We start from the raw sequence: 57,324 nt of genomic DNA on the forward strand, positions 1-57,324 counted from the left end.
GCGTCGTTCCAAACGGCGGATTCCCGCAAATATTGCGAAGATTAAGGCAGGAGCGATCATATGGGTTTACTGGGCCGGGTAAAAGGATGGTTTCAATCCGAATCGTCGTCCAGCCGGGGCGAATCCTCGTTCGAAGCATACCTGGAAACCGCGGGCGAGAAACTTCGCGAATTTGCCGTTGCCGTCAGCAAGCTGGAATCCGAGCTGCTCAGCGTCAAGGAACGATTGCGGGGATTGGAACGGCAGGCTGCCGGCTTCCGCAGCCAGGCCGAGCAGGCGGCCGAACGCAATGACGCGGACGGCGCGAGGAGCTGCCTGCAGCGCGAATTCGATTGCAAGAAGCAGCTCGAATCGCAGCGGCAGACGGCCGGCGGCATGGAAGAAGGGATCCGGCTGACAAAGGAACGGTATGCCGCGTTCAAGCAAGCCGTGGACGAAGCGGGCGCGAAGCACGATATGCTCTCGATGCGCAAGCTGGCCGCGTCCGCGGAAGTCGAGACGGGCCGTGCAGTCGCCGCGAATCGGCAGCGGGAGGAGCTCGAGCGGCTGTCGCATGAAACGCTGGCGGCCGAAGCGCTGTCCGAACTGCGGCAGACGGGCGGGCCGGACGCCCTCGACGCGGAAATCGCGAAGCTGCTTCGCGAAAAGAAGGAACAGCCTTAGCGGCGGCGTCTATCGGCAATACTAGCTCGAGATGAAAATGCAGCCCTAGCGGCCGCTTGAGGAGACCGCCTTCGCGGCGATATGGAATAGCAGAAATGGAAAAGCAGTTCAGCCTGAAGATCCGGCTGAACTGCTTTTTTGTCATGGCTTACGTCTATGGTTTGCGTTTGTACGAGGAGGACGGGCAATTGGCGTATGTTCTTCGCGTTTTGCAGGGCTTGGTGCCAAGCGACGGAGCATGAAGGCTACCCCGTTGCCGCATTCTTGCGAACTCAGTACACATCCTAGGCATACCGCTTGGACCGCGACATCTCCTTGACGTAGGCATCCGCTTCCGCCGCGGTCATGCCGCCGTGTTGTTCGACGAGCTTCTTCAAGGCCGCTTCCACCTCCTTCGCCATCATGCCCGCATCGCCGCAGACGTAGAAATGGGCGCCCTCCCGAATCCACGCCCACAGCTCTGCGCCGTGCTCCTGCATGCGGTGCTGCACGTATACCTTCTCCCGCTGGTCCCGCGAGAACGCCGTCGTCAGCCGCGTCAGCAGCCCGGACTCCCGCATCTCGTCCAACTCGTCCTTGAAATAGAAGTCGAATGCTTCGCGCTGTTCGCCGAAGATCAGCCAGTTGTTCCCCGCCGCCGAGACGGCCCGGCGTTCTTGCAGGAACCCGCGAAACGGCCCGATGCCCGTTCCTGCGCCGACCATGATCATCGCCGCCTCCGGATTGGCAGGCGGACGAAAATGCGGCGCTTTTTGAACGAAGATCGGCACCTCGGAAGCTTCGTCCGCGCGCTCGGCCAGGAAGGCGGAGCATACGCCTTTGCGGAGCTTGCCGTTCGCTTGATATCTGACCGTCGATACGGTGATATGCACTTCGTCGGGGTTATGGTTCGCGCCCGAAGAGATGGAATACAGCCGCGGCTGCAATGGCTTCAACGCCGCGATCAGTTCTCCTGCTTCGGCGTCAATCGGGAATTCCTGAAGCAAGTCGGCCAATTGCCGGCCCCAGAGCCATTTCTTCAGCTCCTGCTTGCGATCCTCCTGCATCAAACCGGCCAGCTTTTCGCTGCCTGACCGGAGTTGAACGAACTGCAGCAGGCCCGGCGTGATCCGCGTAATGTCGAAATGGCTGCCCAGCGCCGCGCGCAAGCTCGTCTCTTTGCCTTTGACGAGCACGACGGCGGAGGGAGACTGCTTCGCCGCGGCGATGATCTCGTCAACGTCCGCCGGATCGTTCGTCGGCCATACGCCGAGCGCATCGCCGGTTTCATAGCGCAGCCCCGTATTCGTAAGATCGAAGATATAATGACGGGTGTCTTTCTCCGAGCCTTCCCGGTTGAGAGAGCGCTTGGCCGCGAGCTTCGCGGAGAGCGGGTTGCCGCGGTCGTAACGGCGAGTATCGGTATCGCCGCTGTCCGACGGCTCCCGGCGCAATGCGTCGACCGCCGCTTCCAGCCGCAGCTGCCAACGGCTGGAGGCGTCTTCGTGGTCGGCGTCGCAATCCGTCCGGTCGATCAGCCGTTTGGCGCCAAGCTGACCGAGCCGCGCGTCCAAGTTCTGGCCGAAGCCGCAAAACTCGCCGTAGCTGGAGTCGCCGAAGGCCAAGACGGCATAATGCAGCTCCGGCAGGCCGGGTACGCCGGCGGCTTGAAGGGCCTGCCAGAACCGCGTGCCGTTATCCGGCGGTTCCCCGTCTCCGAACGTGCTGGTTACGAGGACGAGCAGGCGTTCGGAAGGGAGCTCCGTCAGGTCGTAGCCGTCCATGTTCACGAGCCGCACGTCGTTGCCCGCCGCTTTGAGCCGCTTGGCGCAATCGATCGCGGCGCCTTCCGACGTGCCGGTCTGCGAAGCCCATAAGACCGTGATGCCGGTTCGCGGGGCGATCGGCCGGTTCGAGCCGGATGCAGGCAAGGTGGCTGCATGTTCATCCGCCATGGAGTTCGCAGAGCCGGATACGATGTCTGCTGCGGCTGCCGTTTCTAATTTCGCGGCGTCGACAGCCGCATGCTGCGCGGGCGCGCCCGGCAACGGCGTCATCGCCGTCCCGGCCGAAGCCGCCGCCGGGACCGGTACCGCGGACCACGGCTCGGGAAGATACGTCCGCGAGAACATGCCGGCCAGAATCCCGTCGAGCCAAAACCGCTTGGTTTGCTCGAGCGGGGCCGTCGGAGGCAGCACGGGAATGCCGGCCGCCGACTTCGATTCGTCTGTTCGCAGGCTGGCGATGAATCCGGCCACATACATCTTCTCGTGAACGTCCAGCGTCACCGCCGACGAAGCTTCGATCCCCAGCATGCTCGCCAGCGTATCCACTTTGGCCATAAACGTCTCCTCCTTGTATAACGAACTTTCGGCTTCCGACGCGATCGTATGCGGTGCCGCGGCATCGGGCATCGACGCATCGTCTTCATACGGTTCCGTCACCCGGGCGAGCGACACCGCGCAAAATTTCAGCTCGGGCTGATACGAGATCGGGTCCACCGCGTCGATCGTCAGCTCGTTGACCGCAAGCTTGCTTCCGAACAGATCGTTCCAATGAAACGGCGCGAAGCAGTTCCCCGGCATGACGCGATCCGTCACCGCGGCCGGGAGCACGGCGCTGCCCCGGCGGGAGGCGATCTCGACGCGGTCTTGGTCGCGAACGCCGAGCTGAGCCGCGTCTTCGGGATGAAGCTCGACGAACGGCCCTGGATTCAGCTTGTTCAAGGTTCCGATCTTGCCGGTCTTGGTCAGCGTATGCCATTGATGCTGGACGCGGCCGGTATTCAAGACGAAAGGGTACGCGCCGTCCGGCATTTCGGCAGGCGGGAGGTAGGGGCGAGCCCAGAATGCCGCCTTGCCGCTTTCCGTGGGGAACATCAGCCGCGGCACGATGCCGTCGCCGAGTACCGTCTGCTTCCGGCCGACGCCGTCGTTCAAATAGCGGATCGGATTGCGGTCGTTTCCGTCCGCTGCCGCCGCGGGCCATTGTATCGGCGTTTCCTTCAGCCGTTCGTAGGAGGCGCCGCGGATATCATAGCCGGTCTTGGGATTCCAAGCCTGCTGCAGCTCCTCGTAGACTTCGGCGGATGACGCGTACGAGAACGCATCGGCGTAGCCCATCTCGCAGGCGATCCGCGCGATGATCATCCAGTCCGGCATCGCCTCGCCGGGCGGCTCGACGGCTTTGCGCATCAACGTGAGATTACGCTCGGAGTTGATCATCACGCCTTCTGCTTCCGACCAGAGCGCGCCGGGAAGCAAGTAGTCCGCGTAAGCGTTCGTCTCCGTCTCGAAGAACGCGTCCTGCGCGATGACGAGCTCCGCCGCCTGCAGTCCGGCGATAACCTGCTTGCGGTTGGGCACGGTCGCGACGGGATTGGTGCAAATGATCCAGCAAGCCTTGATATCGCCGGACGCCATGCTTTGGAACATCGAGACGGTGCCCGTTCCGAGCTCCGTCCGAAGCGTGCCCCGCGGAATCTTCCACATGTCCTCGATGAAGCCGCGGTCGCTTTCCGCGAGCACGGAACGTTGGCCGGGGAGGCCCGGGCCCATATAGCCCATCTCGCGGCCGCCCATGGCATTCGGCTGTCCCGTCAGGGAGAAGGGACCGCTGCCGGGACGGCAGATGGCGCCAGTCGCGAGGTGCAGGTTGCAGATGGCGTTGGTATGCCAGGTTCCGTGCGTGCTCTGGTTCAGCCCCATCGTCCAGCAGCTGATCCATTCCGGAGATTCGCCGATCCATTCGGCCGCCAGCCTGATATCGGCTTCCGGAATGCCGGTGATGCGCGAGACGCTCGCGGGTTCATAGCTTTCCAGGAAGGCCGGCATGTCGTCCCAGCCGGTCGTGTATTCCGAGATGAAAGCCTGATCGACGGCGCCGTTCTTGACGAGCAGATGCAGCAAGCCGTTCAGCAACGCGAGATCGGTCCCGGGCTTGATTTGCAGGAAGAGCGAGGCTTTATCCGCCGTCGCGGTGCGGCGGGGATCGACGACGATGAGCTTCGCGCCGGCCTTGACCCGGTCCATCATGCGCAGATAGAGGATCGGGTGGCAGTCGGCCATGTTGGCGCCGATGACGAAAAATAAATCCGTCCGGTCCATGTCCCGGTACGATCCGGGGGGACCGTCCGCCCCGAGCGACAGCTTGTAGCCGCTGCCGGCACTCGCCATGCACAGTCGGGAATTGGATTCGATGTTATTTGTTCTTACATACCCCTTGGCAAGCTTATTAATGAGGTATTGCGCTTCGAGCGACATTTGGCCCGATACGTAGAAGCTGAGCGCATCGGGGCCGCGCTCGTCGAGAATGGCGCGCAGCTTGCCCGCGGTCTCGCGAATCGCCAGCTGCATGCCGAGCGGCGCCGGGGCTTCCGTCCTGGAGGTACGCTTATAGGCGTATTCCATCCGTCCGGATGCGGCGATCGCGGCCCAGCTGGTGCTGCCCTTCGTGCATAAACGCCCGAAATTCGCGGGATGCGTCTTGTCGCCGGTCACTTTGACCACGCGGTTGCCGGATACTTCCATCACGATGCCGCACCCGACGCCGCAGTAGGGACATACGCTTTTGACTTGCTTGGTTGTCATGCTGCATCACCTTGCCGGGTAAATTGTCTTTGCAGAGCGGTTGAAAGTATATCGTAATACGAACCAACGGAGTGTTAATGTTAGTTTATATAACACAATAATTCTTGTCAATCATGTTTGAATGGTTTATGTTATTTAATATAACATCGAGGATGTCGACCGACTTCAGGAAGGGGCCAAGAATATGAGCAAGGAACGTCTGCCTAAACATATTTACGAGCAGCTCGCTTTCTTCCGTTATCAGATTCGGAAGTTTATTCGTTTCAGCGAGGAGGCCGCGCGCAGCAAGGGACTTACGCCGCAATACCATCAGCTGATGCTGTCCATCATGGGTTTTCCGGGCCGCGAGCACGCCACGCCCAAGGAATTGGCGGAACGCCTGCAAATCACGCCGAACGCGTGCATCGAATTGATCCAGCGCTGCGAGGATCTGAACCTCGTGCAGCGTTTTCCGAATCCTAGCGACCGCAGGAGCATTTTCATCCGTCTGACGGAGAATGCGAAGGGAATATTGGAGGAGCTGTCGGAGATCCATATGGAAGAATTGAAGCGGGCCGGCCTGCTGGAATTCAAGGATTATGCCCATCTGGATTTCAGCCAAGCGTAGGCGAGAAAACAATTTATTAATAATTGAACAAAAAGTGAACGCCCGGTGACAAATTTGTGATATAATAAATTCACAATATGCCAACGGGAGTGTTGCACACATGAAGGACAACCAACAAGCAACAGGTACGGACACGCGTATCCCAACGCAAGCGGAAAAAATATCGTACTGGACGTCGCTGCTGCCGAGAATCGGCGTAGGTTTGATGATCATCGGAATTATCATGAGCGCCGCCTTCGCCTACAATTTCAAAGATACGAATTTGGGCCTGATGGTCGGGTTCGGTTTCATTATCGGCGGCATTCAGGTCATGCTGCTCGGATCGTTGTTTCATGCGCTTCAGCCGAAATTCGTCAAGCCGCAGGAACCGACCGCGAACCAACAGCTCGATCATATCCGCACCTAACCTAACAGCGCTTACATGGCAAGAGGCAGCGATTCGTCGCTGCCTCTTTTTTGCATGCCGAAAAACCGCCCCGAACGATGAAGGCAAACCTCCGAAAATCCTTCAAAACGGAAAAAACATTTGCAGGGCGCGCTTCCTGATTTTCCCGTTCCGCGCCCATGAAAGCCCTTAACTGCGCCATTCGTGAACGACTCATGAACGAAAAGTGTCTGAAAAGAAACAGAACCTTGACGGTTTTGTTAACGCCGGTTCCAATTGCTTCGTCATCTGCTATGCTAGCGTCAAAGGGCCATTCAAGGACGCTTGCATGTGTAAGGAGATGAGTAGCAAATGAAGAAACGTTCCACGATCCGCGGCTTGCTGCTGCTGATAACCGGCTTGCTGACGACCGTGCTCCTGTCCGGGTGCGACGGTAAATTCGTCGTGTTCGACCCGCAGGGACCCGTCGCGCAAACGCAGTACAAGCTCATTATTTTGTCGGCGATCCTGTGCGCGATCGTCGTCATACCGGTTCTTGCCATTACGGTGTTCATCGTATTGCGTTACCGCGATAAACCGGGCAATACGGCACCGTACAGACCGCACTGGGACGACAGCAAGGTGCTGGAAATCCTGTGGTGGGGAATTCCGATCATCATTATCATCATCCTGGGCGGATACACGGCCAGAGACACGTACGCTTTGGCGAGAACGCCGAAGACCGCGGTCACGGACGTCAAGCCGGTCGAGATCCAAGTAACTTCGCTCGACTGGAAATGGCTGTTCCAATATCCGGACCAAAACATCGCCACCGTCAATTACGTTCATATCCCCGCAGGCGTGCAGGTGCATTTCGAACTGACGAGCGACGCGCCGATGAACTCGTTCTGGATTCCGCAGCTTGGCGGTCAGGAATACACGATGCCGGGCATGGCCATGTCGCTGTGGCTGCAGGCCGACAAGACAGGCGAATTTTACGGAACGGGCGCCAACTTCAGCGGCAAGGAATTCGCGCATATGCGCTTCAACGTCGTCGCCGAGTCGCAGGCCGATTTCAATAAATGGGTCGATTCCGTGAAGTCCTCTTCGAACGCGTTGACGGAGGCCGGCTACGAAGTGCTCGCAACGCCGGGCAAAGCCGACGAGCAATCGTTCTCATCCTATCCGCCCGAGCTGTTCGATTCCATCGTGATGAAGAACGGCGGCCATCATATGGACATGGACATGGACAAAGACGACGACGATAAGGTCGATACGGACGAGGAAAAGTCCGATACGAAGGACGCTCACGACATGGATAACATGGACGACATGGGCGATATGGATATGAGCAACATGAATTCAAGTGAAATGAATCACAAGTAGGATGAAGGAGGAGCACAACTTATGTATGCCAGTATAAAATCATTCGCCTCCTCGTTTTTCGTGACGGGCGACCCGCTTATTTACGGCGCGGACGTCTCGATCGTCCTATCTTCCGTCGCCGTGCTGTTCGTACTCTTCTATTTCAAGAAGTGGGGCTGGCTGTGGCGGGAATGGCTGACGACCGTCGATCACAAAAAAATCGGGATTATGTACCTGATCGCTTCCTTGCTCATGCTCTTCCGGGGCGGGGTGGACGCGCTGCTCATGCGGACGCAGCTCGCGCTGCCGAACGTGCAGTTCCTGCAAGCGGATCACTATAACGCAGTATTTACCACGCACGGCACGATTATGATTCTATTCATGGCGATGCCGATGATGTTCGGGCTGTTCAATATGGTCGTGCCGCTGCAGATCGGCGCCCGCGACGTTGCGTATCCGTTCTTGAACTCCGTCAGCTTCTGGCTGTTCTTCTTCGGCGCCATGCTGTTCAACCTCAGCTTCGTCATTGGCGGCTCGCCGGACGCGGGCTGGCTCAGCTACCCGCCGCTTTCGGAGATGTCGGGCAGTCCGGGGGTTGGGGAGAACTTCTATATCTGGGGCATCCAGATCTCCGGGATCGGGTCGCTCGCGACGGGGATCAACTTCATCGTCACGATTCTCAAGATGCGCGCGCCAGGCATGAAATTCATGAAAATGCCGATGTTTACGTGGTCGGTATTCTCCAGCAGCATCATTATTATTTTCGCGTTCCCGATCCTGACGGTAACGCTGGCCTTGCTTTTCATCGACCGTTACATGGGCGGCCACCTGTTCACGATGGACGGGGGCGGGTTCCCGATGATGTACATCAACTTGATCTGGATGTGGGGTCACCCCGAAGTGTATATCGTCGTCTTGCCGGCGTTCGGGATCTTCTCGGAAATCGTCGCCACGTTCTCGCGCAAACGGATATTCGGATACAAGTCGATGGTATTCGCGCTGCTGAGCATCAGCATCCTGTCCTTCTTCACCTGGGTCCATCACTTCTTCACGATGGGTTCGGGCGCCGACGTCAACGTCGCCTTCGCGATCGCGACCATGGCGATCGGGATACCGACGGGGGCCAAGGTGTTCAACTGGCTCTTCACGATGTTCCGAGGGCGAATACGCCTGGAGCAGCCGATGATGTGGACGCTCGCGTTCATCCCGTGCTTCGTCGTCGGGGGCGCGACGGGCGTCATGCTCGCGGTGGCGCCGGCGGATTATCAGTATCATAACAGCTACTTCCTGATCGCGCATTTCCATCAGGTGCTGATCGGCGGCGTCGTGTTCGGTTACCTCGCCGGGATCTATTATTGGTGGCCGAAGCTGTTCGGCTTCAAGCTGAACGAGCGCTTGGGCAAATACGCCTTCTGGCTGTGGAATATCGGATTCTATGTGTGCTTCATGCCGCAATACGCGCTTGGCTTCATGGGCATGACGCGCCGCGTGTACACGTACGGCTGGGATATGGGCTGGGGACCGCTCAACCTCGTCTCGACGATCGGCGCGTTCCTCATGGGCATCGGCTTCGTGTTCCAAGTCTGGCAGATCCTGTACAGCGTTAAACACGGCGAGCGCGACACGACGGGCGATCCGTGGAACGCGCGCACGCTGGAATGGTCGATCCCTTCTCCCCCGCCGATGTACAACTTTGCGGTAGTACCGGTCGTCGATGAACGCGATCCGTTCTGGGAAGACAAGGAGCGCCGTAATTTCGCGCCGGCGGAGCCGGTGCCCGTCTCGAAGCTGGAGTCGATCCATATGCCGAAAAACTCCGGCGTTCCGATCATCTTCGCCGCATGCTGGTTCGTCGCCGGCTTCGGCTTCGTGTTCGATTGGAAATGGATGGCGTTCTCGGGTCTTGCCGGCGTAGGCATCTCGCTGCTTGTCCGTTCGTTCACGTACGACACCGATTATTACGTGCCGCTCGAGGAAGTTATCGAGACCGAAAAGGCAGCAGGGAGGGCGGTTTAAGATGCAGCATGCGATAGAACATAACCATTCGAAGCACGCAGCCGATTCGCATGACCACGGCCATCACGATCAAGAATCGATGAAAGTGCTCGGCTTCTGGATCTTTCTCGTTACCGACTGTCTGTTGTTCGGTACGCTCTTCGCCACGTACGTCGTGCTGAAGGGCCACGTGGACGGCGGTCCGACGGGAAAAGAACTGTTCGAGATTCCGGGCTTCGTCGCGGAAACGTTTATCTTGCTCACGAGCAGCTTCACGAGCGGCCTGGCCGTTCTGGCCATGAACAAAGGGAAGGTCAACCAGCTGATCGGCTGGCTGATCGTGACCGCCGTGCTCGGCGCCTCCTTCGTCGGTCTCGAGATCAACGAGTTCGTGAACATGGTGCACGAAGGCGCGACGATCTCGACGAGCGCGTTCCTGACCGCCTTCTTCACGTTGGTCGGCACGCATGGACTTCACGTGTCGGTCGGATTGATTTGGATGATCGGTCTGATGATTCAGCTCAAGATGCGCGGCATTACGCCGGTGACCAAGCGTAAAATCACCGTCATCAGCTTGTACTGGCATTTCCTCGACGTGGTGTGGATCTTCCTCTTCACGATCGTTTATCTCATGGGGGTGATGTAGATGAGCCAACATCCTGCAGGCGCGGCCGATCACGGTCACGGTCATCATGACGAGCACGAAAATCACGGATCGCTCAAAGCCTACGTCATCGGCTTCATCCTGTCGATCGTACTGACCGTCATTCCGCTGCTGGTCGTATTCCAGACGAACATGAGCAAAAACGGCATCATCATCACCATCGTGACGATGGCCGTGATTCAACTGCTCGTGCAGCTGTTGTTCTTCATGCATATCCGCGAAGGCGAGGGGCCGAAGTATAACGTCATGGCGCTGATTTTGGGCTTGTTCATCGTCATCGTGATCGTGGCCGGCTCGGTCTGGATCATGTCCTTCAACTCGGTCGTGCAATAAGCGCCGGCATTCGGCATCGGATTGTTCATACGCGCGGCTCCTTTCCCGAGCAAGGGAGGAGCCGCGCGTTTTTTGTCGTGGAGATCGCGTCCGGACGGCGGGTCGCATAGTCCGGCCGAATGAGAGCGCAACATTTGCAAAACCGCCCTGTGATATAACTAGTGTGAAGTTGACACGGGGAGATGATCGCATGGGTAAGCTGAAGAAGAAAATCGCATTGGTGACGGGAGCGAGCCGGGGTATCGGCCGCGGCATCGCATCGGCGCTGGCGCGGGAAGGCGCGCTGGTCGCCGTGCATTACGGCACGCGCCGACAAGAGGCGGAGGAGGTCGTCCGCGCGATCGAGATTAGCGGCGGCGAAGCCTTCGCGATCGGCGCCGATCTCGCTGCATCGAGCGGCATAACGGAACTGTACGCTGCATTGGACGACGAACTGCAGCGGACGACAGGCGCCAAGCAGCTGGATATTCTCGTGAACAACGCCGGCATCGGCCAGTACGCCACGATCCACGAAACGACGGAAGAGTCGTTCGACGAAGTGATGGGCATCCATGTCAAAGCGCCGGTGTTCGTCATCCAGCAAGCGCTGCCGCGTCTGCGGGACGGCGGACGCATCATCAACATTTCGTCGGCCGCGACGCGAATCGCCTTTCCGAATCTGTTCGGCTACAGCATCTCGAAAGGCGCGATCAATACGCTGACCTTCGTCCTGGCGCAGCAGCTCGGCGGCCGCGGCATCACGGTCAACGCGATATTGCCCGGTCTGATCAATACCGACATGAACGCGGGCACGCTGTCCGACCCGGACGGGCGCGCGTTCGCGTCCGGACTCTCGGTCTTCGGCCGGTGGGGAGAGCCGGAGGACGTGGCCGACATTGCCCTCTTCCTGGCTTCGGAAGAGAGCCGGTGGATTACCGGCCAATTGATCGATGCAAGCGGCGGATCCCGATTGTGAGCGACCGGAATGCGCGGAAAAAGCTTAGCCCATCGGGCTAGGCTTTTTTTCGCCTTGCGGCTTTGACGAGCCTGGCGCGGTGGTATATTCTAATCCTGCTATGGATCTCTATTGAGGAGTGGTAGGAATGCGCCCGAAAGCCATTTTGTTGGATCTGGACGATACAATCATCGCTTACGATCACGGCATCGACGTCGATCGGTGCTGGAGCAGCGTTTGCGGCAAGCACATGGGGTTGGAAGCGGAAGCGTTGAACGCGTTGATCGAGAACGTGAAGCGCAAAGCGAAGTGGTATTGGAGCGATTCCGAGCGCCATCGGATCGGACGCCGCGATCTCGACGCTGCCAGGGAAGAGATCATCGGAACCGTGCTGGATGAAGCCGGTTATGCCGACCGCTCCGTCGCCAGACGAATAGCCGTCGAGTACGGGGAGGAACGCGACCGCGCAATCATGCCGTACCCGGGCGCCGTCGAGACGCTGCTCCATTTACGAGAGCTCGGCATCAAGCTCGCCTTGATCACGAACGGCAGCTCGCGCGCGCAGCGGCGGAAGATCGAGCGCTTCGCGCTTGCCCCGCATTTCGATTGCATCGTGATCGAGGAGGAATTCGGCGCGGGGAAACCCGAGATCGGCGTGTACGAGCATGCCATGCGGCAGCTGGGCGTCAAAGCGGAGGATACCTGGATGATCGGGGACAACTACGAATGGGAAATCGCCGCGCCGCAGCGGTTGTCCATCAAAGGCATCTGGATCAATCCGAAGGGACGCGATAATCCCGGTTCCGCCGTTCCTTACCGGACGCTGTCGCAGTTAAGCGACATTCGCGGCGTGCTTGCCGAGCACGGATGATGCGCGTCCCTACTTGACGGCATGGATCAACAGCCATTGCGGCAGCGCGGCCTTCGGATTTTTCCGCCAATCGCATAGGTCCTCGAGCTCTTGCGGCGTCAGCGGTTCGCCGTCCTCGACCGATTCATCGACCCAGAAAGAACCGTCCGCCGCATATGTTTCTTCGATGCGGGAGATGCGCAGGGACGAGTCTGCCATGGCGTTCGCGATGTCTTGAACGCGCCATCTGTACGTAGGGATCTCGCCGTAGGGTCCCGTCGCAGCGTAAGGATTCACGACGTTCAGCTTCCCGCCGGCATTGTCGCCGAACGGGCGCATGAACGGATGGATATCGAACATGACATAAGAGCCGCCGTCTCGGAGCACGCGATGAATGCTGCCGTACATGCCGGGCAGATCGGGAATCCACACGTGAACGCCGTTCGACGTATAGACGAAATCGAATTCGCCTGCCGGAAGGCTGTCCAGCTTCATCGTGTCCTCGCAAACGAAATCGATGTCCCAGCCGTACTGCTGCGCGATGTTGAGGCTGTTCGCCAACTGATTCTCCGAGATATCGCAGGAGGCGACGCGGGCGCCCATCAGGTGGAAGGCGAAGACCGCGTGGTTGTCGCCGCTGGACGGCACGCATACCCGCTTGCCGCGCAAATCGGGCATCGCTCTTCGGATCATCGCGAACGCGGCGGGATGAAAGGCTGATTCCGGCTTGCGGATCAACCGCGCGATGACGTCATCGGTCCGGTAACGCCGATACCAGGTTTCGGACCATTGGTTCCAACTGTCTCTCACGATTGCGGAAGGATCGTTCATCTCTCTCGGCTCCTCTCTGGATTGGGAAACGGCGCGATTGGCCGATTGGGGGAGGCGTCGGCACCGCCGTTGAACGGAACGTCAGCCGGCGCCGCATTGGTTCAGCCGGGGTCGACCGGATCCTGCTTCAGGAAGAACCGCGCGCTGGAACCGCCGTCGACGGTGAAGATTTGCCCGTTGACGTAAGCCGCGTTCTCCGAAGCGAGAAAAGCGACGAGCGGCCCGATGTCGCCGGGAACGCCGACGCGGCCGACCGGGATCTGGACGGCATCCAGCCCGCGGGCTTCCGGCGTGTCGTAGCTGTGCTTCTCGACTTCCACGAGGCCGGGCGCGACGGCGTTGACCGTGATGCCGAGCGGAGCCAGATCGAGCGCCAGCTGGCGGGTCAGCGCGTTCATGCCGCCTTTGGAGGCGGCGTACGCGGCGTAGCCGTGCATCGTGGCGTTTCCGTGCACGGAGCTGATGTTGACGATGCGGCCGAAGCCTTGCGCGCGCATAGGTTTGGCGCTGGCTTGGGCCGTGAAGAACGCGCCCTTCAGATTGGCGTTCATGATGCGGTCCCAGAGCGCCTCGGTGACCGCTTCCCAGTGGACGACGGGGTCGATCGCGGCATTGTTGACGAGGATGTCGAGGCGGCCGTATCGTTCCGCGACCGTCTCGACGAGGGCGGCAGCCCGGGCCGGGACCCCGATGTCCGCTTGGCAGGCGAAGGCCCGGCAGCCCCGGTCGGACAGTTCCCGTATAAGCCGATCGGCGGCTTCGGCGCTGGTGGCGTAATTCACGCATACGGCGGCGCCTTGCGCCGCCAACTCGCGGACGATGCCGGCGCCGATTCCTTTCGCCGATCCCGTCACGAGCGCGACGCGGCCTTGAAGTTGGTTTTGCATACGCTTTCACTCCTTCGTATAGCGATCCGCCGCGGTTTCGCGCGGTTCGCGTTCAAGCATGGAGATGCGTTGGATGGTCCCGGAAGTCCGTTCTATGTCCAACAATAATGGACGCCGGGTGGACCGTCAATCCTAATTTGCTTCGGCGGGAGGGACAAGCGTGGCCATGGAAACGGGTCATTCGACGCAGGCCTATCGAATCGGGCCGACCGTAATTGGTCAGGCGACAAATCAATCGATTGACCAGATGACCCAGACCGGAATTGCAATCCTAACGCCAAGCGGAGAGCAGCCGTTTTCCGCCCGTTTTCGGAATTGTCTATTGACGGACCAGGAAACCTATGGCTATAATGACTACAAACTTCAAACGAACCTTAAATTCATCGAAGAGAGAGAGTACGTCAGGCCGTCTGATTCACAGAGAGTTGGGACAGGTGCAAACCAACAATCAGGCGCTGGCCGAAGCCGTCTCCGAGAAGCTAGCCGAAACGAGAGTAAGCGATGCCGCAGGTCCAGCGTTAACGGGACGCGTATTGTTGGATACGTGAATGAGTGCTGCTTTCCTTGACGGATCGCGGAACTAGGGTGGTAACACGGGTATAGACCCGTCCCTTTCGGGGGACGGGTCTTTTTGCGTTTTCATCGCCAACAACCATGCATAAGGAGGAGAAACGGATGAGCGAAACAACGTTAACGGATTTTTTGTCGCCGGCGGCTCGCACGATGCAGCCATCGGGCATACGGAGGTATTTTGATTACGCGGCGGGCCGGAAGGACGTCATCTCGCTCGGCGTCGGGGAACCGGATTTCGTCACGCCGAAGGTCGTGAGGGACGCCTGCATCGCGGCGATCGAGAAAGGACGGACGACGTACACGCCGAATGCCGGCCTGCCGGAGCTGCGCGAAGCCATCGCCGGCTATCTGGACGCGTCCTTCAGGCTGCGGTACGACCCCGCGGACGAAGTGCTGGTCACGAACGGCAGCAGCGAAGCGATCGATCTCGCGCTGCGGGCGCTGATCTCGCCGGGCGACGAAATTCTGATCCCGGAGCCGTGCTTCATCGCGTATTCTCCCATCGCGGCATTGCTTGGCGGAGTTACGGTCCCGATCGGGACGACTGCCGATAACCGGTTCAAGCTGACGGCCGAATCGCTAAGGGCCAAATTGACGCCGCGTTCGAAGCTCCTGGTCGTGAGCTATCCCAACAATCCGACCGGCGGCATCATGACGCGGGAAGACTGGATCCCGATCGCGGAGCTGGCGATCGCGCACAATCTGGTCGTCATCTCGGATGAAATCTATGCGGAACTGACCTACGGAAGCAAGCATGAGAGCATCGCCGAGCTCCCCGGCATGCGGGAACGCACGCTGCTCATCAGCGGCTTTTCGAAAGCATTTGCCATGACGGGCTGGCGGGTCGGCTACGCATGCGGTCCGGTCGAGCTGATCTCGACGATGCTCAAGATTCACCAATACACCGCGACATGCGCGCCGATTATAAGTCAAATCGCGGGACTGGTGTCGCTCGTGAACGGGCTAGACGAGAAGGACCGCATGGTGGATTCTTACGATCGCCGCCGGCAATTCTTCGTGTCGGGCTTGCGGGAGATCGGCCTGCCGTGCCATGAGCCGCTCGGTTCGTTCTACGCCTTTCCCTCGATTGCGACTACGGGCCTCGACTCGGATGAATTCGTCACGCGGCTGCTGGACGAAGCAGGCGTCGTCACGGTGCCCGGGCATGTATTCGGCCTCGGCGGAGAAGGCTTCATCCGCTGCTGCTACGCGGCCGCGCAGTCCCAGCTGGAAGCGGCGCTCGAGAGGATCTACTCGTTCGTGCGAACGTTGTGAGCCTCCGGCGCTTGAAAATAATCGATAAAATGCTGTGCCCGCTTCGACAACAGATGGTCCTTCAGCCACAGGATGCCGATATCCGACTGGAAATTGGCATCCCGAATCGGCAGCATAGTCACGTCGCCGTAAGGGAAGGAAGAGAGGATCGACTTCGGGAAAACGGTCACCCCGATGCCGGACGCGATCAAGGACATGATGACGGTGACGCTGGAGCATTCGCAGATGATGTTCGGCTCCAAGCCGTGGCGCCTGAATTCGTTCACGACCTGCTCGTGCATGCGGATCGTCTTGTCGGTCTTCAGCGTGAGCAACGGATAATCCGCCAGCTCGCGCATGCCGATGCTCTGCTCGCCGTCATCGTGCGGCTTCGGCACCCAGGAGCTCGGAAACACCGTCACGTACGGATCGGAGGGAAGCGGCAAGGTCGACAGCTTGGCGGGCAAAATGCCGGTTTCGAACGGCAGGCGGGACACGACGAGCTCGATCGCGCGTTTTTCCAGCATTTCGCCAAGCAAGAAATGGTCACCTTCCGTGATCTTGAACGTAATCTGAGGATAGGCATCGCGCAGCTGCCGGATCGGGTTCGGCAGGATTGACACGCAGGAGACGACGGCGCCGATGGAGAGCGTCCCGCGGACGCCTTCCTCCAGCTCCCTGACCTCCAGCATGGTCTCGTCGAGCTGCGCGAGCAGCGACTCGGCCTTGGACCGCAGCAGCTCGCCGGCGGCGGTGAGCGTCAGCTGCTTCCGGCCGCGTTCGAACAGCTTCGCGCCGAGCTCCTCTTCCATCATCATCAGCTGCCGGCTCAGCGGCGGCTGCTCCATGTGAAGCAATTTGGCGGCGCGCGTGATCTGCCGCTCCGCGGCGATGGCGAGGAAATATTTCAATTGTTTCAAGTCCAATCGGCTTCGCCTCTTTTATACCTTCAAGGTATGCAAAATGGATAAAATAGATATTATTAATATAGCTACAGGCATAGTAAAATGCAATTAGTTCGCCAATACGCACGAGGGAAGGGATTTCAGCATGATCGCATCGACATCGATTCACATCGAACGCACGACCACGCCCAAAGCCAAACCGCCGCAGGATAAGCTCGGGTTCGGGATTTATTTCACGGATCACATGTTCATCATGAATTATACGGCGGACGAAGGCTGGCACCAATCGCGCATCGTGCCGTACCAGCCGATCACGCTGGATCCGGCCGCGAAAGTGTTCCATTACGGCCAAACCGTCTTCGAAGGCTTGAAAGCGTACAAAACCGCCGACGGCCGCGTTCAAGTGTTCCGGCCGGATGCCAACATGAGACGGATGAACCTGTCCAACGACCGCATGAGCATGCCGGAAATCCCGACGGATCTGGTGCTGGACGCAATCAAGAGCCTGACGCATATCGACCAGGACTGGATTCCGGACGGCGAGGGCAATTCACTCTACATCCGGCCGTTCATGATCGCCACGGAGGCGCTGCTCGGCGTGCAGCCTTCGCAGGCGTACACGTTCATGATCATCATGTCGCCGGTCGGCGCCTATTATCCGGAAGGCATCAACCCGGTCAAAATCTTCGTCGAATCCCATTACGTGCGCGCCATGATCGGCGGGGTAGGGGAAGCGAAAACGGCGGGCAACTACGCATCAGGTCTCAAGGCGCAGGATGCCGCGAAAGAGCAGGGTTACACGCAGGTCCTGTGGCTGGACGGAGCGGAGCACAAATACATCGAAGAAGTCGGCAGCATGAACGTGTTCTTCAAAATCGACGGCACCGTCTACACGCCTTCGCTCAACGGCAGCATCCTCGACGGCATTACGCGCAATTCGGTCATCCAGCTCCTGAAGCATTGGAATGTTCCCGTCGTGGAACGCCTGCTCTCGATCGAAGAAATCTACGAAGCCGGCAAGAGCGGCAAGCTGGAGGAAGCGTTCGGCACCGGCACGGCGGCCGTCATCTCGCCGGTCGGCGAGTTGAACTGGCTTGGCGAGAAGCTGGTCATCAACGGCGGCTCGACGGGCGAATTGTCCGAGAAGCTGTACAATAATCTGACGGGCATTCAATACGGCAAGCTGGAAGACGCGTTCAATTGGATGGTCGAGGTTAAGTAGCGGGATACGCAACGAAACGCGATCGCGGGAACGCGAACATCCCTCCTTAAAGCAAACCTTTCAATCAAGCGTATATAAAACGGCGATCGCTTTCGGTATTCCACCGGAGAGCGATCGCTTTTTTTTCGACTGGGGCCCGGTGTCGCGAACATTAGACGAAGAAGGCGCGCATCTCCGATGTGAAGGCGGATAGTGCCGGCGTGATCAGCGCGTCCTTGCGTTTGACGAACACGGTCTTAACCATCCCCTTTTTGTCGGGAATTTCGTGGCAGCGGATGCGCCTTTGCGTCTCCGCGTCCTTTACGAGGGAAAACGGCATCAGCGAAATTCCCAGACCTGCGCTGACGCAGCCGATGATCGTCTCGAGCGAGCCGAATTCCAGCACCTTGGCGGGCTGTATCCCTTCATCCAGCAGCAGTTGGTTTAATTTGGCCCGGTAGAAGCAACCGTTCTGAAAGACAAGAAGGGTGCGCGGCTTCACGTCGCGGATGAGATGGACGGCAGGATGGGAGTAAGGCGTGACAAGGACCACTTCCTCGTCCGCGACATGCTCGAGCGTCAGTTCGGGATGCTCCACGGGACCGACCACGAACGCGCCGCTGAGCTCGTAATGCAGCACGCCGTGAAGCAGCTGGTCGGTAGCGCCGGTGATCAACGAGAAGTCGACGGCCGAATAGTCGGTATGGAATTTGGTCAGCAGCTTCGGGAGCTGGCCAGCGGCGATCGTCTCCAAGGAGCCGATATGAAGCGGCCCCGAGGGAACGCCGGAGGCTCCGACGGCAGCCCGCGCTTCCTGCATGACATGCAGGATTTTCTCGGCGTAGGAGACTAGAATTCGACCGGAGGGGGTGAGCGTGATTCCGCGATTATGGCGGTAAAACAACTGGGTCTGGAGGTCGGTTTCCAGCTGCCTGATCTTATACGTGACGTTTGACTGCGCGAAGTTTAATTTCTGCGCGGCTTTCGATAAGCTGCCTTCCTGCGCCGTCGCATAAAACGCTTTGAGCAATTGAATATCCATCGTTGACTCCTCTATCCGGATCTTGCGATCTGAATTTTTGATATCGATCATCTTATTTCTGTATTATACAAGATAACAGAACCAAGTGTATGATCAATAGGCATCGGGCGCAACGATTGGAGGCAAACGAAAGGAGGTCATCGTAAGGTGAGAAGAACATGGATGATTTTGTTCGGCGGCATGGCTGCGCTGATGGTGGCGATGGGAATCGGCCGGTTCGCCTTTACCCCGATCCTCCCGCTGATGCTGGAGCGGCATCTGTTCTCCGCCGCGGGTGCCGGCTATCTGGCTGCGAGCAATAATTTGGGTTATTTGATCGGCGCGTTCGTCTTGACGCTGGTTCAGATCCGAAATCGCTCCCTGCCGTTGCTGCTCGGGCTGATCGTCAGCATGGCGACCACCTGGGGAATGGGCGAATCCCACAACCTCGATGCGTGGCTAGCGCTTCGGTTTCTGTCCGGCTTCGCGAGCGCGGTCGTGTTCGTCATCGCATCCAGTATCGTATCGGAACGATTATCGCAGCTCCAAGCGGGCGTCTATTATGGCGGCGTCGGCGCCGGAATCCTGCTTACCGGCTTGTCCGTTCCACTGCTGGGCGGTTGGATTCATGCGTGGGAGGGACTTGGAGCGATAAGCCTGATGCTCGGTCTGGCAGCTTGGCTGTCGCTGCGGGAAACGCGTACGGACCGGAGCGCGGCAAGCGTCCCGCGCGGGCTGCCGTCTTTGTCGGCAAGAAGGATATTGGTCTGGCTGACGGTCGCGTACGGCTTGGAGGGCTTGGGCTACGTGGTGACCGGAACCTATCTCGTAGCGTTCGCCAAAACGATATCCGATATCCCGAACATCGCGTCGTTCAGCTGGATCCTGGTCGGCATCGCCGCGGCGCCGTCGTGCGTCATCTGGTCCATGCTTGCTTCGAAGTGGGGGAAGAAGCGGACGTTGACCGCCGCGATGCTGCTTCAATCCATCGGCATCGTGATCGTGCTGATTCCGTCCACCGCCACGCTCGTAGCCGGCGCGCTCCTGTTCGGCGGGACTTTCATGGGCATCACGACGTTGTCCGTCGGTTATGCCAAGGAGCTATATCCGCACGATAATCGGAAAATCATCGGTTTGCTGACCACTTGCTTCGGTTTGGGGCAAATTATCGGACCGCTCGCCGCGGGTCTGTTGATCTCGGGAAACGGCAGTTATCTCTTCGCATTGGTCGGAGCGGCGATCATCGTCTTGCTGGGGGCAGTCTGCTTGCCGCTTGGGGTCGGACGACGTACCGTTTAAGGCCGGGGGAGACAAGGTTTACTGCTACGAACAGCGTGCATGATTCGGCTGGCATGAATAAGAAACGTACGAATCAATAAAATCTATCTATTAGTAGATATCTATAGGAGGATAATCATGAATTTACAGGGAAAAACGGCAATCATTACGGGCGGAAGCAGCGGCATGGGCCGAGCTGCAGCGATCGAATGGGCGAAAAGGGGCGGGAACGTCGTCATTAACGGACGCCGCGAACAAGCGCTGGCCGATGCCGCACTAGAGATCGATCCGACTGGCAAGCAAGTCGCGTACGTCGCCGGCGACATTTCGCAAGCCGTGGTCGCGGATCGTTTGATCGGCGAGGCGCTTGCGCGCTTCGGACGGATCGATACGCTGGTGAACAATGCGGGCATCTTCATCTCGAAGCCGTTCACGGAGTTCACGCCGGCGGACTACGAGTCGGTGCTGTCCACCAACGTCTCCGGATTCTTTCATGTCACGCAGCGCGCGGCGGCCGAGATGCTGAAAGCGGGCAACGGGCATATTATCAACATCACGGCCAGCGGCGCCGCCGAGCAGCCGATTACAGTGGTGCCGTCCGTGCTGGCCGCGCTGACGAAAGGCGGCTTGAACGCCGCGACGAGATCGCTTGCGATCGAATACGCGGATAAAGGCGTTCGCGTGAACGCGGTCGCGCCCGGCATTACGAAGACGCCGATGCATGCCGAGGAGACGCATGCGTTCTTGGCGGGGCTGCACCCCGTCGGCCGAATGGGCGAGACGCAGGATATTGTCGAGGCGATCTTCTACCTGGAAACCGCGCGCTTCGTCACCGGCGAGATTCTTCACGTCGACGGCGGTCAGAACGCCGGCACTTGGTAAGCCGCCGCAAGCGTTACGACTTAAGGACAAATAAGGAACGAATCGAAGGAGGATGGCATTCATGCTATATGAACTGCGTATATATCAAGTCGTGCCGGGCCGCATGCAAGCGATCTTGGATCGGTTTGGGGACGGGACGATCGGCATTTTCACGAAGCATAATATGAACGTGACGCAATTTTGGGTCGATGATGACGCGTCGAAGGATCGCTTGTATTACGTGCTGGAGCATCCGGATATGGCGGCGCGAGAACGGAACTTTCAAGCTTTCCTGGAGGATCCGGAATGGCTGGAACTGAAGGAGAGAACGGAGCGAAACGGCGCGCTGCACGAGAGCATCGAGGTCGTATATATGAGGAATGCGGATTTTTTCCGTCCGCGTAATGCCTGACGGGCCTGCGAGCTTGATGATCAGGTCTTGAAAACAAGGGTCGTTTTCCCTTAGAAGAGACTGCGAACCGCGCTTATGGCGCGGTTTTTTTGTTGTCCCCCGTTAGGCGGTGCGTTGCTTGCTTCAGGGATGATGTACGTTTAGACTCGCCATGCTCCATGATGTTCAATGTCGACAATAAGTATAATATAGACAAAAAACATGTTTTTTGTTTACATCGGATAATTCCTGTGCTATGATTCGTTCATCGACTTGAGAACGGGAGTGAGCGAGAATGCGTTAGCCCATGCCGCCAAGAGAATTTCGTTCCGTACCATTCATGTCCGGTCATTCTTGGAGGAACGGGATGCCGGTATTTCATATAAAGGCAACACGACATTCATGAAAGGGATGATTATCATTAATCCGTCAAAAACGATTATTTTAACGATCATTATCGCTTGTCAGCTCATGGTCATCCTGGACGCGTCCGTCATGGTCACGGCGCTGCCCGAGATCGGCCGCACATTGCATATGACCACAACGCAGCTGACTTGGGTGCAGAACGCCTACACGCTTGCTTTCGGCGGCTTGCTGCTGCTCGGCGCCCGCGCCGGCGATATTTTGGGAAGAAGACGCATGTTCAGCGTCGGTATCGCGATATTCACGCTTGCATCCATTATGGTGGGCGTGGCGCAATCATCGGAATTTCTATTGATCTCGCGCGCCCTGCAAGGTCTGGCTGGCGCGATCGCCACGCCTTCCACGCTTGCACTGCTGTCGGTGAGCTTCGTGGAAGCCAAGGAGCGCTCGAAGGCGATCGCCTTGTACAGCGCGGTTGCGGGAGCCGGCGGCAGCGTGGGCCTTATACTCGGCGGCCTGCTGACCGACTTTATCTCCTGGCGCGTCGGCATGTTCATCAACGTGCCGATCGGGGTCGCCCTGCTCCTGATGGTGCCGCGTTACCTGCCGGAGACGAACAAGAACAAAGGGCAGTTCGACGTCCTGGGCGCGCTGACCTCCGTAATCGGCATGACGTCCCTGGTGTTCGGTTTCGTTCAAGCCGCGTCGAGCGGATGGGATGCGCCGGTAACCTTGACCTCGCTTGCGCTTGGCGCAGCCATGCTCGTCGCGTTCGTCTTTATCGAAGCCCGCGCCAAACAGCCGATTACGCCGCTGCGGCTATTCGCCAACCGGCAGCGCTCCGGCGCGTATCTCGGCAGATTTCTATTCGTGGGCGGGAATTTCGCGATCTTTTTCTTCGTGCCGCAATTTTTGCAAAACGTGCTCGGCTTCAGCTCGCTCGAGGCTGGAATCGCGTTCCTGCCCTTCACGACCGTCATGTTCGGCATGATGTACGCGATGCCTTGGCTGTTCGCGAGGTTCGGACAGCTGAAGGTGCTGCTCGCCGGCATCGCGATCGCGATTATCGGCACGGCCCTGCTAAGCCGCATCTCGGTCGACGCGCACTATTATCCGCAAATGTTCTTCCCGCTGATCGTCATGGGCATCGGCGCCGGAATGGTGTTCTCGCCGTTCACGACGTTCGGTCTCGCCGGCGTGGAACCGCGCGATGCGGGCGCCGCGTCGGGACTGGTCAACGTGGCCCATCAGACCGGCGGCTCGCTGGGATTGGCGATTCTGATCACCGTCTTCGACGCGGCAAACCGGACGGGAGGCACGTCCAAAGCGGATTTCGCCCACTCGGCTTCCGTCTCGTTGACGGGCTCGGCGATCTTCTTGACGGCGGCGCTCGTCGTCGTGCTCGTCTGGTTCCGCCCGGCGCGCCAGAAGGTACGCCAACCGGGGCTGGAGCCCGATCGCGACGCGGCGTAACCGCTCCAACTGCGTACCAATTGCGTTTCAACTGCATGCCGAATACGTACCTTATGCCCCCTAAATGCGGGCTGAATGCGGGCCATATAAATTCTAAATGCGCACCAACATGCAGAAGACTTGCAATAAGATTAGGATTTCCTTAAGCGCCGTCCATTATCAACGTCATAACAATGCCGCAAGCCAGCCGACCTGAATCGGCTGGCTTTTTCTTTGCCAACTTTTACAAATCCTACATGCCGGGATGACACTCCGTTGAACATGGATGTTTATATTGAGTCTATAAATGAGCAAAAACGAACATATTCGAGCATTCAGTGTTCATTTAAATTCGATTTCAAGCGAGGCTTCAAGGATGTCAAGAACCATAGATGACGTGGAAGGGTTCGTCATAGATCTGGACGGCACGGTATATCGGGGAAGCGAAGCCATTCCGGGCGCCGCGGATACGATCGCATGGCTGCGCGCAGCGGGGAAGCGCCTCGTGTTCCTGAGCAACAGGGGCAATATCTCCCGCGAGATGTGCCAGGCCAACTTGGAACGGATGGGGATCGAGGTTCGGCTGGAGGAAATCGTGCTGACGTCCACGGTCGCGGCTGCCTACCTGAGACGCGGCTACGAAGAATGCTTCGTCTGGACGCTCGGCGACGAAGGCCTTCGCGACGAGCTCCGGGCGGCCGGAGTCCGGCTGGCACCCGTTCCGGAAGCGGCCGACTGGCTGCTGATCACCTTATGCGAATCGCTGACCTATGCGGATTTGAACGACGCCTTTCGCGCGGCGAGGCATGGCGCGAAAATCATGGCGACGAACGCGGACAAGATGTTTCCGGGCCAAAACGGCCTGGCGATCGACGTGGCCGGCATGATCGGGGCCGTCACGGCCGCGACCGGCCAATCCGTCGAGCTCGTGATCGGCAAGCCCTCCGCCCTCATGGCAAAGGCTGCCTTGGACGCGCTCGGACTTCCGCCCGAGCGGTGCATGGTCGTCGGCGACAGCCTGGAGTCCGATATTCGCCTCGGCAAGCGATCGGGCATGCGTACGGCGCTCGTACTGACGGGCTCGGTTACCCGCGAGGAAGCGGAGGTCAGCCTGCTGGAGCCGGATTGGATCTGCGAGTCGCTCGCCGGTCTGCGGGAACGATTGCCTAACAAATCGATTGGAAAGGAAGATCCGATTGTCCGAACAAACATCACGGATTAACGAAATCGCCGCCGGGCTGGATCGGCGGACGGCGGACGGCTTGAATCTGACGTCGATCTCCATCGCGCCCGGCGCACTGAAGGAAGCGGGACGCTACATCGAACGGATGGCATACCGCAGCGTCGTCGTCGCGGTCGACGAGAACACGTATCCGGCCGCTGGCGAGCGCTTGCACAAGCATTTGGCCGCTGCCGGAGTCCAAGCAGCCGTGACCTGCTTCAAGCCGGATCGGACCGGCGACGTCCTGGCCGACGAGGCCGCGCTGGTCCAGCTGCTGCTCGATCTGCAGCGGGCCTCCGCGGAGGCGGTCGTCGCCGTCGGCGGCGGGACGATCCACGATATCGTCCGTTACTGCGCCTATACGGCGAACATACCGTTCTTGTCCGTCCCGACCGCGCCTTCGGTGGACGGGTTCAATTCCAAGGGAGCGCCGATCATCGTGCGCGGAGTGAAAGTGACCGTGCCCGCGGTCAGCCCGGCGGCCGTCTTCGCCGATCTGGACGTACTGGTGCAAGCGCCGCCTCGTCTCGCGGCGGCCGGCTTCGGCGACATGCTGGGCAAGTATACGTCCCTATTCGATTGGAAGTTCGGCGCGATGACCGCCGGCGAGCCGTACCTGCAGGCCGCGGCGGACATGACCGAAGGCGCGCTCGCGCGCTGCGTGAATCACGCGGAACAGATCGCGCGCCGGGACGAGGAGGGCGTGTTCACGCTGACCTCCGCCCTGCTGGAGTCCGGACTTGCCATGATGCTGTTCGGACGGTCGCATCCGGCTTCCGGCGCCGAGCATCATCTGTCCCATTACTGGGAAATGGACCATATCCGCCTCGGCCACCGGCAGCTGCTTCACGGGGCGAAGGTCGGCGTCGCTACCATCGAGATCAGCAGGCTCTACCACCGCATCGCGGAAGAAGGGGCGGCGAGATGGAGTGCGAGTACGAACATTTCCGAGCACTGGCCGGCCATCGTCGCGCATATCGCTGACATCCCGCAGGACCGCGACATGATCCAGCTGCTTCGTCAGGTCGGCGGTCCGAGTTCCGCGGAAGAGCTCGGGATTGCGCCCGAATTAATGAGGAGAAGCCTGATTCATGGCCACTCCGTCCGAAGCGAACGCCATACGCTGCTGCGCGCGTACAATGAGCTGGCGAATGATCCCGCCGTTACATGATCTTCACATGGCGTTAATCTAGGTAAGAACAATCGCCGCTACAATTCAAAACAAGCATGAACGCGCAGCTATTCAAGCATGAATTGCACATTAACGCTCATATTGGGGGATCAGTCATTGTTGGCAGCGGAAAGAAAGCGTCGGATCGTCGACTACGTCAGGCAGCATAACACGGCTACCGTCGGCACGCTCGCCCGGGAATTCAACGTGCATGAAGCGACCATCCGGCGGGATTTGGTGGAAATCGAGCAAGAAGGAGCATTGAAACGGACGCATGGCGGCGTGATCGTCGAGCAGTGGACGCAGGACGAGCCTCCCGTCAGCGAACGGTCGACGCAAAATCTCGATCAGAAGACGCGCATCGGCAAAATGGCGGCAAGCCTGGTCGAGGACGGGGATCACATCATTATCGATTCGGGCACGACGACGCTCCATGTCGCCAGAAATTTGGTTCACCGTTCCAACATCACGGTCGTGACCAACGATATGAACGTGGCGGCCGAGCTGAAGGACGCGCCGCGCATCAAGGTCATCCTGACGGGCGGCGAGCTGTATCCGCACAGCTACATGCTGAACGGCATGTTCACCGATCATGTGCTGCGCTCGCTGCATACGATCAAAGCGTTCATCGGCACGCCGGCGCTGCATCCGCAGCATGGCTTGATGCATCCGGAAGCGCAGCTCGTTCCGGCAAAGCAGGGCATGATCGCCGCCGCCCGGGAGATCATCGTCGTGACCGACGACAGCAAGATCGGCAAGCTGTCGCTGCATACCGTCGCGCCGAATCATGCGATTCATGCGCTGATTACCGGCAAAGAAGCTTCCGAAGAGCTGCTCAAGCCGTTCAGGGACGGCGGAATGACGGTTTATACCGTCTGATCCGCAGGAGGAATGAGAAGGAGGCACCGATCATGGCATCCATACAATTCGTCGGCGTATCGAAAGCCTTCGAGAAGAACACCGTCATCAGCGGGTTGAACCTGACCATCGCGGACGGGTCGTTCACCGTGCTGGTCGGCCCGTCGGGCTGCGGGAAAACGACGCTGCTGCGAATGGTCGCGGGCATCGACCAGCAGACATCCGGCTCCATGCTCATCGCCGGCAAGGACCTTACGCGAATTCCGCCCGGACAGCGGGGCGTGGCGATGGTGTTCCAGAACTACGCGTTGTATCCGACGATGTCGGTGAGGGAGAATATCGAGTTCGGCCTGAAAAACAATCGCGTCGGCAAGGCAGAGCGAACCGCGCTCGTGGAATCGATCTGTTCCACGGTGGGCCTGCTGCCGTACCTGGACCGCAAGCCCGCGACGTTATCGGGCGGCCAGCGGCAGCGCGTCGCCCTGGCGAGAGCCATGGTGAAGAAGCCGTCCGTCTTCCTGATGGACGAGCCGCTCTCCAATCTCGACGCGAAGCTGAGGGCGCAGATGCGGATCGAGTTGATCGAGCTGCACAAGAAACTGGGCACGACGTTCGTGTACGTGACCCATGATCAAGTGGAGGCCATGTCGATGGCCGATACGGTCGTCTTGATGAATCAAGGCGTCATCCAGCAAGAGGCGGCGCCGGACGTCATCTACCGCCAGCCGGACAATCTGTTCGCGGCGCAGTTCATCGGCATGCCGCCGATGAACGTGCAGGAGCTCGGCATGGACGGCGTACGCTTCGGCTTTCGGCCGGAAAGCGCGCGGCTGACCCGCGAGCCGTCGGACGCGCATTTCTCGTTCGAAGGCACGATCGTCACCCGCGAGATGCTGGGCTCGGAGACGTTGTATCAAGTGAGGCGCGGCGCGCAGTCGTACATGGTCAAATGCGCGGACGACCTTTACGCGGTGGATCAGGACGTACATATCGGCGTCGGGGCGGAGCGGATGTACCTGTTCGACGAAAACGGCGGCCGGCTGCGGGAGAGCCATCCGCATTACCGGGCCTATCTCGAAGCCCTGCGAGAAAGCCGGTATGCCTATGCCTAACGCCACGATCTGGGAGCGGATCCGCCCCTATGCGTTGGTCGCTCCCGCGATGACCGGCATCTCGCTGTTCGTTCTCTATCCCGTGATCAAGCTGATTCATCTGAGCTTGTACAAGTACAACCTGATGAACAAGGCGAAAAGCAAGTTCATCGGCCTCGACAATTATAAGCAGCTGCTCGCGAGGGACGATTTCTACAAAGCGCTGGCCAATACGGCCGTCTATACGGTCGGCATCGTCGTCGTCACGATGATTCTCGCGTTATTGGCCGCGTTGTGGCTGCACCGCAAGAGCCGCTGGAACGCCATCGTGCAGGCGGGCATGTTCACGCCTCATATCGTCAGCATCGTCTCGGTCTCGCTGGTCTGGATGTGGTTGATGGAGCCGAACCTCGGCCTGCTGAATTACGGGCTGAAGCTCGTCGGCCTGCCGCCTTCCGATTGGCTGCAGAGCTCCAAGACGGCGATGATGTCCGTCATGCTCGTCGCCGTCTGGCAAGGCATCGGCTACTATACGCTCATTATCTCGGCAGCGCTCCAGAGCATCTCGCCGAACATTTACGAAGCGGCCGCCCTGGACAACGCGGGCAAGGGCAAGGTGTTTTTCAAGATTACGCTGCCGCTCATCTCGCCGCAATTGTTCTTCATCCTGATCATCATGACCATCGCCTCGTTCAAGGCGTTCGATACCGTCCAGATCATGACCGGAGGCGGGCCGAACAGCGCGACCACCACGCTCGTCTACTATCTCTACAATTACAGGACGACGAATATCGGCTACGCGTCGGCGACGGGCATCGTGCTCATGGCGATCGTCGGCGTGCTGACCTTTGCTTACTTCCGCCTGCTGGCCAGGAAGGTTCACTACCAATAAGCCCGTATGCCCTTGAAAAGGAGATTCCGCCTTGCAAACCATGGATACCGCGATGCTGCGACGCACCTTGAACGCGGCGGCGAAAGCGCTGATCCTGCTTGCTTTCATCGTACCGTTCCTCTGGATGATCTCCACGTCGCTGCAGACCTTCAAGGAAACGATGTCGTTCCCGCCCGTATGGCTTCCGGCTTCGCCGCAGTGGATGAACTTCAAGACCGCGATGACGGCGGGACCGTTCATGACGTACACGCGCAATTCGATCGTCGTGACGGCCGCGATCCTGGCGCTGCAGTTCGCCGTCATGATTCCAGCGGCATATGCCTTCGCCAAATACCGGTTCAGAGGAAACAGCTTGCTGTTCGGCCTGGTGCTGCTGGCGTTCATGATCCCGACGCAGGTCACGTTCATTCCTGTCTACATGATGCTGGCCGACTGGGGAGTCATCGGCACGCTGTGGCCGCAGATCCTGCCCTTCATGTCCAATGCGTTCGGCATCTTCCTGCTGCGCCAATATTTCATGCAGATTCCCCAGGAGCTGATCGAGGCGGCCAAGCTCGACAACGCCAGCGAGTTCACGATCATCCGCACGATCATGACGCCGATGTCGCGGCCGGCCCTCGCCACGATCGCGTTGTTCAGCTTCGTCAGCCATTGGAACGACTACTTCTGGCCGCTCGTCATGACCGATACGACGAACGTCCGGCCGCTGACGCTCGGCATCGCCACGCTGAGGGAAACCGAGGGCATCAGCAACTGGCATATCATCATGGCCGGCAACGTGGTGCTCGTCGTGCCCATTCTGATCGTGTACGTGTTCTGTTTCCGGCAGATCGTCAACGCATTTGTTTATTCAGGGATTAAATGACGATTTGATCCCTTTTAAATAGACGCACTCATCACACGCAATCTATGGAGGGTAAATTAAACGTGAAAAAGAAATCCGCACTGCTGTTGACTACGACCCTGCTCGCCGCTATGCTGTCCGGCTGCGGCTCCAATTCGGGGAACAATACGAACGCTTCCGGAACGGCGAACGATACCAACGCCAACGCGCCGGCTGCCGCCAACGAGACCGATGCGGCCGCCGAGCAGCCGGCTTCGACGGAGAAGGCGACCGTGAATTTCTGGCATTCGCTGAGCGGCAAGAACGCGGAGTATATGGATGCCCTGATCAAACGCTTTAACGATTCGCATCCGAACATCGAGGTCGTGGGCACGTTCCAAGGCAGCTACGACGAGACCGTCACGAAACTGCAGCAGTCGATCGCGGCGAACACGGGGCCGGACGTGACGATGCTCGAGCGCGCATACGTCGAGCTGTTCGCGGACTCGGATACGCTGGAGGATCTGCGGCCGATGATGGACGCTTCGAACTTGAACGAGGACGAATTCCTGCCGGGCCTGATGGGCCACTCGACGTTCAACGATAAACTGGTCTCGCTGCCGCTTAACCGCTCCACGCCGATCCTGCACGTCAACAAGACGCTGCTGGACGCCAAAGGGCTGTCCGTTCCGAAAACGTGGGACGAGCTCAAGCAGACGGCGAACGCGCTGGTCGTCAAGAACGGCAAGGAAGTCACGCAATACGGCTTGACCATGCCGTACGATACGTGGTACCCGATCGCGATGATCTCCCAAGCCGGGGGCACGTTCTTCACCGACGACAAGAAAAGCATCGGCTTCTACGATAACGGCATCGGCGAAAAGGTATTCGACTACCTGAAAGACCTGCAGAACTCCGGCGCGTTGTACTATCCGCCGGCCAAGGATTCCGGCAACATCGTCAACCAGATGTTCACGAGCGGCAAAGTCGCGATGATGTACCAATCCACGGGCAGCATCGGCGGCATCTCCGGCGCGGTCGATTTCGATTACGAGACGGCTTTCCTCCCGGAGGACGCGAAGTACGCGACGCCGACCGGCGGCGCCAACGTGGCCATGCTGTCCGCTTCGAAGAACAAGGAAGCCGCGTGGGAATTCATCGATTGGATGGAGACGGACCCGCAGGGCGCGCTGCCGTTCATATTGCAATCCGGGTACCTCCCGTTCACGAAGTCGATGGCGGGGTCGAAGGACCTGCAGGATCTGTGGGCCAAGGAGCCGTACCGCAAGGTCGCATACGATCAGCTGCAATACGCGGTCGATACGAATAAATCCGTCGCTTGGCCGGAAGTCATGAACGAATTCAACGCGCTCATCGAAGCGACGATGTACGACAACAAGGACATCAAGACTTCGCTCGATACGTTCAAGGAGAACGCGGAACGCATTCTCGGCCAGCAATAAAGCATACGGGCAGAGGAGGATATGGACATGACGACAACGATTTCGAACGCGACCGCTTCCTTGGTGGTCGCCGGGCATCGCGGCTTCAAGGCGGCTTATCCCGAGAACACGCTGCTGGCCTTTCGCGAAGCGTTGAAGCTCGGCGTGCATATGCTGGAGTTCGATCTGCGCATGACCCGCGACGATACGCTCGTCGTGCTGCACGACGCGACGGTAGACCGCACGACGAACGGCAGCGGCCCCGTTAGCGGCTTTACCTTCGAGGAGCTTGGCCGGCTGGATGCCGGCATCGGGTTCAGCCCCGAATTCGCGGGCGAGCGCATTCCGAGCCTGGAGCAGCTATGCGGGCTGCTTGCGGAATATCCCGGCATTCTGATGAACGTGGAGATCAAGCCGGACCCGCGCGCCAAGGAAACGGCGGATCGCGCGATCGCGATGCTGGACGGCTTCGGTTTTCTTCCGCGGTGCGTGTTCACGTGCTTCGACGCCGCGATCCTGGCCTATCTTCACGATGCCCGCGGCGTGAAGACGCAGGGCTTCGAAGGAAAAGCGATGTCGAATTTCGATCCCGACGAACGGCAGGGCACCTACTCCAAAATGTGGGCGATCGCCTTTCCGATGGCGAATCTGACGGCGGGGAAGGTGCAGGAATTTCAGAACAAGGGACTTCGCGTCTGGTGCTATTGCCCGGATACGGAAGAGCAGGTCGCTTATGCGTCGGCCTGCGGGGCGACGCTGCTGACCTGCGACGATCCCCGGCCGGCATTGGCATGGACCGGGCGTTAAGCGAGTTTATGCCGTGTATGCGAGTGAAGCGAGTATAAGAGCGTTTTAGCAAAGCCCCGAAAAACGAAAAGGCCCGGATCATCATGGATGATTCGGGCTTTTCGAGTTTCTTGCGTTGAGGGAGCACTTCTTCAGGAAGACGTTTCCTTACAAGGTTGTAACCCTCGTGAAAGGAAGGGCGATACTTCGCCGGGGATGCCTGCTATATACTCAAGCTGACAAGAGAAACAGGAGCGACGAACGCGGCGCCAAGGCGACCGTTCATCCCCTGAAATGCCGTAAGCAGGGAGCCATTCACGATGCGAACAAGTAGAACGAAAGACCGACACCCAATCCTCCGCGGCGTCCCGCCGGGCTTGGCGCTAACCCTCGCGACGAGCTTGCTTGCCGCTTGCTCGGAAGGTGCCGACGACAGCGTCGGCGAGCGCCAAGTGCTGCGCGTCGGCGTCCTGTATTCCAGCGCAGCCGACGAATCCGGACAGCGACAGGCATTCACGGACGATTACGAATTGACGCATCCCGATGTCGATATCGAGCTGGCCGGGGCGATCGATATGGACGAACGGCGCACCGAGGCGCTGGCCGGCAACAGCGACCGCCCCGAGCTGTACGAGGCGCTGAAGCAGCTGCTGACCGGCGGCGATCCGGTGGACGTGGTGATATTGGAAGACGCCGCGTACCTGCGCCGGCTGACGCAGGACAATCTGCTCGCGCCGCTGGATCCCATGATGCAGGCGAGCGGTTTCGCCCTGGACGATTTCTTGCCGAACGCCGTCGACAGTCTCCGGGATGCGGGCGATCATTCCATTTATGCCCTGACGTCGACGTTTGCGGGCACGGCGCTCTATTACAATAAGCGGCTGTTCGCCGGGGCGGGCGTCGCTCCCCCGACCGACAACATGCTGTGGCCGGATGTGCTTCTGCTTGCGAAGAAAGTCGCCTCCGGCCAAGGAAAGACTCGTAATTTCGGCTTCTCCTTCAACCGTTGGGGCGCGGACGGCTTCAGCGATCTGCTGGATTATTCCGCTCCGCTTCAATTGAAGCTGTTCGACAAGAAAGCGTGGAAGATGACCGTCGATACGCCGCAGTGGAACCGCGCATGGACCGATATCGCCGCTCTGTACGCCGATAAGATCGTTCCTTCGCGATCCGACATGGAGGGCGGCAACGGGATGGAGAACGGCGACCTGTTCCTGAACGGACGCCTTGCGATGGTAATCGGCGGCCACGACTACGTCAATGAATTGTCCGCAGCGCACGCTTATTCCGCCGATCCCGCGATCAAGTCGCTCGAATGGGACGTCGTGTCGCTTCCGTCCTTTGCCGAAGCGCCCGGGATCGGGGGAAGCATGGCATTGAGCAATTTGATGGCGATCGGCGCGAAAGCGCAGAACAAGGAAGCCGCCTGGGATTTTGTTCAATACAACAACAGCGAGCGATTGGCGAAGCTGAAATCGCGCAGCAGCGGCAAGCTTCCGGTCCGCCGGTCGCTGCTTCGGCCGAAGGACGGCATGAGCTATAACCTCGGCGCCTTCTACGCGCTCAAGCCCGTTCCCCCATCGGAAGAGCGGGAAGAGCTGTACTGGAACACCCCGAATCTGTCCCCGGCGTTAGAGCTCGGCGAGCCGTTGTTCCAGGACGTGATCGACGGGAAGAAAACCGCGAAGGAAGCGCTTCGGGAATGGCAGACCGGGGGGGATGCCTTGATGCAGGAAATCAAACGGAATCCGGCCGCCTACGATAACGGCGATTATTATTGGGGCGGTTGGGGAGGGTAGGCGAGCCGAAGAACCTCCGTCTCCGCTGCAGAGCGGGAGGCGGAGGTTCTTTTTGGCGTGAACGTTCGCAGGCGCAGGCTTAGCGCATGAATCCGGATTCTTGGACGGCGCTTAAGAAGCGGACGCCGACTCGCGGCTTGCGTGCTCCGCTTGCGGGCGCAACACCCCGCCGAACAAGAAGATCCCGAGCGAGGACGCCAAGCAGACCGCCGAGAAGATACCGATCGAGGCATAGCCGCCGAATTGGACGTAGAGCAAGCCGGCTGCCCATGCGCCGAGCGTATTGGCGCCGTTCATCGTCGAGTTCGCCAAGCTGGAGATCGTGCCCCGGATGGAGGCGTTCAGCGAAGTCAGCGCGCCCATGACGATCGGGAAGACAATGCCGAGCGTCGCGAATATGACCAGGTAGACGATCGTGACGGCCGGAAGGCTCGTCAAATGAGGCATGACCGCGTACAATGCCGCGATCATCGACATGCTGACCGCGACGGCGGTCGTCGCCGTGCCCAGTTTGCGCGCCGCATAGGAACTGATCATGCTGCCGAGCAGCGTGCCGAAGCCGAGGAACATCATCACGGTGCCGATCTGTCCGAGCGGAAGCGCGAAGCGGTCGGCCATCCACTTGCCGACGAAGGCGAACGCGGTTCCGCTTCCCAAGTGGAGAAGCAGGTAGCCGAGAAAGCCGCTCCTGGCTTTGCCGCTTGCGATCAGCGGGACGTACCTGCGCAGGATCGACGCCCGTTCGCCGGCGGACGCGGCGGGCTTGATGTCGGGCAGCGCGAAGAAGGCGACGGCCGCGAGCAGCAGCGCGGCGATGCCGATCGTCCAGAACGGAACGGACCAATCGGCGGTCGCGAGCCAACTTCCGATCGGCACGCCGAAGGCTTGGGCGGCGGCAAGTCCCCCGAAGGCGACCCCCATCGTCTTGCCGATTCGGGCCGGAGGCATCACGGCCGGGATGGACGCCCATACCTGGGGAGCCGTGAATGCCGCGCTGATGCCGGCCAGGAGGCGGAACAGGCACATCGTCCAGAAGCCGCCGGCAAAGCCGCATAACGCCGTCGACACGGCGAATCCGAGCAAACCGCAAACGAGCACGGTTCTGCGATTCCAGCCGTCCGACAGCGGGCCGGCGATCAAGGCGAATACGGCCGAGCCCAGCGTGTAGGCGCCCAGCATCCACCCGGCGTGCCCCGTCGATACGCCGAATTGCGTTTGCAGCGTCGGGAGCAGGGGCGAGATGAGGAACGTATCGGTGCCGATCATAAACATGATGACGAAGAACAGGACGGTATGTTTGCGCATGGTCGATCACTCCTTTGGAATGCGTATTTCGTTCGATTCCCAGCGTAAGGTATAATAGTGACAGGTTCTGTCATAAACTCGTTTACATTCGAAAAAATGAGGCTGATCACCATGCCCAAATCCAAACGCTTGATGGAGCTGATGATGACCGTCAACCGGAAGCGGCGGTTCAAAGTGCAAGAGCTTGCCGACGAATTCGGCGTCTCGACGCGCACGATTCTCCGGGATTTGCAGGAGCTGAGCGAGCTGGGAGTTCCGCTATACTCGGAAGTGGGGCCGCATGGCGGCTACCAGGTCGTCCGTGAGCGGGTGCTGCCGCCGATCGCGTTCACGGAGGAAGAGGCGGTCGCGATGTTCTTCGCGGTGCATGCGCTGCGCCATTATTCCTCGCTCCCGTTCGAAGCGGAATCCGCCTCGGCGCTCAGCAAGTTTTACCTTCATATGCCCGGCGACGTCCGGGATCGGATCGACGGCATGAAGGAACGCGTTGATTTCGTCACGCCGACGAGGCGGGGGAATGCGCCGTGTCTGGCCATTTTGCTCGATGCGGCCGTTCGCCGGATGGTGCTGGTCGTCGACTACGAATCCAAGGAGGAAGGGACGGGCAGCCGCCGGATCCAGCCGGTCTGCATCTACGCGAACAACGGATTCTGGTACTGCACGGCGTACTGCTTCCTGCGGGAGGGCTACCGCGTGTTCCGCTGCGACCGGATTCGCGAGGCGGAGTACGATTTGTCCGGCACGCCGCCGATCGAGCTTGACGACGTCCGCCTCAGCAGGCGGGAGGCCGCCGAGCCGCGGGAACCGATTCGCCTGCGGGCGGAGCTGACGCGAACGGGCGTCCAGCGCTGCGAGTCCGAGCTATGGCTCGCGCCGATGCTGCGCGTGCGAGAAGACGGCGGCGGCACGATCGATCACGATGTGTCCCGCGGCGACTTGTCTTTCTATGCCGAGTTCTTCATCGGGCTGGGGAACGAGGCCGAGTTGGAGGAGCCGGCGGAGCTGAGAGAAGCGATCCGTAGCAGATTGTCCGAGCTGTTGGAAAGGTACCGATGAACGGAACGGTTGTGCAATGACGGTACCCGTGCGACTGTATGTGCGTTTGCGCGAATCGTTGGACATGTCTAGCTATACGACGTTACGGAAGAAGCCTCCAACGCCTGCGCTTTTAGCGGGATTGGAGGCTTCTTCGAAGTGGAACGAACGATATGCGCGCTTCGGCGAATGATGACGCGGCGGAACGCGTATCAAGTTTGATGCGCGCCCGATGCCCTGAGGCGCTGCCGTATGCTGCCGATCAACCATAGGAGCAAAGGAAGGACCACGTAGACGAAAGGGTAAAAGCAGCCGAGCAGAAACGGGTTCTTCTGCGTGTAAAAAAGCCGAAGATGGTGGCTGCCGTAGAGCATGCACGCCAGCCAGACGCACGAGATCACGCAGGCGATCAGCTTCCAGTTCTTGAAGCCGGTCCACTCGGATAACCCGTAGCTCAGGATGAACAGGTACACGGACAATTTAATCAAGGAGCCGAGCAGCCACATCGGGATGTAGAACGCATCGATATTTTGAATGAAGTTCAGGATGGATACGAATTTGGTGAGCGAGTAGACGGGAAACACCAATTTGGGCGCTACGTTCGGTCCCGTAACGAACAAGAGCACCAGCGAGGCCAATAGGCCCCACAGCATCGAGACCGCCGTGCCCCAGAAGATCGCGCGCGAGGCGGTCCTCTTGTTCCCGGCGAAGAAGAACAGCATCAGTATGATCGACGGATCCACCAAATAGTTGAGCGAATAGAAAGTGCCCTTCAGAATGTGGAACCAACCCGTGTCGACGTAGACGGGCAATATTCTTCTAACGTCCATGTCCTGCGGATTCAGGAAGAGCTGCGTGGTTAGCATGAAGAGGAAGAGGGGACCGATGATTTCCGCGCACCGGCCGATCGCGATAATGCCTCCTCTGAGTACGGCGTACGTCACGAGAAACAGCACGAACAGCAAGATGACGAGCATCGGCGTATTATGGAGCAGGATTAAGTTGTGAAATTCGACCGATCCTTTCATGATCGCCGACATTTGCATAAACCACAGCAGGAAATAGACCGTCGCGAATAGTTTGCCGAGCACGGTCCCGAGCAGGTCTTTGATAAAGCCGACCAGCGTTTTGTCCTTGTTTTGCATGCAAACCCGAAGCATAAGCCAGGTGACCGCCATCATGATCACGCACCCGAGCCCGATGGAAATCCAGCAGTCCTGCCGCGATTCCTCCGCTGCCAGGTGAATGGGCACATAGGAGAACACGATCAGGGACGAAATATTGATCAGCCAGAAGATCTGATAACCGCTTACTTTCATGCTTCGTTGCCACGCCTTCATGAATTATTTTAACTGCTCTCCGATGATGCCGGAGGACCGCAGCCGGATCTTGGCCTTGACCGTCACGTCGAGTTTCTTGAAGTTTTCGTCCCAATCGTTTTTTTGCGTCCTCCACCAGGCCGGATACATGCGATGCAGGTACTCGCCGATGCCGAATACGTCAGGTCCCCACTGCTGCATTTTGTCCAATATTCCTTGAAGGTCCTTTTGGATGTACTCGTTCAGGTACTGCTGGGCTTTCACCATGGTATCCACGTCGGACATGTCGAGCGAGGCCGTGTTTTCAAGCAAATAAACCTGTGCCGCGACGGTTAATTCGACACGCTGCGGATCGTGGCCGCGAAAGACATGAACCCGCCTGCTCATATGGGTAAAGCGGAACGACAAGACGCCGTTGCCGTCTTTCCAAGGGATGGTTATGCCGTCGGACGTTCCTTTCCCGATCATCCAGATCGCTCTGGCGCCCTCGGTGTCGCTTAGGTATCCTTTGACTTTGAGCTGCTTGTCCAAGACGGCGAATCCGGATAAGACGGCAATCGGGCTCTTCTTGTCATGGCTCAGCTCGACCTTCTCGATTTGGAAGTACGGCATCATCGGCCTGCTTCCTTCGGCGAGACTGTCAATCACGAGCTTCCTGCTGGAGAAGCTTTTCATGCCGTTGATTTGGAGTTCTTTGCCGGCGGCAACGCTGGAGAGGTACTCCATGGGATGCTTCAGCATGAGGATATCCTTCGCGCTGCCGCCTCGAACCATGACGATGGCGTCCCTTAGATTGTTCGCGGGATCGCGGCCCAGTTTATCGAACATCACGTCGACTTGGTTATGCTTCATGAATTCCTCGCCGACCAAGAGCAGGATGCGATGGCTCGTCAGCATGCGCCGGGACAGTTTGCGCTGGATTTTTTGCTGGGCATCGAAAATATCCTTGCCTTTGGCCGACATGACGAAATAGCTGTCCGATTTGCCGACGCTTCCGTTCTTCAGCTGCGAAGGGATGACGATCTGATGGCTGATTTCGATCATTCCGTTCTCGGCATGATCCAGTCCCGAAGCCATAACGAAGGCCAATTGGTTCGGTTCGACAAAATCGCTGCAGCCGGAAGCGGACAGCGTCAGCATGATAGTGACGACAGCCGCGAGCGCGAACCGGATCATCGCGTGCGCCCCTTCTTAACGCGGCCGTTCTTGACCCAGAAGGGATAGCGGATGATCAGATCCTTGATCCTTTTTCCGTCGAACGGAGCCACGGGGCTCAAATAAGGCGTTCCGAAAGATTCCAGCATCACCAAATGGATTAGCAGGAACATGATGCCGAACGCGAAGCCGACGAATCCGAGCCAACCGGAGATGAACAGCATGAGGTAGCGGACGATGCGGAAAGGAAGGGTGGCGCTGTATCTGGGGATCGTATACGTCGCGATGCCCGTCAAGGAAATGACGATGATGATCGGCGTGGAGATGATGCCGGCTTCGACGGCGGCTTGTCCGATGACGAGCGCTCCGATGATGCTGACGACCGGCCCGAGCTGGTTGGGCAGATGCACGCCGGCTTCCTGCAGGCCGTCGAAGATGATCATCATAAGGAACACTTCGATGACGGTCGGAAACGGCGAGTTCTCCCTGGCGGTCGCGATGCCGATCATGAGATTGCTCGGGATCATCTCCGGGTGGAAAGTCGAGAGCGCGACGTAGATGGCGGGCAAGGCAAACGAAATGAAGGTCATGACGTAGCGGATAAACCGCGTCAGTATGACGAAGACGAACCGCTCGAAATAGTCGTCCGCCGATTGAAGACCCGACCAGAAGGTAACGGGAAGCACGAGGGCGAAGGGAGTCCCGTTCGTCAGGAGCGCGACCTTTCCCTCCAGCAGGCTTGCGGCCACGATATCCGGTCGTTCGGTATTCTGGATCTGCGGGAAGATGGAGAAGGAATTGTTCTCGATCCATTCCTCGATGTATGCGGAATCGATGATGCCGTCGGTCTCGATTCCGTCGAGCCTTCTTCTGACTTCCGTCAGGACGTTCTCGTCCGCGATTCCTTCCATATAGGCAAGAACGACTGCGGTCTGCGTGTACTTGCCGATCGTGTACGACTCCATCTTCAACTGCCGGTGAACGATCCGGCGCCGGATCAGCGTCATATTCGTCCGGACGCTCTCGACGAAGCCTTCCTTGGAGCCGCGCAAGGTGGATTCCTTGAGCGGTTCCTGGATGCCCCTCGTCTCGTAGCCTTGCACTTGGGCGATGAGCGCGGATGCTTCACCTTCCACCAATATCCCCAGGCCGCCGAGCAGAATATGCTGCACGAGTTCCTCCATGGATTCGTCAGTCTTGATATTCGTCATCGGCAGCCACTCGCGCCTGAGCGTCTCGGCGAGGGACTGCATCCGATCCAAGCCCTGCGGCAGTCCGCTGAAGAGCAACGGTTTCAGCACGTTATCTTCCACGCCCTGCATATGCGTCATGCCATCTAAATAAATCAGCAGCAAGATCGTATCATCTTTTAACGAAAAGGAGCGCAAGATAATATCCGAGCAACGATTGAATTGATCGCTAAGATAAGCTTCGTTCTCTGCGATGGACGTGCTGATGGAACGCATGGATGATCACCCCGGAAGTCGAATATCACTTGGCTATTATGGACCGCGGGGGTGCCGGCTATGCAGATTCTGGATAACGTCGACATTATCGCGCCTCTTGTCACAGAAAGGATCGCTGCTTCGTTATATATCCGAAGCGCAAAGCGCTGGAGAAAAAAATTCAACGGAAGAGAGTGTGATTTACGTATGACACAACGTTTAAACTATATGCAGCAATCGCCGGAGTTCGTCAAAGCGCTGATGGGGCTTAGCGGCGCCGAGAAAAATAGCTCGGTCGAGCAGAGCATCATCGATCTGGTTCATATCCGCGCATCGCAAATGAACGGCTGCGGCTTCTGCCTGGATATGCACATGAAGGAAGCCAAGATCCACGGCGAGCGCGAGCTTCGTCTCTATCATCTCTCGATTTGGCGGGAATCGAACCTGTTCAGCCCGCGCGAACGCGCGGCGCTGGCCTGGGCCGAGATTCTGACCAAGCTGCCCGAGCACGGCGTGCCTGACGAAGTGTATGGCCGCGTTCTTGAACATTTGTCCGAGAAAGAACTTTCGGACCTGACCTTCTCGGTCATGACGATCAATGCCTGGAACCGTGCCAGCATCGCCTTCAAGTCGGTTCCGGGTTCGGCCGACGCCGCGTTCGGACTGACGAAAGCCGGACTGAGCTAACCGAAGCGGGAGCCGAGTCTTTGTCACGGAATAAGAGGCTCCCTCGTTATATATCCGAAGCGGAAAACGCGGATGCAAAAACAAAAAATCTACGGAAGAGAGTGTGATTTACGTATGACACAACGTTTAAATTATATGCAGCAATCGCCGGAGTTCGTCAAAGCGCTGATGGGGCTAAGCGGCGCCGAGAAAAACAGCTCGATCGAGCAGAGCATCATCGACCTGGTTCACATCCGCGCATCGCAAATGAACGGCTGCGGCTTCTGCTTGGATATGCACATGAAGGAAGCCAAGATCCACGGCGAGCGCGAGCTTCGTCTCTATCATCTCTCGATTTGGCGGGAATCGAACCTGTTCAGCCCGCGCGAGCGCGCGGCGCTAGCCTGGGCCGAGATTCTGACCAAGCTGCCCGAGCACGGCGTGCCTGACGAGGTGTATGGCCGCGTTCTTGAACATTTGTCCGAGAAAGAACTTTCGGACCTGACTTTCTCGGTCATGACGATCAATGCCTGGAACCGTGCCAGCATCGCCTTCAAGTCGGTTCCGGGGTCGGCCGACGCCGCGTTCGGACTGACGAAAGCCGGTTTGAACTAAGCTAACAAGCCGTAAATGACCGGCTTTAACTTGCAATGATTAGAAATCATCAACCAAGAGCCTCTGGTGGTGAAGAGGCATTCATTCAGGAGGTACTTACTTTTATGAAAATCGTGGTTATCGGCGGTACGGGACTCATCGGATCAAAAGTCGTAAACAATCTTCGCGCGCTCGGTCATGAGGTCGTGCCGGCCTCGCCCTCCAAGGGCATCAACGCCGTCACCGGCGAAGGACTGGCCGCAGCGCTGACCGGCGCCCAAGTCGTCGTCGACGTCGCGAACTCGCCTTCGTTCGAAGACGAAGCGGTTCTGGCGTTCTTCGAGAAATCCTCCCGCAACCTGGTTGCCGCGGAAGCGGCCGCCGGCGTGAAGCATCATGTCGCGCTCTCGATCGTCGGGACGGACAAGCTTCCGAAGAACGGGTATTTCCGCGCAAAGGTCGCGCAAGAAGAGTTGATTAAAGCATCCAAGATTCCGTATACGATCGTTCGCGCGACGCAATTCTTCGAGTTCGTCGGGGCGATCGCCGAGTATGGAGCCGAGGGGCAGACCGTCCGCGTGTCTTCCGCTTACATGCAGCCGATCGTGTCGGACGAGGTTGCCGCTACGGTAGCGGAATTCGCGGCGGGGGCACCCGTAAACGGAACCGTCGAGCTCGCCGGTCCGGAACGCATTCGCATCAACGATCTCGTTTCCCGTTACTTGAGCGCGACGAAGGACGACCGCCAAGTCGTGGCGGACCCCAAAGCGCTCTATTACGGCTCCGAGCTGGACGAGTTTTCCTTGGTTCCGTGGTACGACAACCCGCGCATCGCGACGACGCGTTTCGAGGATTGGCTTAAGCAATCTTTGTCGAAGTCATAGGTATCGGCAATAAGCAATGGTATTGAGCAATCTTACGCGCATCGAATCGCGCCTCGAAAACAAAGAACCCTATCCGGGGTTCTTTGTTTGTCGTTTCATTCCCGTGCGTATGCATATGCTTCCGGCGTGCGGTAACCTGCATATCGTATGCCGCGGATATGCATAGTAAGAACGGCGCATCCGGGAAGCGGGACAGAGCAAAGCCTAAGAATGGACGTGGAAGCATGCAAGAGTTGTACGAGCAGTATAAAGGCCTGTTGTTTAAGCTTGCCTATCAACTGACCGGAACGGTCTCCGATGCGGAGGATGCCGTCCAGGACGTGTTTCTGAAGATCTACGACGTGCCGCCGGAGAAGCTGGCCGAACCGAAGGCCTACCTGTGCAAAATGGTCACGAACCGCTGCCGCGATCTGCACAAATCGGCCCGCATGAAGCGGGAGCAATATTACGGGGAATGGCTCCCGGAGCCGTTCGCGAGTTCGAACGACGATGCGATGGCCTCGGTCGAACGCGACGATCTCTTGTCCTATGCCATGGTCGTGCTGCTGGAGCGGCTGTCCCAGACCGAGCGGGCGGTATTCGTCCTTCGCGAGGCGCTCGGCTTCGAGTATCACGAGATCGCCGGGCTGATCGAGAAGAGCGAAGTGAACTGCCGCAAGCTGTTCAGCCGCGCCAGCGCCAAGATGGGGATCGCGCAAGACGAGCTGGTTCAGCCCGAATCGGCCAATCTCGAATGGGTGTACGGCTTTCAAGCGGCGCTCAAGCAGGGCAACATGAAGCAAATCCTGTCGATGCTGGACCAGGACGTCGTCCTCGTCGCCGACGGAGGAGGCAAGGTAAGCTCCGTCCTGAATCCGATCATAACGCCGGACCGCGTGGCGCGCTTGCTCCTCGGAGGCGTTCGCGACGGGTCCATGGTGGATGGCATTGCCGCCATTGACGCCGTTCAATTGAACGGGCAGCCCGCCATTATTTTCCGTTCGCGCGAAGGCGTTCATACCGTCTGCATGATTCATCTCGAGGGGAACCTGATTCGTAATCTGTATCTCGTTCGCAATCCCGATAAAATGACGCATATCGGGCAGTGAAGCTGCCTTGAAATAAGCTTGTGCAATCCCTGATCTAAACGCGAAGGCTGCCGGTCGCTCGACCGGCAGCCTTCGTTGCGATGGCGCGCGAATTACGGGATGACGATCGTGACGGTCGTGCCTTCTCCCGGACGGGACCGAATGGCGATGCCGTATTCCTTGCCGTAGTACAGTTTCAAACGGTCATCCACGTTGTTGATGCCGACGCCGCCCAGCTTGGGGAGTCCCGAGTGCGAGCCCGCTTCGTCTCCTTGCTGACGCGCCTCGGGATCGAAGCCGACGCCGTCATCCCTCACGACGAATATCGCATGTCCCTCGTCCGCCCGTTCGCATGTAATCTCCAGCAAGCCGGGACCGTCCTTCTCCCGAATGCCATGATAGATCGCATTCTCGACGAGCGGCTGCAGGATGATCTTCGGAATTACCTTGTCGGCCAGCGCCGGATCGAAATGCAGCCTGTAATGCAGCTTGTCGCCGTACCGCTCCTTCTGAATGAACAAATACTGGGCGACATGGTTCATCTCGTTCTCGACCGTCGTCAATTCGCTGCCGCCGCTGAGCGACAGCTGGAAGAACTTGGCCAGCGCCTTGGTCGTGGAGATGACGCGGTCGCTCTCGTTGAATTCCGCCATCCAGACGATCGTATCCAGCGTATTGTACAGAAAGTGCGGGTTGATCTGGCTGTGCAGCACGCTGAGCTCGTAGCCGTGCATCGTTTTCTCCTTCGTCTCGATCTCCTGCATCAGCCGCCGCATCTCCGCCACCATCGTATTGAAATGCAGCGCGAGCCCCTGCACCTCCGTCACCCCGGTCTCGGGCACGCTCACTTCCAGCGTCCCCGACTTCACCTGCTGCATCGCCTGCTCCAGCCGGTGGATCGGCCGGGTCATGCTCTTCGCGATGAACGGGGATACGACGATGATGAGCAGCAGCAGTCCGAGGCCGACCAGGACGAACGCGCCGAGCAGCTGGCCGCGGACCTCGCGCAGCCGGTCGAGGGAGCTGATGCCGACGAGCGTCCAATCGGAATTTTGCAGCTGCGTTTTGTACACGAGCGTATTGTCCGACGCGTCGAAGCCTTGCTTCGACATGCTGATCTGCCTTAGTTGCGCCTGCTTGGCGGCGTCCGTGAAGTAAACCGGGTCCTGGTGATAGACGATGCCGCCTTGACTATTGATGATAAAGGCATATCCCGTGCTGCCGAGATCCAGATCGTTCAAGTACGCCTCGATGCCCTTATATTCGATGTCGAGCAAGACGACGCCGAGGTTGCGGCCGTTCGCATCCTTGATCTCCTGGCTCATCGAGATGACCCAGTTGTTCTTGTCCATCGAAAATTTCTGCATGCGGGCGGAGGTGAGCACCGGGTTCGTGCTGTTGATCGCGGTCACGTACCAAGGTTCGTTCATCATGTTGGAAGAACGCCGCATGTTCAGCTTCTTCTCGTTGGACAGCACGTAGCCGTCCTTGCCGATGACGACGACGGATTTGATGTGCGAATCGGACATCAGCACGTTGTCGATGAATTGCAGCTCGTCCTTCTCCCCGGCAGCGGAGGGCGAGGAGAGCGTCTGGATCGTCTGCGGATTGTGCGCGAGCATGGTCGTCAGCACCTTCAGCCGGTCGATGTACATCTCGACCAGGGAGCCGCTCTTGGATATCGCCATATTGGCGGACTGAATCGAATCGTTCAACACCGCCCGGGAAATGCCGACGTAGAGCACGGCGCCGAAGATGCCGATGGTGACGACGCTGATCAGCAGGTAGATTCCCGATATCCGGTACCGGAGCGAGCGGGGGAGCAGTCTCACGAGTGTTTGGTCCTTTCCCGGTATTGCAGGGGAGAGAGCCCGAATTTCTTCTTGAAGGCGGCGCTGAAATAATTCGGGTTGTCGAAGCCTACGGCCGATGAGATTTCATAGATTTTCGCGTCGGACGCGAGCAGCTGCAGCTTGGAACGCTCCAAGCGCATGGCCATCAAATAGTCCTGGAACGAGATCGTGAACAACCGCTTGAACAAGACGCTCATATAGCCGGCGGAGAATCCGATCCGGTTCGCCAGCATCGCCAGCGAGAAATCCGGATTCGCGACGTTGTCTTCGATGATCTGGGCGATCGAGGCCTTGTTGCCTGAATCGTCCAGCACTTGCAGCGTCGTTTTGTACTCGCTGACGAGATGCTGCAGCTGCGACTGCTGCTGCTCGCCGCGGAGCTTCTCCACTAATTTGCGCAGCACCTCGTAGACGTCCGTCTTGGAGACGGGCTTGAGCACATAGTCGTCGATGCCGATCTTGAGGGCGGTCACCGCATACTCGTAATAGTCGTAGCCGGTAATGACGGCGATCTTGACGCCGGGCTTCGCTTCCTTGGCTTTCTTGGCGAATTCGAGGCCGTTCAGCTTCGGGATGTTGATGTCCAGCAGCACGATATCCGGGAGATGGGCGAGAAAGAGCCTGAGCCCTTCCTCGCCGTTGCCCGCTTCCAGGATTTCCGAGATGCTGAATTCCTCGAACGGCACGAGCCGCTTGATACCGTTCCTGACTAATTCCTCGTCCTCCACGATCAATAGCGTATACATCGGCTCAGACTCCTTAAAGCGTTATTCGACGGCTGCGCGGAGGTCGCCGTAACCGTCTTTCTCCATGTCGGCCAGCGCAACGAACCGGATCGATGCGCTGTCGATGCAATAGCGTTTGCCGCCGGCTTCCTTCGGACCGTCGTCGAACACGTGGCCCAGATGAATATCGCCCACGCGGCTCCGGACTTCGGTACGCACCATATTGTAACTCGTATCCTCGTGATTCGTCACGACGGCGGGGTCGATCGGCTTGGTGAAGCTGGGCCAGCCGCAGCCAGCGTCGTACTTGTCGCGGCTCGAGAACAGCGGCTCGCCCGTCGTGACGTCGACGTAGATGCCCGGATCGAAGGTATTCCAGTATTCGTTGGAATACGCCGTTTCGGTGTCGTTCAACACCGCCACTTTATATTGAATATCCGTCAGCGTCTTCTTTAATTCCTCGTTGCTCGGACGGCTGTACTTGCTCGGATCCACCTTGACCGTTTTGTCCAGCGTGTCCAGAATCGACAGATCGACGTGGCAGTAGCCGTCCGGGTTCTTCTCCAGGTAGTCCTGGTGGTAGTCCTCGGCCAAATAGTAATTTTCGAGCGGCAGCACTTCCGTGACGATCTTCTTGGTGTACTTCGCCTGTTCCTTGGTTACGACCGCGTTGATGACGGAGAGATCGCTGTCCTGGGTATAATAGATGCCCGTTCTGTAATTGATGCCCACATCGTTGCCCTGCTTATTCACGCTTGTCGGATTGATGACTTTGAAGAAATCGGTCAGCAGATCCGTTAACGGCAGCCGCGCCGGATCGTACTTCACCTCGGCCGTCTCCGCGAAACCGCGGTCCCCTTGAACGACATCCTCGTAAGTCGGGTCGGCCCCGGTCCCGTTGGCATAGCCCACGGTTACGTCCTGTACGCCGTAGATGCGCTCCACGTAGGCTTCGATGCCCCAAAAACAGCCCCCTGCCAAATAGATCGTGTCCAGCTTGCTGCTCGAATAATCGACCTTGTCGTTCGGATTAGGCGACCGCGTCGTCGTGGGACCGGCGCTCGCCTCGGCCGATGCCCCGGCCGTCGTGACGGACGCGTCGGATGCCGCCGATGCGGAGCCTTCGACGCCCATGCGCTGGCCGCAGGCCGCGGTGAACAGCAGCAGCAGCAATGCGCCTGCGCTCATAAGTCGTTTCATGTGAATCCCTCCCATTCATAATTGAACCTTATTAATCGCGATGCTCAAGAAATTTGTTGAAAGGCGGTCGTGATGGCCTCGTTCGAATTTTGTCCCGGCGCCGTCTTGACGAGCACGCCGTCCGAACCGATATAGAGCGAGGTCGGATAGCCGCGAATGCCGAATTTCTTGGCCCATTTGCCGTCCTCGTCCAGCAGCACGCGGATGTTTTTGCCCGTATTCTCGGCCTGAAGCCCTTTGAACCACTGCGTGAAATCATCCGCGGATTGTTCCCCGTTGTAGTTGGGGTTGACGATCGTGATGACCTGGAAATCGTTGCTTTGACCGGCCAATGCGTTCAATTCGTCCATCCCCGCCAGGCAAATCGGGCACCAGGATGCCCAGTATTTCACGTAGACCTTCTTGCCGGACAGGCTGGCCAGCGAGACCTCGTTGCCGTCCAGATCCTTCAGGTCGAAATTCGGCGCGGCCGATCCTTTGTTGAGCGCCGCGGTCGACGCCTGCGCGGAGGACGCCGTATCCGAGGCGGATTGATTCCCGCACGCCGTCAAAACGAGCAGCAGGGCGAGCAAAGCGACGAGGGACAGCGGCCATTTTCCTTTTTTCATGCGAATCCTCCTTTTGTCATGAAGACTTTCAGCTGAACAGCGTCGTAAGCATGTTCAATTTGTTGGTCATGAGCAGGACGCCCATGACGATGAGCAGCAGCCCGGATACGACTTTCAGCTTCGGCATATGCTTGTTGAGCGTCCGCAGCCGTCCGATCAGCAGATCCGAGAAGAACGCCAGGACCAGGAACGGGATGGCGAGGCCAAGCGCATAGATCAGCATGTAGCCTCCCCCTTGCCAAGCGGATCCTTCGCTGGCCGAGAGACTGAGCACCGCGGCGAGTATCGGGCCGATGCACGGCGTCCAGCCGAAGCTGAACGTAAAGCCGAGCAGCAATGACGCGGCGAAGCCCTTCTTGCCCTCCCACGCAACGGCCAACTTCTTCTCGCGCTGCATGAAGAGCAGCGTGAAGATCCCCGTCTGGAACACCCCGAACGCGATGACGACGATGCCGCAGACGGTAATGAACCAGTCGCTGTTAATGACGCTTCCGAGCCCGCCGGCTCCGAATCCGAGCAGCACGAACACGAAGGAGATCCCGAGCGTGAAGAACAGCGTGTTGCCGATCAGGGAGGGGTGGAGCCGCAGCTTGCCCCATCTGACCGCAGCCGTTCCGGTTCCCGGGGCCGCGCCGCCGAGCTGGGCGATATACACGGGCAGCATCGGCAGGATGCATGGCGAGAAGAACGAAAGCAAACCGGCAATAAATACGCTTCCAATGAAAACCTGCTCCGACAGCATGGCGATAACCTCCCTTACTACCGTTAAGTTTACGGGGATTCGGCCGAAATTGGTATGTACTCTGATGATCAGTTTCTATGAAATGATGATGCCTATTCACGCGTTCGACATACGCAAAACTCCCGACCCCAAAACAGGGACCGGGAGTGCGGGCGAGCAAGCTATGAAAGGCAGCCGATTCGTGGCGCTGCCTCTGGTCGAAGGACGTCGCAGCTGCAGGTCCCAGAGGAGACCGGCTTGACTGCGGCGCGTCAGCCGAAATCGAAACGGGCTTCCGTATCGTACATCGGGATGCGATGCATGCAGGTACGGTACAAGACGATCCCGTCGACCTGCCAGCGCAGCGAGTCGGCTGCCCGGCGAGAAGCTTCTCGCAATAGGTCGGCATCGCGCTCCCGGGCATTGCCGGCGGATCGCGCGCGGACCGCGCATTCCTCATGATGCTCGGCCGGTCCGTCGGACCGGAAGCCGTCAGCGCCGACGTTCCGGACAAGCAGCTCCGGGAGCTCGAACGCTCCTTCGCCCGCGTATCTGCGGGCGAGGGTGAGATGAGGGCTGTACGGACGCTCTTCCGCGGCAAAGCCGAGCAGGGCGGTCGCTTCGACGACCTGCCGCTGCAGCCCGCGCAGCCGCTCCAGCTCGCCGCCGATCCCGGCCCAAAGCACCCGTGGCCGTTCGGGCAGGCCGTAGGTGCCCGTACCCGCGAGCGACAGGCCGAACGGCTGCTGCCGCTCGACTAAAGCCGTCAGCGCCGACTTCAGCTCCGGCAACCGCTCCGCGGCCGCAGCGCCGAGAAACTGCAGCGTGACATGCAGGTCGGCCTCGTTCGTCCATTTGCGAAAATCAAGCCTGCCGCGGAGCTCCGCGAGCCGCGAGCCGAGCTGTCGTTTCAACGAATCCGGCAGCGGCATCGCGATGAACAGGTTCTGCTTATCCATGCTGCTTCCCCATCGTAGGACCGGGCGCTACATGCGTGCGGGTGAACATCCGGCTTCCCGCCTCCTTGGGCGAATCGCGCTTAGCTGGACTGATGCTGCTTCAGCAGCGCTCGCTTCGCGGTTAGCTGCTTGGCAAGCTCGGCTTGCGCGCGGGCAGCGGTTTTGATCTCCTCGTTCAGCTTGCTGACGCGCGACATCTTGCCGCTCAGGTCGCCGTGCGATTGGCTTAATTTCATGTCGCGCTGCACTTGCTTGATTTTGGACGCCGCCTTATCCTGCTTGTTCTTCAGGCTTAGGCTTTGGCTTTCGAGATCGGCGATCTCCCGCTGCAGCTGGGCGACGATCGCCTTCGTGAAATTAATGGACACTCCGACACCTCATATTCGTTTCGTGTTGCCGAAACCTCGATTTAGCATGCGCGCATGCTGCAATTCCTCATTCTTCAAGTCCTTGTTCTACAGCTTCTCATTCTACTATAATCACCGCGCTTAAGCGAGAACGTTTGGCGCTTTGAGAACGGCGCGGGAGGCGGAGATCCCGCTTGGTGCAGCGTATGGCCGAATAAGAGCGCAACATCGCCAAATACGCCTTGTGCTATAACGGAACGAGAACCGGCAAGGAGATGATCGCGTGCGCAAACTGTTCGGTTTCATCGCATTATTCATTCCAGGAAGAAACGGATTTCAGGAAGCGACGGTGGCAATTCACGAGCTTCGCTATTACGGAGGGGCAGCATTCGGGGTCGTCGCGGAAACGAGAATCGCGGCCGCGGAAATCGGCGACGCTTTGGATTGCCGGAGGAAATGAGATAGCAGGGGGTAGTCCGGCTATCGGCAGAAGTTTGACGACGTAAGCTCGCGTTCATCACTATGAGCGAGAACTTACATGCTTCGGTGACTAGCCGCACCGGATAACGGGTAACGGCCCGGAGCGCGTCGCCCCGGGCGCCAAGCAGTGCAAGCAGTCGAATTTTGCTTGTGTTGGAAGCGCTAGATAACGGTTGTTGCCGGTTTTTGCTTCTCCCTGAAGCGCCGGACCAGGGTCAGCTTGCCCTTGTAGAGGGAAACGATGCCCGAGGTCATGACGATGGAAACGCCGGAGATCAGGCAATCGGCAATGGATAGGCTGGATAATCCCGTCAGCAGGACCGCGCAGTCGAACGCGAAGAGCATTTGACCGGGATCCATGCGGTACCTTCGCTGGAGGTAGAGCGCCAGAATCGAGGACCCGCCGAGCGACGCGCCGTTCTTGATCAGGACGCAGACGCCGAGGCCGACGATCGATCCGCCCGCGAACGAGCCCCCCAGAGCAGGCAGCGAGAACTCGCCGAGCCAATGATCGGCGGACGTGAAAAGGAAGAGCAGAGAGATCGCGATCGCCGTTCGCAGCGTGAACGAAGGGCCCATTTTCATGTAAGAGAAGACGAAGAACGGAACGTTCAGCAGCATGAACAGGTTTTGATAGCCGATCGGCAAGAGATAGGAGAGACTGAGGGCGAGTCCCGCCGTACCGCCTGTTACGACATGGGCGTGCCCGAGCAGGATCAGACCTGCGGCGGTGATCATGCAGCCGACGATAATCTGCAGCCATTGATGGAAAACACGCTTCGTTTCAGCTTTCATTATGCGTCTCACCTTTGCGTTTATGTCATGGATAAATCTTGTAATTCCATGATAGACTTCAATGAAAAGACGATATATAATAAACTGAATCTTTTTCATGTGAGAATAATTAACATTGAATGAAATCAAGCGGCATACGTTTCAAATTGAAGGATGGTCAAGCAACCATGGATAAACTGGACAGGATACTCCTCGAATTGCTTCAGGAAGACGGGCGCATGACCGTAAGCGAGCTATCGAAAAGATTGTCGTTAAGCCGGCCGAGCGTAGCGGAGCGCATGCTGCGGCTTCAAGAGAAGGGCGTGATTCTGGGCTTTGGCGCAAGGGTAGCCCCTGCCGCGGTCGGCCGGAACGTGCAGGTGATCATTCAGCTGAGCGAGCTCAGGATACCGCTTATGGAATTCGAACAGCGGATCAAAGGCTTCGAGGAAATCATCGAATGCCATCGCGTGACGGGCGTTGTCAGCTTTATGATCAAAGCGGCGGTCACGGGACTGGACGAGCTCAGCTTGCTTGTCGAGCGCTTGGTGCCGTTCGGGGAGTTGATCACATCCGTCATTTTGTCGTCGCCGGTGACCGACCGGCCGATTTTGCCGCTTGATTAGTTCGGTCATACGCCGGAACGACAGAAAATCTCCTCCGCGAGCAGCGGGGGAGATTTTCTGTTTTGCGTGCATGCAGCTTACGGCGACGGGATGAACGCCAGGCAAAGCTGCTCCAAGATCGTCTCGGGCGTATGGCCGCGCACGTCCCTTTGGAAGGAATAGGAATCGCTGCTCAATGCCGTCAGCAGGATATCCGAGGCAAAAACGCCGTTCAGCCGGCTCGGCTCGCTCGCCGACGCGGCCATCTCGTCGAACAGTCCGACGAACAGCTGATGCAATTCTTGATAGATGGGACTCTGCGTGCGGGATTTCGCCCGGCCCGCCGATGCGGATTCCTCGACGCCTTTCAGCAATTGGGCTTTCTTTTCCCGGAAACGGAGAAACAGCGCGAGGACGCCCTTCAGCCGCTCGCTCGGCGGTTCCGCGCGGTTCAAGTTCATGTATTCCTCGATCTGCTCGAACAGGAGGATGATGTTTTCTTTCATCAGCTCCAGGCAGAGCTCGCCTTTGTTCCGGTATCGGCGGTAGAGCGTGCCCGGCCCGATCTGCGCCTCGATGGCGATTTGATTCATGCTGACCTGCTCGACGCCGTGCTGCTCGAACAGCCGCAGCGCCGAATCGAGGATGCGCTGGCGGTTCTCGGCGGCATCGCGGCGCTCGGAGCGGTTCGGGGACGTCCCCGCGTTCCAAGTATCTTCCAAAGTTCGATCACGTCCTAAAATTAGAGTCGCGCAGGCTGTTGTTGACAAACGGAGATGTCTCCGTTTAATATCAAGTGGAGAGTTCTCCGGTTAATATTATCATACGAAGAAGGAGTGTTCAACACATGAACGATCATTACAAACACGCGGCGCTGCTGGTCATGGACATGCAGAACCGCATCGTATCGCGGTTCGCCGAGCAAGCGGACGCACTGCTTCCGGTTCAACGCGCGCTCGAAGCCGCCCGCCGGGTCGGCATCCCGGTTATTTTCGTGCGGGTCGCCTTCCGGGAAGGGTACCCGGAGGTAAGCCCGCAGAACAAAATGTTCAGCAGAATCGCCGAATTCGGCGGCGTGTCGGAAGCGGAGGCGGACACGCGGATTCACGCATCCGTGCAGCCGTTGCCGAGCGAGCCCATCGTGACGAAACGCCGCGTCAGCGCGTTTGCCGGCAGCGACTTGGAAGTCGTTCTCCGTGCGCGTCGCATCGATTCGCTGATTTTGAGCGGCATCGCGACGAGCGGGGTCGTCCTGTCGACCTTGCGCGAGGCCGCGGACAAGGACTTTGCGCTGACGGTGCTTGCGGACGCTTGCCTCGATGCCGATCCGGAAGTGCATCGCGTGCTCACCGAGAAAGTCTTCCCCCGTCAAGCGGACGTCATGACGGTCGACGCCTGGATTGACGGCATGGCTTGACGCCATGCCGATCTGGAAACGGAACTTAATCGTTTGCTGGTTCGGGATGTTCGTAACGGGCGTGGGCATGAGTCAGATCGCGCCCGTGCTGCCGCTATACATCCGCCATCTCGGCGTCGACAAGGATTCTTCCATCGCGCAGCTTTCCGGGCTCGCTTTCGGAATCACCTTTATCATCTCGGCGATCTTCTCGCCGATATGGGGGCATGCCGCCGACAAGTTCGGACGCAAGCCGATGCTTCTGCGGGCAAGCCTCGGCATGGCGATCGTAATCGGCTGCATGGGTTTCGCGCCGAACGTGTACGTGCTGGTCGGCTTGCGATTGTTGCAAGGCGTCATTACGGGTTACGGGACGGCCTGCACGACCTTGATCGCGACGCAGACGGATCAGGAGCACTCGGGCTATGCCTTGGGCACGCTGTCGACGGCCAGCATCGCGGGTTCGCTGCTCGGTCCCATGATCGGCGGTTTTATCGGGGAGAGCTTCGGCTTTCGCAACGTCTTCTTCATCACGGGCGCGCTGATGCTGGTCGCTTTCGCGTTGACCGCGTTGTTCGTGAAGGAATCCTTCGTGCGCGAGGAGAAGAAGGTGCCCGGCTTCCGGGAGCTGTGGCAGCTCGTGCCGGAGAAGAGCTTGACGATCACCATGTTCGTGACCTTCTTCGTGCTTACGGTCGCTTTGTACTCGGTCGAGCCGGTTATCACGGTCTACATCGGAAGCTTGTCCCATAATCTCGCGCATGTCGCGCTGATCGCCGGGCTTGCCTTTTCTGCCTCGGGATTGGCGAATATCCTGGCCGCGCCGAGGCTGGGCAAGCTGTCCGACAAAATCGGCGTTCACAAGGTGATGCTGATCTCGCTTGCGGCAGCCGGGATTATTTTCATTCCCCAAGCCTTCGTCCGTAATCCGTGGGAGCTCATGGGACTGCGCTTCCTGCTCGGATTAACGGCAGCCGGGCTGATGCCGTCGGTCAACATTTTGGTCAAGAAAATCACGCCTCCGTCCCTTACGGGCAGAGTGTTCGGATTCAACATGTCGGCCGGGTACCTGGGCGTCTTCGGAGGCGCGGTATTGGGCGGTCAAGTGGCGGCTTGGTTCGGCGTCCGCTATGTATTCATCGTCACCGGCGGGCTGCTGCTGCTGAACGCCGTTTGGGTCTATTTCAAGGTGTATCGGAAGCTCGACTTGCGAGCGAAGCCGGCCGCGTGACCGAACCCGACATGCTCCGTAAGCCGCCGATAACGTTTCGGCGGCTTTTTTGCGGATTCCGGCAGGAAGCGAACGAACAGGTAAACGGACCAGCGGCGGCGAAGCTTACTAGGCGCGGCTTCAGACCGGCTTGCGAAGTGCCGATGCTCGTTCGGCCGACGCCGCTCTGCAGGGAGAGGTTGTTTTTTCCCGGGCTTGTTTGTACGATAGCTTTGGATCGGATTTCAGCGCGCAAGACTTAGGACAGGAATGGTGAACGCATGACGAAAGAGACGACTTTGGAACATCTGGCCGCGTTGCTGCCCGCCGTGAAATCGGCCATTCCGGTCGATTTGGCCATCGGACTATGCGATTTGGAGAAATTCATCGCCTATTGGCCGGGCGAGGACATCGATCTGAAGATCAAGCCGGGCCAATTGCTGCAAGAGGCGGAGCCGCTAACGAAAGCGCTCCGCGACGATGTTCGGTTTCAGGATGTCGTGCCCGCGCGATACTACGGGTTTGAATTTATCGGCACGGCCATTCCCCTTCACGATCATACGGGCGCCGTCATCGGAGGCTTGGCGGTACAGATCCGCAGCCATTCCGAGCTCGTCGGAATCGCCGACCGCATCTCGGCGTCGTTATCGCTTGCGAACGAACAGATCGTTCAATTGACCGAAGGATCGGATCAATTGGCCGGCCTCGCCCAGCAGCTTTACGGGTACGCCCAGCAGACCGAAATCAATATCGCCAACACGGACAGCGTCGTGTCCCTGATAAAAGGGATCGCGGATCAGACGCACTTGATCGGCATCAATGCGGCCATCGAGGCGGCGCATGCCGGCGACCGGGGAGCGGGCTTCGGCGTAATCGCGGCCGAGATTCGCAAATTAGCCGCGCAGACGGTCAGTTCGACGGAAACCGTGCGGGATACGCTGGACGTCTTCAAGGAATTGACCAAGACGATGACGGCGTCGATCGCTTATATTGCCGAGACCGGTCAAGGGCAGGCGGCTTCCACGCAGCAGCTGCTGAGCTTCTTCGAGGAGATCAACCGCCTCTCGTCCGCGCTCGGCGAGTTTGCCAAGCGTTTATAGTCCGGGAACACGCAAAAGCCGGAAGCGGACGCTTCCGGCTTTTGCGTGCCTCCTCGGCAGGCGATGCGAATCGGTAGTGCGCCTATCCGAATTTCGACGAAATCGGAGGGCGCGAGCCTTTCCATCTCAGCGTGGCCGTCAGCATAAGCGCAGCGAAGTAGAGCAGCAGAGCGGCGACGATGGACACGATCACGCTCCATACCGGCGGCAGCCCGTGAACCGTCAAATATTCAAAGACCGTGCGGCCCCCGAGCGCCATCACGGACATGCAGACGCCGACCTTGACGTACGGCTGGATGCTCAGATAGATCCCGATCGAGCCGGAGATCGAGAAGAAGTTCAGCAATGTCTGTATGACGATGCCGATGCCGATGCCGAACGCGACGCCGACGATGCCGAACTGGCTGCCGAAGACGAAAATCGAGACCGCCTTGAACGCCGTTGCGACGACGTAATTCCAGAGCGTTGCGCTCGCGCGGCCGAGACCGAGCAGGATCGCGTGCAGCGGCGCGTCGAAGTAATGCAGGAAAAACATCGGGGCGAGGATTTTCAGCAGCAGGCCCGCGTCCGGCGAGCCGTAGATCAGCGTCGTGAGCGGGGTTGCCCACACGAACAGGATGACGGTCGCCGGCGCGCCGATCAGCAGGCCGAGGCGCAGCGCTTGATTCATCCGCTCATGCATCAGCAGCCCGTTCTTGTTCGCGGCCGCCTCGCCGATCGCCGGAACGAGGGCGGTGGACAACGATTGCGTGATGAAGCTCGGCATGAACAGCAGCGGGAACGCATAGCCGGCCAGCAAGCCGAATTGCTTCGTGGCCAGAGCCGTGCTGACGCCGGCCAATGCCAGGCTGGTCGCGATAAGCAAGGGCTGGAAGGCGCCGTATACCGATTGAATCGCGCCGTGTCCGGTCGTCGGGAGGCCGATCTTCATCAGCTCGGCCAGCGTGGTCCTGCCTTGCTTCAGATGGCTGCCCCAGGTCTCGCCCGGAGCCTTCCGTTCCCCGTACACCTTGTAACTCACCGCCAGGAACAGGAGGCTGATCGCTTCGCTGACGACCGAGGCGGCCATCGCGCCCGCCGCCGCATACGCGACGCCGTACGGCATGAGCAGATGCACGAGCGCCAGCACGATGGCGATCTGCACCGTATGCTCGAGCACGTCGGAAGCGGCGATGGTCTTCATCTGCTGCATGCCGCGGAAATAGCCCTTGAGCACGGCGGAGACGGCGACGATCGGCGCGATCGGCGTAATCGCGAGCATCGCGTAATACGCGCGCTGATCGCTCAGCAGGATGGAGGCGATCCAGTGGGAGCCGAGCAGCGAGATCGTCGTCAGCGTCACGCTCAGGACGCCGGTTACCGCGAGCGAGACGTGCAGGATGCGGCGGATTCGCATTCGCTCGCCGCGGGCGGACGCTTCCGCGACCAATTTCGAGATCGCGACCGGCAAGCCGAGCTCCGTAATCGTAATGACGAGCGGCACGAGCGGATGCGCCATCATCAAGATGCCGATTCCCTCCGCGCCCATGACGCGAGCGACGAACATGCCGCTGATAAAGCCGAGGATGCGGTTGATGAAGGCAGCGACAGACAGGGCCAGCGTCCCTCTCATGAACGATTGCTTCGATTGAGCCATGTCGTGGTTCCTCCCGATTATCGAATACTTAAATGTATTCATGAATCGGAAAAGCATGCGAACGGGCTGTAGCGGCGATATTCCCCCTATACATGTATGAATCGGGCCGCTTACCTGCAAAATAGCTAGGATGATATCTGGAAAGATCGCCAATGGAGGCGGATGCGGGCAGGGAACAGGAGTCGGCATCGATAGTCGTACAGGTGACTCAATTCGAAGGCCGCTCGGCTGGCGGCTGCGAAGAAACGCAAGCAGACGAGAGGAAGTGACGGGCATGAAGCGTTATGACGCCATTATTATCGGATTCGGAAAAGGCGGGAAGACCTTGGCCGCCGCGCTGGCGAACCGGGGGCAAGCAGTCGCGGTCATCGAGCAATCCAGCATGATGTACGGCGGAACGTGCATCAATATCGGCTGCATTCCCACGAAAGCGCTGGTGCATCTGGCCAAGCAGTCGCGGCTGAAAGGCTTGATCGGCTTCGAGGAGCAAGCGGAGGAATACCGCGAGGCGATCGCCAAGAAGACCAATCTGATCGCGGCGCTGCGGCAGAAGAACTTCGATAACCTCGACGGCAAAGAAACGGTCACGATCTACACGGGCAAAGCTTCGTTCGCGTCGGAGCATGAAGTCGACGTTCAATTGGAGCGGGAGACGCTCACGATCTACGGAGAAAACATCTTCATTAATACCGGAGCGTCGACGATCGTGCCGGAGATCGAAGGCATTCGGGAGAGCAAGCTCGTCTATACCAGCACCACGATGATGGATTTGACGGCGCTGCCCAGACGGCTGACG

The 57,324-nt window shown here is 58.9% G+C and carries 56 protein-coding genes and 1 other annotated feature (2 of these 57 only partly in view); of the genes, 37 read left to right on the top strand and 19 right to left on the bottom strand.

Annotated elements, in window-relative coordinates:
• The 3 genes from AC50YL_RS17695 to AC50YL_RS17705 all read left to right on the top strand — a co-directional run.
• Positions 1–45 carry the final stretch of a hypothetical protein gene (locus tag AC50YL_RS17695; RefSeq protein WP_494833546.1) on the top strand. 1,053 nt of this gene lie to the left of the window's left edge, so only the last 45 of its 1,098 coding nucleotides appear in the window; the start codon falls outside the window, past its left edge; it ends in the stop codon at positions 43–45.
• Positions 46–60: 15 nt separating this feature from the next.
• The gene (locus AC50YL_RS17700) at positions 61–663 is read left to right on the top strand and encodes a hypothetical protein (RefSeq protein WP_494833547.1); all 603 of its coding nucleotides are present in this window, start codon (positions 61–63) and stop codon (positions 661–663) included.
• A 95-nt stretch (positions 664–758) separates the two neighbouring features.
• Positions 759–905 (top strand): hypothetical protein, encoded by a 147-nt coding sequence (locus AC50YL_RS17705; RefSeq protein WP_494833549.1) that lies wholly within the window; start codon positions 759–761, stop codon positions 903–905.
• Positions 906–947: 42 nt separating this feature from the next.
• Here the strand turns inward: AC50YL_RS17705 and AC50YL_RS17710 are convergent, their stop codons facing one another.
• Positions 948–5,231 carry a bifunctional nitrate reductase/sulfite reductase flavoprotein subunit alpha gene (locus AC50YL_RS17710; RefSeq protein WP_494833550.1) on the bottom strand — a complete coding sequence of 1,428 codons (4,284 nt, stop codon included), beginning with the start codon at positions 5,229–5,231 and terminating at the stop codon, positions 948–950.
• 184 nt (positions 5,232–5,415) lie between these two features.
• Between AC50YL_RS17710 and AC50YL_RS17715 the strand changes: the two genes are divergently transcribed.
• The 8 genes from AC50YL_RS17715 to AC50YL_RS17750 all read left to right on the top strand — a co-directional run bounded on the left by AC50YL_RS17715 (position 5,416) and on the right by AC50YL_RS17750 (position 12,364).
• A complete protein-coding gene (locus AC50YL_RS17715; RefSeq protein ID WP_161746966.1) occupies positions 5,416–5,838 on the top strand; it encodes a MarR family winged helix-turn-helix transcriptional regulator in 423 nt (140 codons plus the stop codon).
• A gap of 100 nt (positions 5,839–5,938) precedes the next feature.
• Positions 5,939–6,244 carry a hypothetical protein gene (locus AC50YL_RS17720; protein WP_494833552.1) on the top strand — a complete coding sequence of 102 codons (306 nt, stop codon included), beginning with the start codon at positions 5,939–5,941 and terminating at the stop codon, positions 6,242–6,244.
• Positions 6,245–6,574: 330 nt separating this feature from the next.
• Positions 6,575–7,588, top strand: coding sequence for a ubiquinol oxidase subunit II (locus tag AC50YL_RS17725; RefSeq protein ID WP_494833553.1), 1,014 nt, complete (start codon positions 6,575–6,577; stop codon positions 7,586–7,588).
• A gap of 21 nt (positions 7,589–7,609) precedes the next feature.
• On the top strand, positions 7,610–9,583 hold the full coding sequence (locus tag AC50YL_RS17730; RefSeq protein WP_494833554.1) for a cbb3-type cytochrome c oxidase subunit I: 1,974 nt from the start codon (positions 7,610–7,612) through the stop codon (positions 9,581–9,583).
• A 1-nt stretch (position 9,584) separates the two neighbouring features.
• Positions 9,585–10,208: a cytochrome o ubiquinol oxidase subunit III gene (gene cyoC, locus AC50YL_RS17735; RefSeq protein ID WP_494833556.1), complete on the top strand. Its 624-nt coding sequence runs from the start codon at positions 9,585–9,587 to the stop codon at positions 10,206–10,208.
• Positions 10,209–10,559 carry a cytochrome o ubiquinol oxidase subunit IV gene (gene cyoD, locus AC50YL_RS17740; protein ID WP_494833558.1) on the top strand — a complete coding sequence of 117 codons (351 nt, stop codon included), beginning with the start codon at positions 10,209–10,211 and terminating at the stop codon, positions 10,557–10,559.
• Positions 10,560–10,749: 190 nt separating this feature from the next.
• On the top strand, positions 10,750–11,514 hold the full coding sequence (locus AC50YL_RS17745; protein WP_494833559.1) for an SDR family oxidoreductase: 765 nt from the start codon (positions 10,750–10,752) through the stop codon (positions 11,512–11,514).
• A 127-nt stretch (positions 11,515–11,641) separates the two neighbouring features.
• Positions 11,642–12,364 (top strand): HAD family hydrolase, encoded by a 723-nt coding sequence (locus AC50YL_RS17750; RefSeq protein WP_494833560.1) that lies wholly within the window; start codon positions 11,642–11,644, stop codon positions 12,362–12,364.
• A gap of 9 nt (positions 12,365–12,373) precedes the next feature.
• On the opposite strand, the gene AC50YL_RS17755 is transcribed toward AC50YL_RS17750, so the two are convergent.
• Both AC50YL_RS17755 and AC50YL_RS17760 read right to left on the bottom strand, forming a co-directional pair.
• Complete coding sequence (locus tag AC50YL_RS17755; protein ID WP_494833561.1) at positions 12,374–13,174, bottom strand: class I SAM-dependent methyltransferase; 801 nt, start codon at positions 13,172–13,174, stop codon at positions 12,374–12,376.
• A 101-nt stretch (positions 13,175–13,275) separates the two neighbouring features.
• Positions 13,276–14,061, bottom strand: a complete 786-nt coding sequence (locus AC50YL_RS17760) for an SDR family NAD(P)-dependent oxidoreductase (RefSeq protein ID WP_494833562.1) — start codon at positions 14,059–14,061, stop codon at positions 13,276–13,278.
• A gap of 374 nt (positions 14,062–14,435) precedes the next feature.
• Positions 14,436–14,677, top strand: a binding site (T-box leader).
• 59 nt (positions 14,678–14,736) lie between these two features.
• Here AC50YL_RS17760 and AC50YL_RS17765 point away from each other — a divergent pair.
• On the top strand, positions 14,737–15,909 hold the full coding sequence (locus tag AC50YL_RS17765) for an aminotransferase class I/II-fold pyridoxal phosphate-dependent enzyme (protein WP_494833563.1): 1,173 nt from the start codon (positions 14,737–14,739) through the stop codon (positions 15,907–15,909).
• Here the strand turns inward: AC50YL_RS17765 and AC50YL_RS17770 are convergent.
• Entirely contained in the window at positions 15,885–16,814 is a 930-nt protein-coding gene (locus tag AC50YL_RS17770; RefSeq protein ID WP_494833564.1) for a LysR family transcriptional regulator, read from the bottom strand. The two genes, AC50YL_RS17765 and AC50YL_RS17770, sit on opposite strands and share 25 nt — an antisense overlap.
• 124 nt (positions 16,815–16,938) lie before the next feature.
• On the opposite strand from AC50YL_RS17770, the gene AC50YL_RS17775 reads away from it, so the two are divergent.
• Complete coding sequence (locus AC50YL_RS17775; protein WP_494833565.1) at positions 16,939–18,015, top strand: branched-chain amino acid aminotransferase; 1,077 nt, start codon at positions 16,939–16,941, stop codon at positions 18,013–18,015.
• 151 nt (positions 18,016–18,166) lie between these two features.
• Here the strand turns inward: AC50YL_RS17775 and AC50YL_RS17780 are convergent, their stop codons facing one another.
• Positions 18,167–19,036: a LysR family transcriptional regulator gene (locus AC50YL_RS17780; protein WP_494833566.1), complete on the bottom strand. Its 870-nt coding sequence runs from the start codon at positions 19,034–19,036 to the stop codon at positions 18,167–18,169.
• A 147-nt stretch (positions 19,037–19,183) separates the two neighbouring features.
• Here AC50YL_RS17780 and AC50YL_RS17785 point away from each other — a divergent pair, with 147 nt between their 5' ends.
• The 13 genes from AC50YL_RS17785 (at position 19,184) to AC50YL_RS17845 (ending at position 33,444) form a co-directional block, all read left to right on the top strand.
• Positions 19,184–20,314, top strand: a complete 1,131-nt coding sequence (locus tag AC50YL_RS17785; RefSeq protein WP_494833567.1) for a YbfB/YjiJ family MFS transporter — start codon at positions 19,184–19,186, stop codon at positions 20,312–20,314.
• A gap of 117 nt (positions 20,315–20,431) precedes the next feature.
• Positions 20,432–21,175 (top strand): SDR family NAD(P)-dependent oxidoreductase, encoded by a 744-nt coding sequence (locus tag AC50YL_RS17790; protein WP_494833568.1) that lies wholly within the window; start codon positions 20,432–20,434, stop codon positions 21,173–21,175.
• A 61-nt stretch (positions 21,176–21,236) separates the two neighbouring features.
• Entirely contained in the window at positions 21,237–21,566 is a 330-nt protein-coding gene (locus AC50YL_RS17795) for an NIPSNAP family protein (RefSeq protein WP_494833569.1), read from the top strand.
• Between the two features lie 381 nt (positions 21,567–21,947).
• A complete protein-coding gene (locus AC50YL_RS17800; protein WP_494833570.1) occupies positions 21,948–23,381 on the top strand; it encodes an MFS transporter in 1,434 nt (477 codons plus the stop codon).
• A 355-nt stretch (positions 23,382–23,736) separates the two neighbouring features.
• On the top strand, positions 23,737–24,582 hold the full coding sequence (locus tag AC50YL_RS17805; RefSeq protein WP_494833571.1) for an HAD-IIA family hydrolase: 846 nt from the start codon (positions 23,737–23,739) through the stop codon (positions 24,580–24,582).
• The gene (locus AC50YL_RS17810; RefSeq protein WP_494833572.1) at positions 24,557–25,753 is read left to right on the top strand and encodes a sn-glycerol-1-phosphate dehydrogenase; all 1,197 of its coding nucleotides are present in this window, start codon (positions 24,557–24,559) and stop codon (positions 25,751–25,753) included. Before AC50YL_RS17805 ends, AC50YL_RS17810 begins: the two co-directional genes overlap by 26 nt.
• Before the next feature lie 117 nt (positions 25,754–25,870).
• Entirely contained in the window at positions 25,871–26,632 is a 762-nt protein-coding gene (locus AC50YL_RS17815) for a DeoR/GlpR family DNA-binding transcription regulator (protein WP_494833574.1), read from the top strand.
• A gap of 32 nt (positions 26,633–26,664) precedes the next feature.
• On the top strand, positions 26,665–27,723 hold the full coding sequence (locus AC50YL_RS17820; protein ID WP_494833576.1) for an ABC transporter ATP-binding protein: 1,059 nt from the start codon (positions 26,665–26,667) through the stop codon (positions 27,721–27,723).
• Positions 27,716–28,594, top strand: coding sequence for a carbohydrate ABC transporter permease (locus tag AC50YL_RS17825; protein ID WP_494834437.1), 879 nt, complete (start codon positions 27,716–27,718; stop codon positions 28,592–28,594). Before AC50YL_RS17820 ends, AC50YL_RS17825 begins: the two co-directional genes overlap by 8 nt.
• Positions 28,595–28,634: 40 nt before the next feature.
• Positions 28,635–29,459 (top strand): carbohydrate ABC transporter permease, encoded by an 825-nt coding sequence (locus AC50YL_RS17830; protein WP_494834438.1) that lies wholly within the window; start codon positions 28,635–28,637, stop codon positions 29,457–29,459.
• A 62-nt stretch (positions 29,460–29,521) separates the two neighbouring features.
• Positions 29,522–30,880, top strand: coding sequence for an ABC transporter substrate-binding protein (locus AC50YL_RS17835; RefSeq protein WP_494833578.1), 1,359 nt, complete (start codon positions 29,522–29,524; stop codon positions 30,878–30,880).
• Positions 30,881–30,907: 27 nt separating this feature from the next.
• Complete coding sequence (locus AC50YL_RS17840; protein ID WP_494833579.1) at positions 30,908–31,666, top strand: glycerophosphodiester phosphodiesterase family protein; 759 nt, start codon at positions 30,908–30,910, stop codon at positions 31,664–31,666.
• Between the two features lie 299 nt (positions 31,667–31,965).
• Positions 31,966–33,444 carry an ABC transporter substrate-binding protein gene (locus AC50YL_RS17845; protein ID WP_494833580.1) on the top strand — a complete coding sequence of 493 codons (1,479 nt, stop codon included), beginning with the start codon at positions 31,966–31,968 and terminating at the stop codon, positions 33,442–33,444.
• A 111-nt stretch (positions 33,445–33,555) separates the two neighbouring features.
• On the opposite strand, the gene AC50YL_RS17850 is transcribed toward AC50YL_RS17845, so the two are convergent.
• On the bottom strand, positions 33,556–34,749 hold the full coding sequence (locus AC50YL_RS17850; protein ID WP_494833581.1) for an MFS transporter: 1,194 nt from the start codon (positions 34,747–34,749) through the stop codon (positions 33,556–33,558).
• 111 nt (positions 34,750–34,860) lie between these two features.
• Between AC50YL_RS17850 and AC50YL_RS17855 the strand changes: the two genes are divergently transcribed.
• Positions 34,861–35,805, top strand: coding sequence for a helix-turn-helix transcriptional regulator (locus tag AC50YL_RS17855; protein ID WP_494833583.1), 945 nt, complete (start codon positions 34,861–34,863; stop codon positions 35,803–35,805).
• A gap of 191 nt (positions 35,806–35,996) precedes the next feature.
• Here AC50YL_RS17855 and AC50YL_RS17860 read toward each other — a convergent pair whose 3' ends face one another.
• The 3 genes from AC50YL_RS17860 to AC50YL_RS17870 are packed head-to-tail and all read right to left on the bottom strand — an operon-like array spanning position 35,997 to position 39,724.
• Positions 35,997–37,124 carry a GerAB/ArcD/ProY family transporter gene (locus AC50YL_RS17860; protein WP_494833584.1) on the bottom strand — a complete coding sequence of 376 codons (1,128 nt, stop codon included), beginning with the start codon at positions 37,122–37,124 and terminating at the stop codon, positions 35,997–35,999.
• A gap of 3 nt (positions 37,125–37,127) precedes the next feature.
• Entirely contained in the window at positions 37,128–38,279 is a 1,152-nt protein-coding gene (locus AC50YL_RS17865) for a Ger(x)C family spore germination protein (RefSeq protein WP_494833586.1), read from the bottom strand.
• Positions 38,276–39,724 (bottom strand): spore germination protein, encoded by a 1,449-nt coding sequence (locus AC50YL_RS17870; RefSeq protein ID WP_494833588.1) that lies wholly within the window; start codon positions 39,722–39,724, stop codon positions 38,276–38,278. The genes AC50YL_RS17865 and AC50YL_RS17870 overlap by 4 nt, the downstream gene beginning before the upstream one ends.
• Positions 39,725–39,910: 186 nt before the next feature.
• Here AC50YL_RS17870 and AC50YL_RS17875 point away from each other — a divergent pair, with 186 nt between their 5' ends.
• From AC50YL_RS17875 to sigJ, 4 genes are all read left to right on the top strand, one after another.
• A complete protein-coding gene (locus AC50YL_RS17875) occupies positions 39,911–40,390 on the top strand; it encodes a carboxymuconolactone decarboxylase family protein (RefSeq protein ID WP_494833590.1) in 480 nt (159 codons plus the stop codon).
• 114 nt (positions 40,391–40,504) lie between these two features.
• Entirely contained in the window at positions 40,505–40,984 is a 480-nt protein-coding gene (locus AC50YL_RS17880; protein ID WP_494833591.1) for a carboxymuconolactone decarboxylase family protein, read from the top strand.
• 104 nt (positions 40,985–41,088) lie between these two features.
• Positions 41,089–41,847, top strand: coding sequence for an SDR family oxidoreductase (locus AC50YL_RS17885; RefSeq protein WP_494833592.1), 759 nt, complete (start codon positions 41,089–41,091; stop codon positions 41,845–41,847).
• Positions 41,848–42,071: 224 nt separating this feature from the next.
• Positions 42,072–42,935 (top strand): RNA polymerase sigma factor SigJ, encoded by an 864-nt coding sequence (sigJ, locus tag AC50YL_RS17890; RefSeq protein WP_494833593.1) that lies wholly within the window; start codon positions 42,072–42,074, stop codon positions 42,933–42,935.
• 92 nt (positions 42,936–43,027) lie between these two features.
• Here the strand turns inward: sigJ and AC50YL_RS17895 are convergent, their stop codons facing one another.
• The 7 genes from AC50YL_RS17895 to AC50YL_RS17925 all read right to left on the bottom strand — a co-directional run bounded on the left by AC50YL_RS17895 (position 43,028) and on the right by AC50YL_RS17925 (position 49,348).
• Positions 43,028–44,746: a sensor histidine kinase gene (locus AC50YL_RS17895; RefSeq protein WP_494833595.1), complete on the bottom strand. Its 1,719-nt coding sequence runs from the start codon at positions 44,744–44,746 to the stop codon at positions 43,028–43,030.
• Complete coding sequence (locus AC50YL_RS17900; RefSeq protein ID WP_494833596.1) at positions 44,743–45,513, bottom strand: response regulator transcription factor; 771 nt, start codon at positions 45,511–45,513, stop codon at positions 44,743–44,745. Before AC50YL_RS17900 ends, AC50YL_RS17895 begins: the two co-directional genes overlap by 4 nt.
• 21 nt (positions 45,514–45,534) lie before the next feature.
• On the bottom strand, positions 45,535–46,692 hold the full coding sequence (gene msrB, locus AC50YL_RS17905; RefSeq protein WP_494833597.1) for a peptide-methionine (R)-S-oxide reductase MsrB: 1,158 nt from the start codon (positions 46,690–46,692) through the stop codon (positions 45,535–45,537).
• Positions 46,693–46,736: 44 nt separating this feature from the next.
• A complete protein-coding gene (locus tag AC50YL_RS17910; RefSeq protein WP_494833599.1) occupies positions 46,737–47,300 on the bottom strand; it encodes a TlpA family protein disulfide reductase in 564 nt (187 codons plus the stop codon).
• Positions 47,301–47,328: 28 nt separating this feature from the next.
• Positions 47,329–48,042, bottom strand: a complete 714-nt coding sequence (locus tag AC50YL_RS17915; protein ID WP_494833600.1) for a cytochrome c biogenesis CcdA family protein — start codon at positions 48,040–48,042, stop codon at positions 47,329–47,331.
• A gap of 251 nt (positions 48,043–48,293) precedes the next feature.
• Entirely contained in the window at positions 48,294–48,980 is a 687-nt protein-coding gene (gene thpR / locus AC50YL_RS17920; protein ID WP_494833602.1) for an RNA 2',3'-cyclic phosphodiesterase, read from the bottom strand.
• Positions 48,981–49,060: 80 nt separating this feature from the next.
• Positions 49,061–49,348 carry a hypothetical protein gene (locus AC50YL_RS17925; RefSeq protein WP_494833603.1) on the bottom strand — a complete coding sequence of 96 codons (288 nt, stop codon included), beginning with the start codon at positions 49,346–49,348 and terminating at the stop codon, positions 49,061–49,063.
• A gap of 262 nt (positions 49,349–49,610) precedes the next feature.
• Here AC50YL_RS17925 and AC50YL_RS17930 point away from each other — a divergent pair, with 262 nt between their 5' ends.
• Positions 49,611–49,787 (top strand): hypothetical protein, encoded by a 177-nt coding sequence (locus AC50YL_RS17930; RefSeq protein WP_494833605.1) that lies wholly within the window; start codon positions 49,611–49,613, stop codon positions 49,785–49,787.
• Between the two features lie 182 nt (positions 49,788–49,969).
• On the opposite strand, the gene AC50YL_RS17935 is transcribed toward AC50YL_RS17930, so the two are convergent.
• Positions 49,970–50,602 carry a YitT family protein gene (locus tag AC50YL_RS17935; RefSeq protein ID WP_494833607.1) on the bottom strand — a complete coding sequence of 211 codons (633 nt, stop codon included), beginning with the start codon at positions 50,600–50,602 and terminating at the stop codon, positions 49,970–49,972.
• Positions 50,603–50,769: 167 nt separating this feature from the next.
• On the opposite strand from AC50YL_RS17935, the gene AC50YL_RS17940 reads away from it, so the two are divergent.
• A complete protein-coding gene (locus AC50YL_RS17940) occupies positions 50,770–51,207 on the top strand; it encodes an Lrp/AsnC family transcriptional regulator (RefSeq protein ID WP_494833608.1) in 438 nt (145 codons plus the stop codon).
• A gap of 77 nt (positions 51,208–51,284) precedes the next feature.
• On the opposite strand, the gene AC50YL_RS17945 is transcribed toward AC50YL_RS17940, so the two are convergent.
• Positions 51,285–51,908 carry a TetR/AcrR family transcriptional regulator gene (locus AC50YL_RS17945; RefSeq protein WP_494833609.1) on the bottom strand — a complete coding sequence of 208 codons (624 nt, stop codon included), beginning with the start codon at positions 51,906–51,908 and terminating at the stop codon, positions 51,285–51,287.
• Positions 51,909–52,033: 125 nt separating this feature from the next.
• Here AC50YL_RS17945 and AC50YL_RS17950 point away from each other — a divergent pair, with 125 nt between their 5' ends.
• The 3 genes from AC50YL_RS17950 (at position 52,034) to AC50YL_RS17960 (ending at position 54,892) form a co-directional block, all read left to right on the top strand.
• Positions 52,034–52,603 carry a cysteine hydrolase family protein gene (locus AC50YL_RS17950; protein ID WP_494833611.1) on the top strand — a complete coding sequence of 190 codons (570 nt, stop codon included), beginning with the start codon at positions 52,034–52,036 and terminating at the stop codon, positions 52,601–52,603.
• Positions 52,604–52,607: 4 nt separating this feature from the next.
• The gene (locus tag AC50YL_RS17955) at positions 52,608–53,813 is read left to right on the top strand and encodes a multidrug efflux MFS transporter (RefSeq protein WP_494834439.1); all 1,206 of its coding nucleotides are present in this window, start codon (positions 52,608–52,610) and stop codon (positions 53,811–53,813) included.
• 260 nt (positions 53,814–54,073) lie between these two features.
• Positions 54,074–54,892: a methyl-accepting chemotaxis protein gene (locus AC50YL_RS17960; protein ID WP_494833613.1), complete on the top strand. Its 819-nt coding sequence runs from the start codon at positions 54,074–54,076 to the stop codon at positions 54,890–54,892.
• 82 nt (positions 54,893–54,974) lie between these two features.
• Here AC50YL_RS17960 and spoVB read toward each other — a convergent pair whose 3' ends face one another.
• On the bottom strand, positions 54,975–56,528 hold the full coding sequence (gene spoVB, locus AC50YL_RS17965; RefSeq protein ID WP_494833614.1) for a stage V sporulation protein B: 1,554 nt from the start codon (positions 56,526–56,528) through the stop codon (positions 54,975–54,977).
• Positions 56,529–56,802: 274 nt separating this feature from the next.
• Here spoVB and AC50YL_RS17970 point away from each other — a divergent pair, with 274 nt between their 5' ends.
• Positions 56,803–57,324 carry the 5' portion of an FAD-dependent oxidoreductase gene (locus tag AC50YL_RS17970; RefSeq protein ID WP_494833615.1) on the top strand. Its footprint extends 852 nt past the window's final position, so only the first 522 of its 1,374 coding nucleotides appear in the window; the start codon lies at positions 56,803–56,805; its stop codon lies beyond the right edge, outside the window.

It is taken from the genome of Paenibacillus sp. J22P277 (genome assembly GCF_059383675.1).

Coding starts and splice junctions, on each gene's coding strand:
- AC50YL_RS17700 (WP_494833547.1), top strand. CDS start 61: ATGGGTTTACTGGGCCGGGTAAAAGGATGGTTTCAATCCGAATCGTCG.
- AC50YL_RS17705 (WP_494833549.1), top strand. CDS start 759: ATGGAAAAGCAGTTCAGCCTGAAGATCCGGCTGAACTGCTTTTTTGTC.
- AC50YL_RS17710 (WP_494833550.1), bottom strand. CDS start 5,231: ATGACAACCAAGCAAGTCAAAAGCGTATGTCCCTACTGCGGCGTCGGG.
- AC50YL_RS17715 (WP_161746966.1), top strand. CDS start 5,416: ATGAGCAAGGAACGTCTGCCTAAACATATTTACGAGCAGCTCGCTTTC.
- AC50YL_RS17720 (WP_494833552.1), top strand. CDS start 5,939: ATGAAGGACAACCAACAAGCAACAGGTACGGACACGCGTATCCCAACG.
- AC50YL_RS17725 (WP_494833553.1), top strand. CDS start 6,575: ATGAAGAAACGTTCCACGATCCGCGGCTTGCTGCTGCTGATAACCGGC.
- AC50YL_RS17730 (WP_494833554.1), top strand. CDS start 7,610: ATGTATGCCAGTATAAAATCATTCGCCTCCTCGTTTTTCGTGACGGGC.
- cyoC (WP_494833556.1), top strand. CDS start 9,585: ATGCAGCATGCGATAGAACATAACCATTCGAAGCACGCAGCCGATTCG.
- cyoD (WP_494833558.1), top strand. CDS start 10,209: ATGAGCCAACATCCTGCAGGCGCGGCCGATCACGGTCACGGTCATCAT.
- AC50YL_RS17745 (WP_494833559.1), top strand. CDS start 10,750: ATGGGTAAGCTGAAGAAGAAAATCGCATTGGTGACGGGAGCGAGCCGG.
- AC50YL_RS17750 (WP_494833560.1), top strand. CDS start 11,642: ATGCGCCCGAAAGCCATTTTGTTGGATCTGGACGATACAATCATCGCT.
- AC50YL_RS17755 (WP_494833561.1), bottom strand. CDS start 13,174: ATGAACGATCCTTCCGCAATCGTGAGAGACAGTTGGAACCAATGGTCC.
- AC50YL_RS17760 (WP_494833562.1), bottom strand. CDS start 14,061: ATGCAAAACCAACTTCAAGGCCGCGTCGCGCTCGTGACGGGATCGGCG.
- AC50YL_RS17765 (WP_494833563.1), top strand. CDS start 14,737: ATGAGCGAAACAACGTTAACGGATTTTTTGTCGCCGGCGGCTCGCACG.
- AC50YL_RS17775 (WP_494833565.1), top strand. CDS start 16,939: ATGATCGCATCGACATCGATTCACATCGAACGCACGACCACGCCCAAA.
- AC50YL_RS17780 (WP_494833566.1), bottom strand. CDS start 19,036: ATGGATATTCAATTGCTCAAAGCGTTTTATGCGACGGCGCAGGAAGGC.
- AC50YL_RS17790 (WP_494833568.1), top strand. CDS start 20,432: ATGAATTTACAGGGAAAAACGGCAATCATTACGGGCGGAAGCAGCGGC.
- AC50YL_RS17795 (WP_494833569.1), top strand. CDS start 21,237: ATGCTATATGAACTGCGTATATATCAAGTCGTGCCGGGCCGCATGCAA.
- AC50YL_RS17800 (WP_494833570.1), top strand. CDS start 21,948: ATGAAAGGGATGATTATCATTAATCCGTCAAAAACGATTATTTTAACG.
- AC50YL_RS17805 (WP_494833571.1), top strand. CDS start 23,737: ATGTCAAGAACCATAGATGACGTGGAAGGGTTCGTCATAGATCTGGAC.
- AC50YL_RS17820 (WP_494833576.1), top strand. CDS start 26,665: ATGGCATCCATACAATTCGTCGGCGTATCGAAAGCCTTCGAGAAGAAC.
- AC50YL_RS17825 (WP_494834437.1), top strand. CDS start 27,716: ATGCCTAACGCCACGATCTGGGAGCGGATCCGCCCCTATGCGTTGGTC.
- AC50YL_RS17830 (WP_494834438.1), top strand. CDS start 28,635: ATGGATACCGCGATGCTGCGACGCACCTTGAACGCGGCGGCGAAAGCG.
- AC50YL_RS17840 (WP_494833579.1), top strand. CDS start 30,908: ATGACGACAACGATTTCGAACGCGACCGCTTCCTTGGTGGTCGCCGGG.
- AC50YL_RS17845 (WP_494833580.1), top strand. CDS start 31,966: ATGCGAACAAGTAGAACGAAAGACCGACACCCAATCCTCCGCGGCGTC.
- AC50YL_RS17850 (WP_494833581.1), bottom strand. CDS start 34,749: ATGCGCAAACATACCGTCCTGTTCTTCGTCATCATGTTTATGATCGGC.
- AC50YL_RS17855 (WP_494833583.1), top strand. CDS start 34,861: ATGCCCAAATCCAAACGCTTGATGGAGCTGATGATGACCGTCAACCGG.
- AC50YL_RS17860 (WP_494833584.1), bottom strand. CDS start 37,124: ATGAAGGCGTGGCAACGAAGCATGAAAGTAAGCGGTTATCAGATCTTC.
- AC50YL_RS17865 (WP_494833586.1), bottom strand. CDS start 38,279: ATGATCCGGTTCGCGCTCGCGGCTGTCGTCACTATCATGCTGACGCTG.
- AC50YL_RS17870 (WP_494833588.1), bottom strand. CDS start 39,724: ATGCGTTCCATCAGCACGTCCATCGCAGAGAACGAAGCTTATCTTAGC.
- AC50YL_RS17875 (WP_494833590.1), top strand. CDS start 39,911: ATGACACAACGTTTAAACTATATGCAGCAATCGCCGGAGTTCGTCAAA.
- AC50YL_RS17880 (WP_494833591.1), top strand. CDS start 40,505: ATGACACAACGTTTAAATTATATGCAGCAATCGCCGGAGTTCGTCAAA.
- AC50YL_RS17885 (WP_494833592.1), top strand. CDS start 41,089: ATGAAAATCGTGGTTATCGGCGGTACGGGACTCATCGGATCAAAAGTC.
- sigJ (WP_494833593.1), top strand. CDS start 42,072: ATGCAAGAGTTGTACGAGCAGTATAAAGGCCTGTTGTTTAAGCTTGCC.
- AC50YL_RS17900 (WP_494833596.1), bottom strand. CDS start 45,513: ATGTATACGCTATTGATCGTGGAGGACGAGGAATTAGTCAGGAACGGT.
- msrB (WP_494833597.1), bottom strand. CDS start 46,692: ATGAAACGACTTATGAGCGCAGGCGCATTGCTGCTGCTGCTGTTCACC.
- AC50YL_RS17910 (WP_494833599.1), bottom strand. CDS start 47,300: ATGAAAAAAGGAAAATGGCCGCTGTCCCTCGTCGCTTTGCTCGCCCTG.
- AC50YL_RS17915 (WP_494833600.1), bottom strand. CDS start 48,042: ATGCTGTCGGAGCAGGTTTTCATTGGAAGCGTATTTATTGCCGGTTTG.
- thpR (WP_494833602.1), bottom strand. CDS start 48,980: ATGGATAAGCAGAACCTGTTCATCGCGATGCCGCTGCCGGATTCGTTG.
- AC50YL_RS17935 (WP_494833607.1), bottom strand. CDS start 50,602: ATGAAAGCTGAAACGAAGCGTGTTTTCCATCAATGGCTGCAGATTATC.
- AC50YL_RS17940 (WP_494833608.1), top strand. CDS start 50,770: ATGGATAAACTGGACAGGATACTCCTCGAATTGCTTCAGGAAGACGGG.
- AC50YL_RS17950 (WP_494833611.1), top strand. CDS start 52,034: ATGAACGATCATTACAAACACGCGGCGCTGCTGGTCATGGACATGCAG.
- AC50YL_RS17955 (WP_494834439.1), top strand. CDS start 52,608: ATGCCGATCTGGAAACGGAACTTAATCGTTTGCTGGTTCGGGATGTTC.
- AC50YL_RS17960 (WP_494833613.1), top strand. CDS start 54,074: ATGACGAAAGAGACGACTTTGGAACATCTGGCCGCGTTGCTGCCCGCC.
- spoVB (WP_494833614.1), bottom strand. CDS start 56,528: ATGGCTCAATCGAAGCAATCGTTCATGAGAGGGACGCTGGCCCTGTCT.